This window comes from Alteromonas sp. RW2A1 (genome assembly GCF_001886475.1).
Taxonomy (GTDB): domain Bacteria; phylum Pseudomonadota; class Gammaproteobacteria; order Enterobacterales; family Alteromonadaceae; genus Alteromonas; species Alteromonas hispanica.
The window spans coordinates 4,041,201-4,098,871 of the sequence record NZ_CP018031.1 but is presented as its reverse complement, the minus strand read 5'-3'; the positions used below and the strand labels follow the sequence as shown (position 1 = coordinate 4,098,871).

Genomic DNA, 57,671 nt, shown 5'->3' with positions numbered 1-57,671 from the left:
CTGTTGCGCTAGTCAATGCATCTGCAGGCGTCATTCCCGCTTCAACCATAAGAGCAAACTCTTGAGCGTTATCACCATGAGCCGATACGCCACTGTCTGTTCCAAATGCAATTTTTACACCTGCTTTGTGTGCTGTAGCAAAGGTCTGTTGAATTAACGGCCCAATGGCTGCAGCTTTAGGGCGTACAAGCTCAGGAAAGAAACCGTCTATTTTGGCTTTTTCAGCAACAAATTTACCAGCAAGGATGGTGGGCACATAGTAAGTTCCATTTTCCTTCATAAGACTATGGATCTCTTCATCCATGTAAGTGCCGTGTTCAATCGAATCGACCCCCGCTTTGATGGCGCGCTTCATACCCTCTTTACCATGTGCGTGAACGGCTACTGTCATTTCGTAGTCTTTTGCAGTATCGACAATGGCTTCTAGTTCGTCCGTCATAAATTGAGGGTTTTGACCGTTCTTTGCCACGCTCAATACACCGCCCGTTGCCGTTATTTTAATTAAGTTTGCGCCGTCTTGGTAACGGGTTCTTACGGCTTCCCTAGCTTCAGCTTCGCCATTAACTACGCCTTGTTCTGGACCTACATCGGGACGCAGCAAATGCGACATGCCGTTAGATGGGTCTGCATGTCCGCCTGTGGTGGCAATAGATTTGCCCACAGTATAAATGCGAGGACCAACGGCATAGCCTTTATCTATTGCAGTTCTTAAGGCTATCGTTTCATTATGTGAGTCACCTAAGTTTCTTACTGTTGTGAACCCAGCGTCTAACGTTGTTTTTGCATAGCTGGCTGCGCGCAGTGCATAGTCGGCCTCGTTAAGAGTAAATCGCTCTAAGTAGCTCTTAGGTCCACCTTGTTGTGAAGATAGGTGAACGTGCATGTCCATTAGACCTGGCATAACAGTGCTGTCTTTTAAGTCAATAACGCTATCGCCCTTGCCACCTTTTACAAAACCATTTTTAACGCTCTCAATTTTATTGCCTTCAATAACAATAGTGACTTTGTTTTTTAACTCGTCAGAAGTACCAGTAAAGGCTTTTCCTGCGTGGATGAGGGTAGCTGCTTGAGCAGCGATAGTTAAAGGCAAGAGAGTGCAAGATACAGCTAAAGCGGTGAGTGTCTTTTTCATAATATAGTTCTTCTTTTGATGGATAATTACACAGTAATTTAATGTAAAGCACTCACCTAACTAACGCAAAGTATTACGCCATTATTGGGTTGTTTTATAAGTTTAAATCAAAAGAAAGATGTAACGATATTCGGAAGATATATTCAAATGCACTACCGCTTTTGTTGAAAACACTAAACTTGTTGATAAAGCTGGCTTTAGCGATAGGGCTGACACTACTGATAGAACTGGTCAAGCCTATTTTGATTGATTAACTTCACCAATCACAAAGTTGCGGTTTGCAGAGTGTATTATAAAGCGTGTTGTATTACCGTTGCTTTTTTCTTCGGCCTTTTCAAGTAACTGATAATACACATTTTGATGGAGGCGGGCCCATAGATTTCGGCGTACACACACGTAGGGAATTGCAGTGGCATCTTTATCTCTGATCTCTTCGGGAGGAACGCGTAATTCAATTTGCTCCTCATTATCCAAACGGACTTCGTCGCCAGTTTGAGTAACAAGTACCAGTGTCTCACTGTTGTCTTTTTCTTCTAGCACTTTCCATTGAGTGATTAAAAACGGGGTGTCCTCAACAGTGATACCCACTTTTTCCACTGGAGTAACAAGAAAGTAATTGTCCTCTTCTTTTTTAAGCACCGATGAAAACAATTTCACTAGGCTAGCACGGCCTACCGGCGTTCCCTCATAGAACCAGCGGCCGTCCATCGCTATGACCATGTTAATGTCGCCACAGAAGTCTGGGTTCCAATTTTCTACGGGAGGCAGAGAGCGCGCCTTGTCAGACGAACCCTCTATCTGTTTTTGAAATTTAGTTAAGTCCATTTTGCTCAATCAAGACTTTAATTTCACGTAGCTTCGCTTTTATACGACGCATATTGTCAGGCCCTGTTCTTAAAAGCTGTTTTTGAGGCCCGTCAAGGTTTTCAAGCCGTTCATCTTTGTACTTGTACATAACCGAGTCTGAGTAAACTTCTACCGGTACAGGCACTTCCGGTGTATCTAGCAGTTCATCAATGGCGTTTAACAAAACGACGTTAAAGTCTTTGTCTGGATCGCCAATCTCTGCGTATTTAGCCTGAATGTCGTCTTTGTAAGTCTGAAAAACATTGACCAGTGCCTCGTTATCAAATGATTCCAGCACGTTGACGTATGGTGTATAGCGCTTATAGCTTGCGGCATCTATCCATTGTTTTCCGGCCTGTGAGTAAACTCTAAAATTCTGCTCAGGTGGCGTTAAAAGCTGATGGTTAGGCGCCATTTTATTATTGGCTAAGTTTGTTACCGACACGACAAAGCGTTGTAGTAACCCCTCATTGACGAGCAGCCTATTCACGGTGCTTTCATCGGCAGAAGCACTATTAATCAACGACTCTTTGATCGCAGGGTCGCTCACATCGAGAGGTTCAGGCTCGGGTTCTTCAAGCTCTGGTAGTGGTTCTACTTCATCTTTTTCTTCAAGTTCAACAGTAGGTGGCGCAGGCTTGGTTTCAAAAACCTCTGGCTCGTCAGATTCTGTAATAACAGGCTCATCTATTTGTGGCTTTGGTGTTTCTACCGGATCAGGCTTTTCATCACTGGGCCAAAAAACAATGGCCAGAATAACGACAAGGATAATTCCCGCTATCAGAAAGTGTGGGCCTAACGACTTTTTCTCTGTTGTTTCGCTCATAATGACTCCGCTGCTGAGATTTCCTTTTTGGTAATACTACCAGACATAACACTCAATGTTAGAAAATCAAACAAGAGAATTGTTCCTTTCAGCTTAATATATTAACTGTACTACTCTTTAACGTTTCAAACGGGGTTTTCGATTGCTTATATCAAAAATGAACCGTTTTCTTGCCAAAGCTCAAAAACGAGCCATGCGGCAAATGTAAATAGCTTGGGTTTTTTTAAACATTTGTTTAACATGAGGGCTGTGTTTATTAGGTTGCAGTTTATGACCGTTATTTTATTTGCGATTCCGCTATTTTTTCTGCTTATTGGCTTAGAGCTTTACGTTGATAGCAAGCGTAAAACAGGGCACTACCGTACCAATGATGCCATTACCAGCTTAAGTGCTGGTGTACTTTCTCGCATGATGGCAATAGGCCATCAACTTATTCCGTTCACCATTTATGTGCTTGTGTACGACGCCGTTGCGATGTTTGAACTTCCGCAAGCGTGGTGGGTGTGGTTAGTTGCCTTTGTTGCCTATGATTTCTTTTATTACTGGAATCACCGAATGGGACACGAAATAAGTATTTTGTGGGCCGCCCATGTCGTGCATCACTCTAGTGAAGATTACAATCTTACCACTGCGTTGCGGCAAACGAGCGGTGCAATTTTTAGTTGGGTATTTTATTTACCGTTAGCATTTGTTGGGTTTACCCCTGAAATGATCATCACCGTAGGGGCACTTAATCTGGTCTATCAATTTTGGGTGCATACCCAGCATATTAATACTCTAGGGTGGATGGAGCGCATTTTCGTTACCCCGTCTAATCACAGGGTGCATCATGCACAGAACCCTGTCTATATTGATAAAAACTATGGCGGTGTGTTCATTCTGTGGGACCGATTGTTCGGTACTTACATACCTGAATTAAAAGAGGAACCAGTTGTTTTTGGTATCCGCGGAGCACTCAACAGTTTCAATCCGATAATGGCTAATTTGCAAGTCTATAGTCAGCTAGCCAAAGACAGTTATTACACACGCCGATGGAGTGACAAATTTCGCGTCTGGTTTGGTCGTACTGGATGGCGACCAGCAGATGTTTCAAAGCGGTTTCCAAAGGAAAAATTGCCCTTGCAACAATTTAAAAAGTACCACCCACATATTCATAAATCGGTTACGCGCTATAGCTTACTGCAACATGTCATTATGCTTGTCGTTTCGCTGTATTTTCTTTTGAATTTAAGCGCTCTCTCGGGTATTCAACAAGTCACTATTGTGACAACGGTTGTGATTATGAGTATTCAAAACGGTTTTATACTGTCTCAGTCAACGTTGGCGTTAGCTATTGAGGGGCCTCGGCTGCTAATGCTTCCTTTACTGTGGATTGCCGCAGGGGTTGGCGCAGCAGCGTTGTGGTTTGCTTTATCGTGTGTTGTTAGCTTAATTGCCCTGCTTTACGCTGTGCGCCACAGCAATTATCGACGTCCACTTGAAGATGTCACCTTGTCTGCTGAAACGGCAGATTGAACCTGAGAACTCGCCATTACGTAATAAGGTCGTTTTGCGCAAAAGCGTTAACCTATTCCGCATATAGTTATAGCGAAGGCTTACTTTGCAGAGCCCTCTTTTGTTTGGGCTCGGCAATCAGATATGCACATAAGTGAGAATAGAGCACTCCGATACCAATGGCTTGTTTTTAGAGGGTAGCATGCATAAGTTTCTATTTAGTGATTTAGAAGATACGCCAACAGTAATAGACTACTTAGAAGTTCAGTCTTACGAGATGAACGTATATTTAGTGTATCTAACTGTGAAGGACAGAAGTGGCATGGTTTACGACAAAAAAGGTAAGCCCATGCGATTCTTTAGTACAGGCCATATTCGTGAGGCTTTTGCACACTGTAGTGTTGCGAAATCTGTGATGAAGCACGATACGCCTTATGATGAAATGATAGGTAACCCACCAAAAAGCGCTGAGCAGATGGCACTGCCTTTTAGTATGGATTTACCCTACTAAGCACTTCCCCATCATCTGAATTGATATTCCAGATCAAAAAGCAAAAACAAAGGAAAGGCTGCGTTATTCTAGCCAAGGCGCAGCCAACTCTCTCATGTTTACTTGGGCGCCCAAGCGTCTTGCGAGAAGAAATAAACCACCAAGCTTTCGATGGATAAACAGTGCGTCAGCCGGTGGCGTGTGCCAAAAGTCGTGCTCGGCAGTGAGTGTCATGCCCTTATCGTGAAGGCGCTGTACCAAGGTACTTGTACCGAAGTCGTAAGGTTCGTCATGTATCAGCGATTCACAGGCTTCCATACCAATACCTATGACTGCATCGACCTGTGCTGCCTCGTGAGTGCTGTCAATTAAGCCAATATCTAACGCTGCTGCTTTCATACGTTGCGTGTCTTGCAAAGCGGCGCTATTGAGAAGTTCTTTATACCCCACAGAAATGTCGTCAGGAATGTCTCTGGTGGCACCAAAATCAAGCAATACTATCTGCTTGGTCTCAACATTAAACTTATAATTGGCAAGGTTTGGATCGCTTTGTAATAACTTAAAGTTAAACACTTCATTGAAAAAAAGTGACATTAAGTCACTCATAACAGCGTTACGTACATTTTGGGGCTCATCGAGTAAAGCGTCTAAGTTCGAGGCTTCAATAAAGTCCATAGCCAGAACGGTTTCACTGGTAAGAGGTTGGTAAGTAGATGGAATTAAAAAGCGCTCCATATCCGCTAAATGACTACCATACCGGGTAAGCATAGTTGCTTCTCTGTTGTAATCCGCTTCTTGGTGCAGTTGGGTTTTAGCTTCATTAAGCAGTGGCTTAATATTCAGTGATTTTGGAATGAGCCCGGTTAAATTTATAAGTGTGGCAACATTGTCTACATCGCTATCAATGCTCTTTCTAACCCCGGGGTACTGCACTTTAATGGCAAGCATTTTTCCTTCCATAGTAATAGCTTTGTGCACCTGACCAATAGACGCTGCTGCCACGGGAGCAAAGGAAAAGTACAACAGATCATCTTGCCAATTCTCGCCCCAAGCTTGGTTTAATGTGTCGATTAACTGCGATTTTGGCATCGGGTCGGCGTCTTCCCTCAATCGCGACATTATGGTGGCTAGTTCAGGGGGTAGGAAGTCGCCGGCGTCCATGGATATTAGCTGACCTAGTTTCATGGCTGCTCCGCGCATACTGGCCAGTTGATTCGCAACGTTAGTCATGTTTTGTGGGGTAAGCAGCAATGACGATAATGCGGGTTTTTCACCTCTTAAAAGCTGCCCAGCTCCTTGTGTCACGACATTGCCTGCAATTTTACCGGCCAGAGCGCCTAGCCTACTTACTCTAGAAAACCGAGAAGTGGGGATCGCTTTTGACTTTCGTGAAGGGGTATCGTTGGACATGTAGGCTCTCTTTTTATGGGTTTAAGCTTGCCGTGCTTAGTAATTTTTGTGCGTGATTTTCGTATACTTAATCTTTATGTGCTTAAGCCTCATGCGCTTGAAGCACACCACAGTGTAAGCAGAACTTGGTGCGCAACGCGCTGATTATTAGTTTTGTTAATTTAGTAGCGAAAGACACTAAATAGCACCGAAAAGTATTTTCGCGCTTGGTTTAGATAACAATATGAATAGTTACGTGGAAGCGGTGGGAAGCGATTACAAATAAGCGTAATCGCTTGTTGTCAATAATTAGGGCACGCCCTAGATTATTTGGGATATCACTTGCAAAATAAATCCAACGACACTGCCAATGGCAAAGCCCGTCCAGCCATTAGCGCTGCAGTAACGCCAAAGAGCAGCGCCAAAAAAGCCACACCAAAGCATTGAAGAATACGTTGCGATCATGCCATCGCCCATACCAGTATTGGGCAAAAACAGCATAACAATAAAAGTGAGAGCCATTGCTCCACTGAGCAATACCCACATGATATTTTTCTTGTCATCAAAAGCGTTATTACTTTTGTTGGCATCAGCTGGTTCAACAATTGCGCTAGTGTCTACATTATCACTGTTGTTAGTTGCCTTTTTCTTTCTGTCTTTTCGAGCGTTGTGCGAAAGTGCACTAGAAGCACTATGACTCATAATGATACCTATAATGAATATCTAACCCGTGAATTCTCCAATACGTTAATATATTGTTAATTAGAATGCCATAAGACTTCGGTGGTAGACAAACGACAAGATTCGAGAGAAACGGATACAAAAAAGCCCGCAATATTTAGCTGTAAATACTGCGGGCCTTGTAATTATAAATTGAAACGTATTTATGTACTGAAAAGTAAAACCTTAGTGATGGCTGACGTTAAAGCCTACTTCTAAGAGAGTAACATTATCTGTAAAGGTAAGGGTTTTAAGCGGCCCATTGCCTTCAACATTAATGGTATTTACTTGACTAGGCCACAGGTCTCTTAGCGCATCATGACGAATTTTAAGGCCCTCTAATGCAGGTGGTTGGTCTGTTTCTTGGTAAACCCAAAAGTGCTTACCTTCAACTTCAAAACCCACTTGGGTAAGCGGAAGTGATTCATCTTCAATGTTTAACAACGCAAAGTGTTTACCTACATAGTCGGCAAATGCTTGCTGCGTTGCTTTATCGTCGATGATATCTGCGTTCTTTTCAAACAATACCTTCACCGCGTGCTCAGCATCATGCATGTTAAAACGATGCATTACTTCAATATTTTCCGTTCTTGGATTAAACAACACTGTCGTAATTGCAGCTTTAATTTGATGTGCCTGTGCCGCGTTGCTGTAAATCATGCTACCTGCAACCAAAAGCATAGCAAACAGGGCGAAACCGCCCTGCTTAACAATGGACAACTTATTAGTCATCTTTTTCCTCTTCGCCTTCCTCTTCGTCGTCATCTGTCTTTAACTCAGTTTTCGAGTCTTGCATAAGGTCGCGATATTCGTAGCTGTTACGAGATTTGCCTTTATATGCTTCGATGCGCGAAGGAATAATACGACGAGGATAGTGATTGTTTTCAACATTCACGTCTGCCGTTTCCCAATGCGGGTCTACGGTAACGCTCACTAGCTCTTTGTCTTTTTCAGTTACGATAAGTTTGCTAACCGCTTTTGGCGTTCTGCGCCAAATTTCAGCAGGTATACGCATCTCTTCTTTAGTACCGTCTTCATAAGACAACTCTAGAATGATAGGCATTACCAAGCCACCTAGGTTACTAAAATTAAGCACGTAATAGTTTTTATCTTCTCTTACTGCACGTTCGAACGCGGTGCGCTCCCACGGCTCTAAACCTTTCAAGAATTTTTGATAGCTATTGCGCTCTTTATTTGTCACGGTGTAACGATCGTTTTCGTCGTAGAAATCGCTAATGTCATCAAAGCGGTCAACCCAAAGTTCTTTACCTTCTTCTTTGTTGCGAATGACGGTAAGTGACTGAGGTTTTTCCATTTCTGCTTGGCGCTCGCGGCCAAAGTCGATATCTGGGTCTTCTGTGTTCAAACGAAGCTTGTAAACACTGTCAAGGCTGATATCTACGTGATCTGTTGAGTAGAACCAACCGCGCCAGAACCAATCTAAATCAACACCTGATGCTTCTTCCATAGTGCGGAAAAAGTCTGAAGGTGTAGGGCGTTTAAACATCCAGCGTTGAGCATATTCTTTAAATGCAAAGTCGAAAAGTTCTCTACCAAGAATAGTTTCACGCAGAATATTCAGCGCTGCAGCAGGCTTGGTGTAAGCGTTAGGACCTAAGCGAAGTACCGAGTCTGACTGAGTCATAATAGGCACTTGAGTTTGAGACTTCATGTAGCCTGTAATATCACGTGGTTCAACGCCCCATGGAATAGTAGGGTCCCATTCGCGACCTGCAACACCGTCTAAGAAGCTGTTAAGACCTTCGTCCATCCATGTCCACTGACGCTCGTCAGAGTTAACTGTCATAGGGAAATAGATATGCCCTACTTCGTGAATAACTACGCCGATAAGAAAGCGCTTTTCTGCCAACGAATAAGTACGTGTACCGTCGTCTTGTAATTCAGTACGAGGGCCGTTAAACGTGATCATTGGATATTCCATGCCACCCACAGGACCGTTAACCGACTGAGCTACCGGGTAAGGATAGTCGAAACTAAAGCGGCTATACACATCCATGGTATGAATGATGGATTCAGTAGAATACTTCTGCCATAGCTCGCCACCTTCTTTAGGATAGAACGACATCGCCATTACAAGAGGCTGTGTGTCGCCACCTTGTTGGTAACCGCGTGCATCCCAGGCAAACTTACGTGATGAAGCCCACGCAAAATCACGTACATTTTCTGCTTTAAACGTCCACGTTTTTAGCTTTGACGTACCTTCCTTTTCGTTCTCAATAGCTTCTTCAGGCGTTACGATAAAAACAATGCGATCTGCTTTCTCTGCTTCTTTTAAACGTTCGCGCTGAGTTTTTGTAAGCACGTCTTTAGGATTTTGAAGCTCACCTGTCGATGACACAATGTGGTCGGCAGGAACGGTAATGTCTACTTCGTAATTACCGAATTCTAATGTGAACTCGCCGCGGCCAATAAACTCTTTATTAGTCCATGCTTCATAATCGGTGTACGCCGCTAAACGCGGGAACCACTGAGCCAGCAAGAAAATGTCATTGCCACCTTCGCGCTCATCATCAGGGAAGTGCTCGTAACCTGCACGAGCAGATACTGCATCTTCTTCTACAATGTTAAATGCGAAGTCGATGTCGAAAGTCACTTTTTTACCTGGCTTTAAAGGCTTAGCCAAATCCACACGCATTAGTGTACCAACAGTGGTATGACGAAGGTCATTTCCTGATTTATCTTCAACGCGAGAGATGGTGTAGCCTAGCTCATTGTCTTCAACGAACTGCTGACGACGAAGTGCACCCATGCTCAACTTAGCCGGTTTATCGCCGTTGGCGGCTTGAGTAGCTGGCCCACGATTTCCAATGCCACCAAATGTGGTAGTAAGCGCTGACATAGAATCATCGCGGAATTTGTTTTGGTCTAATTGAATCCACAGATATTTAAGCGTATCTGGTGAATTGTTGTGATAAGTAATCGTTTCTTTTGCTTCAATACGACGCTCACCTTCAAGCAGTTTTACGTCGATATCGTAATCTACTTGTTGCTGCCAATATTGATGGCCCGGTTCGCCAGCGGCATTTCGGTATACGTTTGGAGTAGGTAGAACTTCATCTAGCTGACGGAATTTATCTTCAAAGTCGCCTTTTGTTTGTTTTATGGCGGCGTTTGCACTTGGAAGAGAAATCAGCATAGACAGTACTGGCGCTAACCAGAAAAAATGTCGTTTTGCGGTACTCATTGTGTTTCCTTGCAACGTGATTAGTTGGAATTGTTATAAATTATCACAGTTAGTATATAAGCCTCAGTAGTTGAATCCTAGTTTTTGACCGTAATCTACCCCCGGTTTAACGCAAAGTTTGTGTAACAGAACATTTTGTTCTGCGCCATTACTGTCGTATTCTTATTGTCCGTTTTTTCTTGTTTTCTCCCATATGAATAGTTTCTCTTGGCAGCGCGCTGTCGTAAAAGTAGGTAGTGCATTGATTGCGCCAGAAGGTAATGAATGTAGCGGTCGTTATTTATTAGCATTAGCTCGTTTTATCACGGCAAGTCGCGAGCAGGGAAAAGAAGTCATTCTCGTTTCCTCAGGTAGTGTTGCTGCGGGGCGCGGAAAAGTCTCTTCTGGTCAATATAAAGTGAAGGTAAGACAAAACCCGTCTATTGCTGAAAAGCAAGCCATGGCCGCAATCGGCCAAAACATCATGATGGCCAACTGGCAGCGATTTTTTGATTTTCCTTGTGCCCAGGTACTGCTTACTGCCGACGATCTTCGTGACCGTACGCGTTACGTGAATATAAAAAATACACTTCGAGAGATTATCAATCACCATGCACTTCCTATCGTGAATGAAAATGACACGGTAGCAGTGAATGAACTTAAAGTGGGCGACAATGACAACCTTGGTGCTTACACTGCATTAGTCGCACAAGCCGACACCTTGATTATTTGCTCAGATATTGACGGGCTCTACACAAGCGATCCTCGTAAAAACAAAGATGCTACGTTAATTCCTGTGGTTGAAAGCATTGATAGCACCATTTATGGGTTAGCCGGAGGGGCCGGAACGTCTGTTGGAACTGGCGGTATGCGCACAAAGATAGAGGCAGCAGATAAATGTATAAACAGCGGCATTCAAACGCTTATCGTCAATGGTCGACACGGTGAAACTTTTGACGCCCTGCTGGCTGGAAAGGTGCCCGGTACGCTTTTTAAAGCTATGCGAACCCCTTCTAATGCCAGGCGCTTATGGTTAACGCACACATTAAAAACTGCTGGTCGTATTATTATCGACAAAGGCGCCAAGGTTGCTTTGATTGAGCAGGGAGCCTCGCTACTCCCCTCGGGTATTGCGGGAATAGAAGGAAACTTTGCGCAAGGCGAAGCAGTTGAAATAGTGTGTGAAAACCAAGCAGTGGCAAAGGGATTAAGCTTATATAACGCAAAAGACTTAATACTTATAAAAGGGAAAAAGTCGAAAGATATTGCCAGTGTGCTAGGTTATGAAACGACAAATGTAGCTGTGCACAGAGACGATATGGTGCTTTTGTAGCAGAGAAAGCCCTTTTATACAGGATGCCCATGACAGAAATAACGCCAACACTCGCCGACTATCCGTTTTCAATTACTATTGCTACTCGCTGGCAGGACAATGATGCCTACGGTCACATCAATAATGTGATGTATTACAGCTTTTTTGATACGGCGGTAAATCGCTTTTTAATTGAGCAGGGTGGATTAGATATTCACAACGGTAAGACCGTGGCGTACGTGGTTAGTAGTCAATGTCAGTACGTTGCTCCGGCAGCCTACCCTGAAAATATTTATGTTGGTATGAGTGTAAAAAAGGTAGGGAGGAGCTCAGTTACTTATGGACTGTCAGTTTACGCCGGAGAAAGCCAGCGAAGAGTTGCTCATGGGCAGTTTGTGCATGTGTTTGTCGATAGGGCTTCAGATAAATCTATTCCTATTCCTGTAAAAATAAAAGCGGCCCTTGAGTCGATAAGCGATGCCGTATGAGTTTACCTAATGTGGTGTTTCTTGATGCAGAGACATTAGATTTAGAGTCGCTGGATACTCAACAACTCAGTGATGTAGATGCATGCCTTACGTTGCATCAAAATACCCTTCCAAACGATGTTGTTACGCGAATTGAAAGTGCCACTGCTGTATTGGTGAACAAAGTTGTACTAAGCGCAGAAGCGCTGCGCCAAGCGCCCAGGTTAAAATACATTGGTGTTACAGCTACCGGCATGAATAATATCGACCTAGAGTATTGCAAAGCAAATGATATTAAAGTGCAAAATGTTCAGGCATACGGGACCAGCAGTGTGGCGCAGCATGCGTTAACGCTACTGCTTAATTTGGCCACCCAGTTTGTGCACTATCAGCATGATGTAAAAGCGGGGGCGTGGTCTGAATCTTCCCATTTTTGTTTACTGTCTCACCCTGTTGTTGAATTAGAGGGAATGCACGCTGTCATTGTAGGTCATGGCGAGCTTGGCAAGCGAGTAGAAGGTTTATTTAAAGCTATGGGCATGCAGGTGACTATTGCTGGGCGTCCAGGAAGAGCCGACGATCCGCGCCCGTCGCTTTCATCGCTATTACCTAGTGCTGATGTGGTGAGCCTTCATTGTCCGTTGACGCAAGAGACAGACAAGTTGATAAACGCAGAAACCCTATCGTTAATGAAGCCAAATTGTTTTTTAATCAATACCGCGCGAGGTGGACTGGTTGATGAACCCGCCTTGCTTGGAGCACTTAAAAATAAACAAATTGGTGGCGCTGGGCTCGATGTATTGTCTGTTGAACCTCCACCCTCTGATCATATTTTAATGCAGGCCAATTTACCCAACTTGTTAATAACACCACACAATGCATGGGTGGGGAAACGCGCGCGACAAACCTTGCTCGATTCAGCGGTTAACCACTTAACGCAATTTTTAGCGCAATGATAATTGAGGATTAATGGGCGAATGAACAACCCAACCTTATTCTCATTGTGCTGTCTAATTTGGGGCTCAACTTGGATTGCGATTACCTATCAAATTGGCCATACATCTGAGACATTTGCTATAGCGCTGCGCTACTTACTCGCCGCCGTATGCTTGGGAATTTATTGTTTAGTAAAAAGGCTGCCGTTTGCCCTTCCCTTGCAAATACACGTGAAGATGGCTGCGGTGGGCTTATTTCTCTATAGCTTAAATTACACTCTGCTTTACATGGCACAGGCACATATTATCAGCGCGCTTTTAGCGTTGATGAGCTCCTGTATTATTTATATTAACGTGGTGCTACGTCGCTGGTGGTTAAAAGAGCCTATTCGCAAAGAGGTAGTGATTGGGGCGACGTTTGGATTAAGCGGTATTGTGTGTTTGTTCGTACCCGAGTTCTCGAAAGTTTCCATGGACGCAGCGCTGGCTTTAGGATTAAGCATTGCCTTTGTCAGCTTTTTTTGTGCTTCAGTGGGCAATGTTATTTCTGAGCGGATTTTAACTTCTGGCACTCCGGTTATTCAGATGAACTTTTATGCCATGTCTTACGCCATGATTTTGCTATTTATAACGTCGTTATTGTTGCCGGGTAAGCTCATTATTCCCACCAGTACAGAGTTTTATTTATCGCTGCTTTATCTAGCTTTGTTTGGCTCTGTTTTTGCCTTTGGTGCTTATATGAAATTACTTCAACAAATGGGGGCAGATAAAGCGGCTTACGTGGTATTGGTATATCCCATGGTTGCGCTGGTAATTTCAACCTTCTTTGAGGGCTATCAGTGGACAGCGCTCTCTTTCGTCGGTGTTGCTGTAGTGCTAATGGGCAACGCAATTGCCATGGGAAAAATACCGCGCTTTATGCGTCGCCCTTTTTTATCTCACTAAACCAAATTTAACAAACTAAAGCCTACTAAAATAAGGCCTAACTAAGTAAGCGGCTTAAAGCGCATTTATTTTCTTGTTTAGTTCATAAGCTGGCTCAGTCACTATAGCTTCTAGTGTTTCTATTCGCGCCATAAGCGCTTCTATTTGAGCGTCTTTTTCTTTTATTTGCTGCTGCTGTAGCGCTGCTTTGCTCGCTATAAACGGGTTACTGCACTTTCCGTTCATCCAGTCGTTCAAGCGCCACTGAAATTTTGCGTCTAAATAACTCGCTAATAGCGCAATAGAGGTGATACTTCCAAGTAACAATACAAGGCTTAATGTAGACATAGAACTCTCCTTCACTAGGATAATTTATGTGTTGGTTCAAGGCATTCGTTGTTACTAGTCACGGCTTTTCAGAATAAATTACAAAAAAGATTTATAAACGTGTAATAAAAATAAATGGGTGCAGACTGTAACTGGGTGTGTTGAGCTTTTTGCTGCATTTTTGTAGTGGTCAACTCGCTACAGTAATGATTAGGGTACTTACGTACCTGCTAAACATAAAAACTTTTAGAAAGGGCAACCCGCTTGGGCCAAGGATTTGAAGACGTTTTTACACAATACGGAGCATTGTTAAGCCGCGTTGCAAATAGCTACGAAGCTAACGAGGCTATGCAGCAAGAGCTTTTGCAAGAGATTGCTATTGCTGTGTGGCAGGGGCTGTCTCGGTTCAAGGGCGATAGTAGTGTAAAAACCTATATTCTGAAAATTGCGCACAATCGCGCGGTAACCCATGTAGCAAGCCAAGTAAAACGTGTTGATACTCACCGATATGAAAGTGATACGTTGGGCTCTGATGGTTACCAAAGTCCACAGTATTCTCCAGAAGTCGTTTCTAGCCAGCAGCAATCGCTAGCACGTTTGCTGAAAGTCGTTCGGGCACTTCCCCTGCAGCCAAGACAAGTGCTTACCCTGTCGTTAGAAGGATTAAGCTATGACGAAATTGCCGAGGTATGCGGTATATCAAAAAATCATGTGGGTGTTATTTTGAAACGGGCAAAGCAAAAAGTGCTGCAGGAGGAACCCAATGCATAACGATGATAATAAAGATCGAGTAAAAGCTAATCGAGTTAAAGGAAGTGACACTGATTTGACTATGTTATGGCAGAATCAGCCAGTTAACGATATCGACCTATCTGAAGTAAAAAAAAGCTTTAACAGCGAGCGAATAAAACAGCGTATTTATATGGTTATAGATTCTTTAGCGCTTCTGCCTTCTCTCTATTTTTTATCTATTTACTGGGGAGAGCTATCTTTTACTGCAAAAGGGTTATGTATTTTTATGGTGGCAACGGCCATTCCGTTTTTAATTTATCAATTGTGGCTGCGACGAGTGGCGGCTTTTGCCAAAGACTCACAAACTCTTGATCATTTACATCAATACACGCGCCAGATAAAAAATAATATACGCATTGCGTTCATCACCAAGCACTCTGCATGGCCCGCGCTTTTTGTGCTGCCTGCGTTTGCATTAGAGCGATACTTTTTTGGAGAATTAAGCCCCGAAAAATGGGAAAAAATCGCCTTCAGTTTTCCCATCGCAACGCTCATTCTTATTGTATGGGGTATTTGGGCACACAAGCGTCAACAGCGCTTTGAAAAACAACTCAAAGCGCTAGAAGAGATGGCAGAGCAGCGCACAGTTTAGGGCGCACTCTTGTTTCTTTAGTCGTTATTTTCTTTATCGCTTTGTTCGTCATCGCTCTCAGAGCGCCTGCGGTTTTCGCCTAAGAAAAACTCATAGTAGAGGTCGAGCGCAAATTCAGACTGGTCTTCTAACGTGGTTTGAATTGCTTCCAAATAAAGGTTAGGTAACAGTTGGTACTTTAACGCTAGGTCTGGCGGCAGCTGTCGGCGGCGTAATGTGCTATTCACGTCATTATTCCCTAGACCCACATCCACGTTGTATTCCACAGACAAGCGGTCGTTTATTTGGCCTGTGAGTGACAGCATATCTTCATTAGTACTTAGACTGAAGTCGTCGATGCCCAGAGCACTCCCCACTTGGCCGGTAAGGGTTTTAGTATTAGAAAGGCCAAAACCTAGTAGTAGCGCGGCATAATTCGGATCGGATGCCCCTGAGTTTGGCCCAGACCCGGTCAATAAATAGGAAAGCACGCCTTGCTGATCCATCGCGGGCTCTGAAAAGAGATTAATACTTGGTGAGTCTGCTGAACCGTCTATACGTATACCGGCTATTACATCATCATCAGTCTTCGCAGGATTACGTATTGCCTCTACCAATAATGAAGGTTGACCAATAGGGCCGTTAAACTGTATTTCACCCGTTTGAATAATCAAGTTTTGCCCGTAAGCTACATAACGACCGTTTAAAATCTGCAAATCACCATAGCCCACGAGTGCGGGTTGCGTATTAATACGGATCCCACCATACAGACTAGCCGTTAGCCCAAAGGCCTCAACTTTCACCTCTTCGGTTTTGGCTTGGTCTATATGCACCATTACTGATGCATGGACGATGTCCAGGGGCTCTTCTTTGCGAGGCTCGCCGCGTAGGTGCACATCTTTTGATGGCGATACGGCGCTGTCTGGCAGCGACGCTATTTCAATTCTTGCCCATGGAATATTTACGTCGCCGGAAATATCTATTTTTTCTTTTGTAGCAACAACGTCTAAATTCGGTGACACTTTTAAACGCGTATTCGGCTGGCGAATCTCAAAGCCATCTCCCTTGAGACTAAACTTTGCACTAGGATTGGCAGACCAATCCAGTTCGCCGGTTAATGCTCCGTCACCTCCGCCTAGTGTGAAAGTACCGTCTAATTTGGCAACCTGACCGTTTAACACAATAGATTGGCTCCAGTCTGAAAGAGAAACCGGAGTGTCTTGAATGTCAATGGCTCCGTTTTTAATATTTAACTCACCGTTAAGCTGTGGGTCGTCAAGATAACCTTTTAGCGCTATCTCTCCGTTTAATAACCCCGTTAAGGTGCGAATGGCTGGCGATATTGGTTTAAATGGCGATACGTCTATCCCTTCCATGCTCAACGTGCCTTCTAGAGGCTTTCTATCGTCGAAAGGGCGAGTATCAAGTTTCAGCGTAGCGTCTCCGATATCTTCGCTCACTATTAAAGAGGTAGACGTTAATTTGCCTTGCTTAATATCCCCAGAGGTTTCAACAGAATTAATCGTTAGCGCTATTGGACGTGTTTCGCCTAATTGCCACTGTGCAGAGCTTAGTGAAGCAGTAAATGTAGCGTCTATAGGGTCAGCCTTTGAGTAACTTCCTTTCGACTTAACAGTGAGCGACGCGCTTGATGCTTTTGACACTACACTAGGGGCAAGCTCGTTTGCCCATAAGCCAACAGGCAGTGACGAGGCTTTAATATCCCAGGTTGCTTTATTTTCCTGATAATTCACGTTGTCTATACATAGTTCACCCTCGCCTCTTGATGACCAACAGTGACTGCTTATCTTAGCCGTGAGCGGCGCAGTGCCCACTTCAAGGTTGAATGGCGATGAAAGTAGCCAACGCATATTCGCAATACTTAGCTGTGTCTCAGAGATACTGCCTTTCCATAAATTGTTTTTCCATGCTCCCGACAGGGCAACTTTAACGGCATGCTCTGGAAGAGTGAGGTCTATATCAGCGTTATGGCTTTCATAGGTGCCGGTTATCGACACGTCGCCGTTTAACGGGCCTTGTTCTGCGGCCTGCTTGTTTAAGTTTGGAGATACGCTTACATTTGAGAGGTTAAGTGTGCTGGTTGTAGATGGATTTTGCCAAGGACCACTGGCTTGAATATTGCCCTTTATGGCGCCAGATGCCTCAGTATACAAAGCGTTAATCGACGCTATGTCTATATCGATATTTGCATTTAAATGCCGTTTATTAAGCACTTGAGCAAACGCTTTTATTCGGTTTTCGCTTTGTTCGATATTCACATTGGTAACGAGCAAGTCACTTGGTCCCGCATATACTGCTTCACCAACTAAGCGCAACGGCTCATCTTGAAGCTTTCCGGCAATGTCAATATCGCGCAAACTAACGTGTAAGCCCCCGCGCTCAGAATATTGTAAGATACTTTCGATACTCCCTCGCAGCTCGGTTGGCGCATATTCGTTAAACTGCTGGGCAGAAACGTTTGTTAAGGTGGTTTTACCCTGCCAGGCAACGGTGTCGTTCAAATACAGCGTACCTGTATTTTTTATGTTTCCCTCTAACGCAGAAATATCCGCCTCGTTGACGTAGATGTTGTTCTTTTTTAACACTACATCTAAAGCGACCGGAATCTCACCAATGTCGGGTAAGTTCGCAGAACCGCTGCCCAGCACTTTGTAATCGCCCATGGTTCCATTTACGGAAATTTGGCCTGCGTCTAGTGTTGCGCCCTCTAGGGTGGGAATTGACTGTTTTTGCCAATTGGCGTCAAAATTAATAGGTAGAGACTCAGACAGTAAGTTTGTCGATAAGCGTGTGCTGGCGGTGATTATTCCACTGGCATTAATAGAGAGATCAATATTATCCAAAGCCCCTGTAGCGTTCAGCTCTATATTTTGGCGCTGGCTGTCTATCAATGCGTAGCCGGTTAAATCGATATCGAGTGGGTAATTGCCTTTTAAATCTGCATCAATAAAGCCCGAGACCTGCCCTTTTTCATGCTTAACATTTAAAGACTCAATGCGCAGCGCTGAATGCTGAAACGTGGTATCAGTAAGGGATAGCGCAAGTAAACGTTGCTCAATATCGCCTTGGCTAAAGCGCAGCGCATTAATACGCACTGCGCCAAATTCTACAGGTATGGGGGTTACGATTATCGGTAGTTCAGGCACTGTATAATTGAGTGAATATGAGGTGGGAATTTGAGCATCTAATGTCGAGCTATTTTGCTCTACGGTTTTTGAATCACTATCACTTCTATTTTTAGCGGTTGTACCCGTAGCTTCGCTAGTGTCTTTAGCTTCATTGAGCGCTATAGCAACGCCATTTACCTCTAAAGTGTCAAATTTTATGCGAGTGGCGCCAGAAAAATCCTCTAACAGCAAGGTGTCTACCGATACTTGGACGCTAAGTGTTTCAACTTCAATGTTTTGTAACGAAAGCTGAGCAACATCCACGGGGATGGGAAGTGCAAAGGTCTCGCTTTGTTCTTCTGTACCTTCATCAGCGGCTGCTTTGAGTTGCGTTACCGTCGCATTTTCTACCTCTAAGTTGTTTATGCACACTCTAGGCTCGAAGGCACATCGCCATGTTACGTCGGCATAGACTCTGCCTACTTCAACACGCCACTGCGGGTTTTGCCAGTTTACTTGAGTAATGGTTAGCGGCCCAGCGAACCCGCCTTCAATTTGTTTTATCGATAAATTTGCTACAAAGGTGTTTGCTATTAACTTAACTACAGGCCCGCCTAAAGGACTAATTAGCAGTGCATAAACTATGACCACAAAGAAAACGGGAGAAAGCAGAATTGCTGATAGCGTGCGCTTTTTCATCTTCATATTTCAGGCCCTATTAAAAGATGGAAGCCCCACTGGTTTTCATCTGGTGCAAAACCGCGGGCAATATACACTCTTACTGGGCCAATGGGCGAAAGCCAATGCACACCCGGACCTACACTATAAGTAAGCTGAGCATCAGTAGTGTTTGAGGCGGTTCCAGCGTCGACAAATGCCGCTATACGCCATTTATCAGCAATACGGTAAGCATATTCAACACTCGAGGTGAATAAATATTTACCGCCAATAGATTCAGTTTTAAGTTCGCCCGTTTCTGGGTTGATTACCTCGGCCTTCGGTGAAATGTCCCTAAAGTCAAAGCCTCTTACGCTTTGATCGCCACCAGCATAAAATCTAAGTGACGTGGGCACATCTGCAAATCTATTGGCTCTGATGGCGCCCAATTCTCCGCGAAAAGTAAATCGGTGAACATTGTTGAATGTAGTAATCAACATGCCCTCAACTACGGCTTTGGCAAAGTTTATGTCTGATCCTGCATTTTCTCTACCTACTTGCCCAAGTACTTGAAAATAGACGCCATTGTTAAAGTCGAGTTCACCGTCTTTGTTGCGATAGGTTACAGAGTATCCTGGCAGAACAAGGGATGTAGTATTGGTATTCAGCGAGCCCTGGTCGTACGTTTCTCGCAAATAAGTAATAGATCCATCTTGCTGCCAAGGAGAACCATCGTCTTGCCAATAGCGATGTGCAGATAAAGAAAGGGTTTCACTTTCGAACGACGTATTGCTGAATTCTATAAATTGATAGCCGGTCTCAAAGCTCACATAGTCGCGAGTGATATTCTTCATCGGTATGCGGTAATCTGCAGATACTGATTGTTCGGGCTTTGAGACAAAAATATCAGCGTTCATTGAGTGGCCAAGGCTATTAACCCAAGGGCGCTCCCAGCCAAGACTAATTCTTGGTCCTGTATCTGTAGCGGCGCCTAGTGCCACATTGAATGAGTCTGACGGACGATGCAGAAGAGACACTTCAATTGGAACTCGTAGGCCATCTGCATCGCTTACAACAGGCCGCGCAATAACACGGCTAAAATACCCTGACTGATTCAAACTGCGATTGAAATCACTAAGAGTTGATGATGAGTATGGTTCGCCAGGTTTAAATGGCATCAGGCGTTTTATAATGGCTTTCGCTTTGTCGTCCCCCACTATTTTTACATCGCCAAAGTGGTACTGTGGGCCGCTTTGTGCAATTAGCAGAATGTTCGCCTGTTTTTCTTCTCTTACTAAATCGAGGCGCGTGGCCTGCCAGAAAAAGTCAAAATAGCCATGAGATAGCGCATAGTTAAACATTGATGATTTAAATGCCTCATAAACGGGCTGATTTAGAACATCTCCCTGTTTAAGCTTAAAGGCGTTAAAGCGTGAACGAAAGTTATTGTCTGTGCGACCTTCGCCGATAATCTCTCGGGTAACTTTGTTGACGATGAGCGGTTTATTAAGAGATACCGTTACCTTGACACTATTTTCACCGTTAAGTGCAATTGCCGTTTCACTATTGTAGTAACCGAAGGGCTGTACCGCCTTGGCTACGGTCTCAGCTACTTCTTCTTGCCAGTAAGGGTCGCTTAGCAAAGACTTTTCTACATCTAAATTATTCAGGTGAACTCGAATATTTTCTTTCACCTTGCTGTCTTCAACGCCAGATATTGAATATGAAATTTCGCTCTGGGCATTTACTGAAGCATGCCCTAGCGCCAGTGCGAGAGAGAGAGCGGCAGCAAATTTAGGCATAGCGTTAAAAAAAGCACGCACGAGGGCAAAACTGTTTCGTATGTGCACGCGGCAGCATGTTGACCAGATAAAAAAACATCGCAGTAGAAGGTTAATTTCTACAGTAATAGAGGGCATTTAAGTGCAAGATCCTTAAAGCATTGGTTCGGTATACGGGCTCGCTCGATAAAAGTATTCAAGCCAACTTACCGTTAAATGGAAGTTTACGAATACTTGCCGAAGTATTATAACGGCTGACGCTCCTGATTTCCCTTCGTTTGTGTTACGAATACGCTGCAAATCATATCCAGTGACAGCATACCATATTTATATTTCTCATCTGAATTGCGCGATGAGCCATTAAAAATTTGCGTTACTTAAACTAAAAAGACGGGGGCGCTTTGTCACCTTTTGCCTTTCTAGCACTGTGTAACACATTTAATACGTATAGTGAGTGTGAATAGAGCGATAAGTATTTACTCTGACGCTGTTGAAGTTAACATTAGGTTGTAAAGACCTATACATATCGCATATTAATAACAAAGGAATGTAATGCAATTTAACCTATCTTTTATCCTCTATCGCTTCATTATTTTCTGCGTTTTAGTAGTAATCTCTATTCGTGTAGTCGCTCAATCGGAGCAGCCATTTAACTATCGAGACTTCAGTGCGCTTCCAGCCTATGGAACTCCCGCATTATCGCCTGACGGTACTAAAGTGGCCTTTGTACAAAATGTTACAAGCCCTGAAGAACTTAGCATGCTGGCGACGTACGACTTTAAAGAGGGAGAGAAACACTTTCTGTTAAAGACAGACAACGAGAAAGTGCATATTAACTGGTATAAGTGGGTGAACAATGAACGTTTGATTGTTAGCGCTGTGTATCAGTCTCGACGAGGCAGAACCAAAGTTAAAGACACCCGATTATTGAGCGTACGTTTTGATGCAGGGGGAAAAGGGGTATTTAACCTTATTCATTGGAAACGGTTAAATAGCAGAGCGGGTAACCCTACTCACACCCCGCAGTTTCAAGATGAAGTAATCGATTGGATGCCAAATGATCCGGAACATATTCTCATATCAATTGATGCCGAAGTACTTGGTCTCCCTTCTGTTTATAAGGTCAACGTAAATACGGGAGGTTTAAGCCGAATCGTTCGTGGAAAAAAAGGTATAAGAGACTGGATTACAGACCGTCAGCATAACGTTCGCATAGGTGTTTCTCTGGATTATGATACTGGAGAGCGGGAAGTACTTCTCAAGGACGGCGATAACTGGAAAACACTGTTTTCATATAATGCAATGACGGAAAAAGGTGAGTACCCAATGGGGTTTGCACTTGATCCAAATATTCTTTATTACCGAGGTTATAAAGGAGACTTCAAAGCAGTTTATAAGCTGAATTTAAAGACAAATGAAAGCACAGAAGTGTATTCGGATGATGGTTACGACGTCAACGGAAGCCTCATCTACTCGCCTCTTACCAATGATGCGATTGGTGTTAGGCACGACGGACGTCATTACTGGGATAAGCGCTATGTTGCGTTGCAAAAAGGTTTAGACCAGAGCTTGCCAGATTATACTAATACTTTGGTGAGCTTCAGTGATGATGAGAAAACGTACCTTGTCTATTCAGAATCGGATACGTTGCCTGGCGTATTTCTACTTGGAAACAGGGACGAGGGGCAATTAGATGTTCTCTTCCATCAGTATTCACAAATCGACACCTCGAAACTTTCTCCGCACAAGCTTATTTCCTATAAAGCGAGAGACGGTGTGTCGGTAGAGGCGTATCTCACTTTGCCAAAGGGAGAAGGGCCTTTCCCAACTATTATTCATCCTCATGGAGGCCCTGGTGCTCGCGATTTTAGTGGTTTCGATTACTGGACTGCGTACTTCACAAGTAAAGGCTATGCAGTGCTTAGACCCAACTTTAGAGGCTCGCAGGGCTACGGCTATAGTTTTGCCCAAAGTCAAATGAAAGGCTGGGGTTTAACGATGCAAGACGATATCACTGACGCTGCACATTGGATGGTAGAGCAAGGGCATGCTGAAAAAGACAATATGTGCATTGTGGGCGCTAGCTACGGTGGCTACGCCGCACTTATGGCGACCGTAAAAACGCCAAATTTATTCAAATGCGCGGTGAGCTTTGCAGGGGTGAGTTCTTTGAAGCATTTGGTGTTAAGCGCTCGTAGGTTTTTAAACAATGAGTTTGTGAAAAATCAGATAGGTGATGACTTTGATGATTTAGAAGCTCGCTCTCCTTATTACAATGCAGAAGGTATTAAAACCCCTATTTTATTAGTGCATGGTGAAGAAGACCGTGTTGTGAGAGTGCGACAAAGCCGGTATATGAGGGATGAACTAGACGATTTGGATAAAACGTACAAGTATGTCGAATTAGAAAACGGCAATCACTTTCTTTCCATTCAGCGCAACAGGCATCGACTCTTTCAGGAAATGGATGAATTCTTGAACACTTACCTCACGAAGTAAAAGTATTTAGTAGCAGCTCAATTTATATTAATGTTTGAGCATAACTAACCGACTAAGTTGCCAGTAACTGCGATAGGTGTAAGCAATGCTGGCGGCTTTTTAATCAATATTGCGGTATACTATCTCACGTAGATTCAGGCTTTCAGGCGCGAACCAGTCGTGCTTTTTCATTCCCCTTAGTGTCTGTCTATTTTAACTGTTAGACGAGCTTTCGCTGTTTCAATGTTAAGCGCGAGAGCAAAGCTAAGAAGTAATAGCAGTAAAGACTGTCAGATACTGTATTCATATTAGAGAGATTATGCCCCAAGAAAATAATGGCGTATCGCAAGATACGGCAGTTGTTCAAAAGCCGGTTTTAGGTATTGTTGAATTTGTTGCACTGATGGCCACCATGACATCGCTGGTGGCTCTCAGTATCGACGCTATGCTGCCAGCGCTTTTGCAAATTGGTGAATCCTTAAATGTAGAGCAACCCCACCATACCCACCTTATTGTCACAGTCTTCTTTGTTGGTATGGCCTTTGGGCAATTATTTTTCGGCCCTTTCTCAGATAGTCGCGGCCGCAGGCTAACTATTCTTGTAGGGCTATGTATTTTTGCAATTGGCACTTTTGTCTGTATGTCGGCGAATTCATTGGAAACCATGCTGGTGGGAAGAGTCATTCAAGCATTTGGAGTATCTGGGCCACGCATTGCTTCAATGGCAATTATTCGCGACCTGTATGTGGGAGACTCGATGGCGCGGGTCATGTCGTTCATCATGATGGTATTTATTTTAGTGCCAATGCTCGCCCCTATTATCGGGCAAACGGTTATGGACTTGTTTTCTTGGTTTCATATTTTTACACTCTTTCTTATTGTTGCCACCATGGCGGGTATTTGGTTCTTTTCTCGTCAAGGAGAAACGCTACCTAGAAATAAGCGCAAAGTATTCTCTTGGGCACAGCTTTTTATCTCTTCTAAGTATGTTCTTACTCATCCTGCAGTGATGGGCTACACATTCGCGATGGGATGCATTTTTGGTTCGTTTTTGGCATATTTGAGTGCCTCTCAAACCATATTTCAGGTGTACTACAATGTAGGCGATATGTTCCCTTATATCTTTGCAACGCTTGCTTTCTCCATAGGTTTAGCGTCGTATTTTAATGGTAAAATGGTAATGCGATTTGGCATGAGAAAGCTTTGCCGATTTGCACTCAAAGGGGTAAACGGGTTTGCTATTGTTTATTTAGCTATATTATTAGCGTTTGATGGCTTACCGCCGTTAGTACTCACCGTATCTGTAATGTTTGTCGGCTTTTTCTTCGTCGGTATTCTGTTTGGCAACTTAAACGCCATGGCTATGCAGCCACTTGGCGAAATGGCGGGTTTAGGTGCCGCAATTATTGGGTCGTTCTCCAGTCTTTTCTCAGTACCTGTTGCACTGTTTATTGATAGCTTTTTAGTAGGAAACCTCATGCCTATTGGTATCGGTTTTTCTGTATTTTTTGCTTTGGCGTATGTTGCGGTTCGGTTTGCTGAAAAAGTGAGAAAATACGGCGTGTAAAAATAAAAAAGCCCGACCAAAATGGTCGGGCAAAAGGGCTTAGTTTAAGCACCTAACGACAGAAACTGTCCTAACTACTGTCTTACACTACTATAGCTTTCATGTCAGTCATGTAGCCACGCAAGATTTTTCCTACTGATTCCACGCCGTGTGAGCGGATAGCATCGTTTACTTCAACTAGGCGTTTATTCTCTACCTGGTTAGAGATAGCTGGCAAACCTTTACCTATCACTGAAGTATCGATAGTAGGCATAAAGCTTTCACGCAAAATTGGAATTGCTGCATTCGCAAACAAGTAGTTTCCATATTCTGCAGTATCTGAGATAACCACGTTCATTTCATATAAACGCTTACGTGCGATGGTATTTGAAATAAGGGGTGTTTCGTGTAGCGACTCGTAATAAGCTGATTCAGGAAGAATGCCTGCCTCAACCATAACGTCGAAGGCAACCTCTACGCCGCATTTGATCATGGCAACTAAAAGAATGCCGTGGTCAAAGAATTCTTGTTCGCTAATTTCACCCTCGTAAGTTGGCGCATTTTCAAAAGCGGTCTCGCCAGTTTCTTCACGCCATTTCAGAAGGTTAGCGTCGCCGTTTGCCCAGTCTTCCATCATAGTGCGAGAGAATTCACCGCTAATGATGTCATCCTGATGCTTTTCAAATAGCGGACGAAGTAAATCTGTAAGCTGGTCGGAAAGCTCAGCGGCTTTCAGTTTTGCTGGATTAGATAAACGGTCCATCATATTAGTAACGCCGCCAATCTTAAGTGCTTCAGTAATAGCTTCTAGGCCGTACTGAATAAGTGCACCGGCGTAACCTGCATCAATACCGTCTTCCACCATTTTTTCAAAGGCCAGCACAGCTGCAACTTGTTGCATACCGCACAAAATTGTCTGCTCACCCATAAGGTCAGACTTAACTTCGGCAACGAATGAAGACTCGAGTACGCCCGCTCTGTCACCGCCAGTTGCACTCGCAAGTGCTTTAGCCGTGTCCCAACCTTTACCTTCAGGGTCGTTTTCTGGGTGAACCGCGATTAGTGTCGGTACACCAAAACCACGCTTATATTCTTCACGTACTTCAGAGCCAGGGCTCTTTGGAGCACACATAACTACAGTAATATCGCTGCGGATCTGCTGACCCTCTTCAACAATATTGAAACCGTGAGAGTAGCTAAGTGTTGCACCTTTTTTCATAAGTGGCATAACCGCTTCGACAACGCTAGCATGCTGTTTGTCTGGTGTAAGGTTATACACTAGGTCAGCATCAGGAATTAACTCTTGGTATGTACCAACGGTAAAACCATTGCCCGATGCGCGCTTGTAAGAATCGCGTTGTTCATCGATAGCTGCTTGACGCAGAGCATAAGCAACGTTTAACCCAGAATCACGCATGTTCAGGCCTTGGTTAAGACCTTGTGCGCCGCACCCTACGATGACGACCTTCTTATCTTTTAAAAACTGACAACCGTCAGCAAATTCATCGCGTGCCATGAAGCGACAGCGGCCAAGCTGGTCTAACTGCTGGCGTAGTGATAGGGTATTGAAATAATTAGCCATAAAAATTTCCGAACAACATTCATTTTTGTCAATATCAAACACCGTCATGGTGTCGATAGACCTCGTCTATGACGACTTGCTGAGAAGATTAAAAGATTTCTTTTGTTTTGGAAAATGATATATTTGCAAGATAATATTGCAAATAGTGAAACGTTATGGATTTTCGTAGTCTTCAACTCTTCAATCATTTGGCCACTAGCTTACATTTTGGTGATACTGCTGAAGCCATGTATGTTTCTCCGTCTACGCTAAGTCGCGTTATTCAAAGGCTTGAAGACGATTTGAGCTGCACTTTGTTTAAGCGCGATAACAGAAAGGTGGCACTTACTCACAGTGGACACAAGCTGTTGGCTTTTTCTAAACAAGCTTTAAAAGATTGGCAGCAGCTCAAAATAGATTTACGAGAGGACAGTGAAGCGTTACAAGGCGAGATAAGTGTTTTTTGCTCGGTAACGGCCAGTCAAAGCCATTTGCCCAATATGCTTCGTCAATTTAGGGAGCAACATCCCGGCGTAGATATACGCCTAATTACGGGTGACCCCGCGCTAGCGATAGAAAAAGTAAAAAGCAAACAATGCGACCTTTCTATCGCTATTTACACTCCGGATATGCCTACTGATCTGCATTTTTCCGCGCTTGACGATGTTCCGTTGGTGTTAATAGCTCCCCGAGAATGGCGTTTGACTCAGTTGAATCAGCTCGATTGGATACGCCATAAAGTCATTATGCCGGAAACAGGGCCGACTCGGCGCACTGCTTATCATTGGTTTGCAGAGCACGGTATTCGCCCTAACGTCTATGCTTATGTCGGTGGTAACGAGGCAATTGTGAGTATGGTGGCCTTAGAGTGCGGCGTGGGGTTTGTGCCTAAAGTAGTGTTAGATCACTCAAGCATGGCCAGTGCTGTTACGCAAATTCAGGTAGATGACATAGAGCCTTATGCGCTCGGTTTATGCTGTCTGCAAAGTAAGCAGCACGAGCCATTAATTGATGCTTTTCTAAAACTCGATGTGCGTTAGCTAACAGCTACTCAATTGTTTTATAAGGTTGTCTAAGGCTCTGTATCCTAACGCTTCACTAATGTGAGCACGGGTTACATTATCTTCGCGGTTGAGATCGGCAATGGTTCTGGCTACTTTCAAGGTACGATGAAAAACGCGCATAGATAAGTTTAGCTGTTTGGCTGCAGCCTTTAAAAAATTAAGGTCGCTATCGCTTACCTTACACGCAGAAGCAAGCTCTGCAGCATTGAGCGCAGCATTAGGTTTGCCCTGCCTCATAAGCTGTATATGACGGGTTTCTGCAACGTCCTTTTTTACAGCGTGAATAGAGTCATCGGTACTTTTTTTGGCCGAAGGTAGGTCGTATTCTGGTAATCGAGGCACTTCCACTTGAATATCTATTCTGTCTAACAGCGGCCCCGAGAGTCTATTGAGGTAGTTAAGCTGTTGCTGGGGAGATAGGCGGTTATCGTCTATATCGCCGGTTGGACTTGGGTTCATTGCCGCCACAAGCTGAAAGTTTGCAGGGTAAGTCGCGCTGCCAGATGCTCGAGAGATATGTACATCACCGGTCTCTAGAGGTTCGCGCAACACGTCTAATGCTTTACGGCCAAATTCAGGCAATTCATCTAGAAAAAGTATCCCGTTGTGGGCTAAGGATATTTCGCCTGGAACGGGCTGAGAGCCACCTCCAGTCAATGCAACAGCAGAGCTAGTATGATGCGGGGAACGCAAATGCCTATGCATAAACTTTTCGGGGTTAAGTTTTTCGCCTTTTACCGAGTATACAGAAGCAACTTCAAGAGCCTCTTCTTCGGTGAGAGGCGGCAATAAAGCCAGCATACGGCTTGCCAGTAAGCTTTTTCCTGTACCAGGTGGGCCTACCATTAACAAATTATGTGCTCCGCAAGCTGCAATGATAAGTGCTCGCTTAGCTTGTTCTTGGCCAATGATATCGTCCCACCCAAGGTTATTGATTGTCGAGGAGGAAGGCGTAAATGGTTGTCCAACTGGCAGTTTTTTATTGCCACTTAAATGCTCGTAAACAGAGAGCAAATCAAAAGCGGGCAGTCGAGCTGCGTGCGATACTAACGCAGCTTCTACATCGTTATCTCCCGGGTAAATAAGGGGGATATCTTCATTTGCCGCTGCGATAACAACGGGGATAAGACCCCCTACGGGCTTTATTTCGCCGTTTAGTGCAAGTTCTCCAACAAAAGCGATATTTAGCAAACTGGTGTCTGAGAGGTAACCAGAAGCCACTAAAATACCCACCGCAATGGGTAAATCAAATCGGCCTCCGAACTTAGGAATATCTGCAGGAGCTAAATTAACTGTTATCCGTTTGGCGGGAAAGTCGAAGCCGCTGTTAATTAATGCGCTTCGCACGCGTTCGCGGGCTTCTTTAACACTCGTTTCTGCCATACCCACTAGCTGAAATGCAGGCAAACCGTTAGCTAGGTGAATTTCCACCGAAATTTCTGGCGCAGATAACCCCTGCCCCGCAAATGTTTTCACCACTGCCATACTCATCCACACGCTCCAACAATGTTTACAAGGTTGAGAGCACACAGCTATTCGCTCCTTGCGATTAAACTTATCATTAGTGTAAGCGGGGTTGGTTATCTTGAAAACTGTACTTAAGGGGAGAATATGTAATTGATAAGTTAAGATATTATTATTGCTGCTAGAGCACTAACTAGTTTGTAGTGCTCGTGTGGTAAAAGCGTTAATGGTGCTCTTTATAAAATACAGGGAGCTGCCAATGCCAGCGCATGCTGCCCAAGCGCAATAATACGGTAATAATAAGCGCGCTAATGCCACACCACTGTGTAGCAAGGCCGAAGAAGTGTGCTATTCCGTAAGCAACACCACCAGCAATACAGGTCATCGCGTAAAGTTCTCCATTCAAAACAAGCGGCACTTCTCGGCAAATGACATCTCGTAATAAGCCACCAAAAACACCCGTAATGGTACCCATAGCCACGGCAACGGCCATCCCCGTCTCATTTGCCAGCGCCTTTTCAATGCCTACCACATTAAATAGTGCGAGCCCAAAAGCATCGGCGATGAGCAGGTAATGAAAGGGAAACCGTGGGCTAATACGAAGCCACAGAATAGGAATAAATGCTGCAACTAGTGTGGTGTATAAGTAGTCTGTATCGGCAATCCAAAACACGGGAACGTCTAACATAACATCGCGAAGCGTGCCGCCACCAATAGCAGTAGCACTAGCCAGCACAATGACCCCAAAACCGTCCATACGCTTTTGGTAAGCCATCAAAGTGCCAGAGATTGCGCATACAGCTACCCCGGCGAGGTTGAGCCAATGAAACCAATCAAACATGTATGCCAGCCTTTTCTCTGCGAATTAAAAATCTAAAAATATAAAAAAGTAGCGTTAAATCGCTCGCTAACCCGCAAAATACTTGATTCAGTGTCGGGTTTTATGATATTTCTTTGCCCGTGATTGTCGCAGCGGCCACTGCGATAAAAAACACTATACATGCGTAAAGCGCGTTAAGAGGGCCGCCATAACCCTCGCTGAATAACATCTCATTCATTGCTACTGTCTGTAAAGGGCCAGTAGCACGTCAAGTTTATCACTAAAAAGAGCGCCGTAACGGTAACTTTTTTGCGACCTTTTCTATCGATATTAGCAACGCCTATTTTGTGAGTCGTCTATTATAAAAGCCAGTGCAGCAGTTTTTTAAGAAACTCAACTCGTCTGCCAGCTTTCGGCATCACATTACAAAGGCTTGCCAGATACATTTTTAGAGTTGCCAGTAAGAATATTTTAATTATGCAGGCCCTAGCAAAACGCAAGCCGCCTCTTACTGCAATAAAATACAGCATAGTAAATCGGTAAGTTAATCTTGCTGACACTTATTTTTCGTTTGACCATATCAACGGGAGGGATTTATGCCCAAGTTACGTTCTGCAACCACCACGCAAGGTAGAAATATGGCTGGTGCTCGCGCTCTATGGCGCGCCACAGGCATGAAGGATTCTGATTTCGGAAAGCCTATTATTGCTATTGCCAATTCATTCACGCAGTTTGTGCCTGGGCATGTGCATCTGAAAGATATGGGGCAATTAGTCGCTCGTAGCGTTGAAGCCGCGGGTGGCGTAGCCAAGGAATTTAATACTATCGCGGTGGACGACGGTATTGCCATGGGCCACAGCGGAATGCTTTATAGCTTGCCGTCTCGTGAAATTATTGCCGATGCAGTTGAGTACATGGTTAATGCCCATTGCGCAGACGCCATTGTATGTATTTCTAACTGCGACAAAATAACTCCAGGAATGTTAATGGCCTCTATGCGCCTGAACGTTCCAGTAGTGTTTGTGTCCGGTGGCCCGATGGAGGCAGGTAAAACGAAACTGTCCGACCAACTGATCAAACTAGATTTGGTTGATGCCATGGTTGCCGCCGCCGACGATAAGGTAAGTGACGCCGACTCCGATGAGATAGAACGCTCAGCATGCCCAACATGTGGCTCGTGCTCGGGAATGTTCACAGCCAATTCAATGAACTGCTTAACTGAGGCGCTTGGTTTATCGCTACCGGGTAATGGCTCAATGTTGGCAACCCACGCAGACCGAGAAGGTTTGTTTAAGAAAGCCGGCGAGCAAATTGTTGAGTTGTGCAAACGTTACTATGGCGATGATGATGAAAGCGTGCTACCACGCAATATTGCCAATTTCAGCGCTTTTGAAAATGCTATGAGCTTAGATATTGCCATGGGCGGGTCGACCAATACCATATTGCATCTTCTCGCAGCGGCCATGGAAGGTGAAGTACCTTTTACCATGGACGATATCGATCGCCTGTCGAGAAAAGTGCCTCACCTATGTAAGGTCGCGCCTGCTACACCTCAGTATCATATGGAAGATGTACATCGCGCAGGTGGTGTTATTGGCATACTCAACGAGCTGAATAAAGCGGGTTTGTTAAACACCGATGTTAACCACGTGCTGGGCAAGCCACTTACTGAAGTCATCAGCGATTGGGATATTACTAATCCGGAAAATGACAAAGCCATTGAGTTTTTCCGCGCAGGCCCTGCTGGTATTCGCACGACCAAGGCGTTCAGTCAAAGTTGCCGCTGGGACGATGCAGATACCGACCGAGAGCAAGGCTGTATTCGCTCAATAGAAAATGCATTTAGCCAAGAAGGTGGGCTAGCAGTCCTTTACGGCAATGTGGCTGAAGATGGCTGTATTGTTAAAACCGCAGGCGTTGACGAGTCGATACTGACTTTCGAAGGTACGGCGCGAATTTATGAAAGCCAAGATGATGCTGTAGCCGGTATTTTAGGCGATGAAGTAAAAGCAGGTGATGTTGTGTTCATTCGCTATGAAGGCCCACGCGGTGGCCCAGGTATGCAGGAGATGCTTTACCCAACGTCTTACTTAAAGTCTAAGGGATTAGGTAAGCACTGTGCTTTGGTAACAGACGGACGCTTTAGTGGTGGCACCAGCGGGCTATCTATTGGACACTGCTCGCCAGAGGCGGCAAGTGGCGGCGGTATTGGCTTGGTTGAACATGGCGATAAGATCAAAATCGATATCCCCAATCGCTCCATTAATATTGTCATCAGCGACGAAGAACTCGCTGAGCGCCGTGCAAAAATGGAAGCTAGCGATACCCCATGGCGTCCAAAAGATCGCGTTCGCGAAGTGTCTACATCTTTGAAGACGTTCGCTGCTCTTGCAACTAGTGCCGATAAAGGTGCAGTGCGCGATGTGAAAAAATTGGAAGGGTTATGAGTGTAAGCGACCACGAGTATTTAAAGAAGATATTACTGGCCCCTGTTTATGATGTTGCAGTGGCCAGCGAACTCTCTTATATGTCTTTGCTATCTGCTGAACTTGGTAACGACATATTTTTAAAGCGCGAAGATCAGCAGCCAGTAAAGAGTTTTAAGCTTCGCGGTGCCTATAATCGAATTAACTCTCTGTCGGATGCGCAGCTTAATGCGGGTGTTATTGGGGCTAGTGCTGGTAACCACGCACAAGGTCTGGCCTACAGCGCCAAGATGAAGGGAATTAAGGCAACGATAGTGATGCCTGAAACAACGCCGGACATCAAGATTGACGCAGTACGCCGCTTTGGCGGAGACAGTGTGGATGTGGTACTGCATGGCACAAGTTTCGACCAGGCAAATGGCCATGCTAAGGCATTGTGTGAAGAGTTTGGATACACCTTCGTTCCACCCTTTGACGATCCTGATGTTATTGCCGGGCAAGGTACAGTAGCGCGAGAGCTGTTAGAGCAAAACCCCAATATCGACATCTTATTCGTTGCTGTTGGCGGCGGTGGTTTGGCGGCCGGTATCGCAGTGTATTTGAAGCAGCTAAAGCCCAGCATAAAAATTGTGACGGTTGAGTCAGAAGAATCTGCCTGCTTTATTAAAGCGCGGGAAGCTGGTACGCCAACGGAATTAGACAGCGTCGGTATTTTTGCCGATGGCGTGGCGGTAAAAGTGATGGGCCAAGAAACCTTCAGACTGTGTAACCGCCTTGTAGATGAAACTATTACGGTTACCAATGATGAAATTTGTGGCGCTATTAAAGATATCTTTGATGACACCCGCGTTATTGCTGAACCTGCTGGCGCTTTATCGGTTGCGGCCATTAGAAAATATGCCAAAGAACACGATTTAAAAGGCAAGGTTTTAGGCGGTATTTTATGCGGAGCCAATATCAATTTTCATACTTTGCGTTATGTTTCAGAGCGCTGTGAGTTAGGTGAGCAAAAAGAAGCGGTATTTGCCGTTAAAATTCCAGAGAGCAAAGGCGCCTTCAAGCAGTTCTGTGAATGTGTTGGCGCAAAAGCGATCACCGAGTTCAATTATCGTTACGCTAGCGACAGTGAAGCCCATATATTTGTAGGTGTAAAGCTAAAGGGTGGGCAGAAGGAGTTTGCCGAACTTCAGGGCGACCTAGAGAACAAAGGTTACGATTGCTTTAATCTGTCAAACAATGAATTAGCAAAGCTACATGTTCGCCATATGGTTGGCGGAAGACCGCCAAGCATTTTGAACGAACAGGTGTTTAGCTTCGAATTTCCTGAGCGTCCAGGGGCATTGTTGAATTTCTTAAACACCTTGGGCGAGCAATGGAATATTACTTTGTTCCACTATCGCAATCATGGTGCTGCTGAAGGTTTGGTGCTGGTGGGTTTTGATATTGCACCCGATAGCCGAGAGGCCTTCAACCAGCACGTAGTGGAATTAGGCTACAAAGTTGAGGAAGTGACAGATAACCCAGCTTATCGTTTCTTCTTATCACAACCTGAATGATATTTAGCAAAACTGATAGTAAGAAAACTCGCTTTTAGCGCAACGGTTACTTCTTATACTGCTTCAGGCAAAGCATTTGCTTACTCTGGAGCAGTATAAGAGCCTCCTCTTTTCGACAAAAACTTAGTCTTTATCTGAATGTAATGCAACGTTCTCTAAATGCTGCATCATTTCAGGCCAAATCAATGCCATAACGTCTTCGCGAAGCGCTTCGCATTCTTCAGAATACTTCAGGCTACCGTCATCTTCTGAGTCCAACCAGTGATTATCTTTAAGAGCACTAATGAAACTAGACAATACATTTTTGTCATAGAACTCAGGCGAACTCAAACCGTAGAGCGCAGAGAGGCGCTCTGCCACTTTTTTACTAGCTCGCTCAAGAGCACCGCGGCTAATCGACTTCTCTTTGTCTAAAATAGTCAATACGACAGCATAACGCTGTAATGTTTCCTGCATGCAGCGGCTAAGAAGCCAGGCAGAATGAAACTGCTTACAGTGAGCATCAGGAGGAAGCAATTCTCCATCAACTTCTCGCAGTAAGCCATTGTCTAACAGCGTTGTTATTAACGCGTCTGTGTGTGCAAGGGCTTCATCTTGAGTAAGGTGGAGAAACAACTCTTTCTGCAACAGAGGATACAGCGATGCGATAAGTTCAAATACCTTGTTTTTGCTGATGCCTTTTTTGGCAAAAACAGAAGCCATGATCAGCCCCGGAATAGCAAATAAATGCAAAATGTTATTGCGGTAATAAGTGAGATAGACCGCAGATTTTGGCTGTGGACTGATGAGTTTGCCATAGTCGTCTTCGGTAATATCGAATCGGCCAAGCTGTAGAGTATCGCTTAACAAGGTTTCAGCAGAGGCATCTGGGATGGTTGCATCTGCGCTGAACGGCGCACGTTTAAATAGGTCTATAAAATCGCTCATTGCTTGCTTAAGTTCAGACTCACTCATAGTCTGGGTTTTTGAAGACAGTAAGCATAGTGACACCAGGGCCATTCCGTTCAAGGCCGCTGCGCGGTTGATGCGGGTCATTACATTATTAGCAAGCTCGTTAACCGCTGGAGTTAACCAAGCTGGTTTCTTTTCAGGCTCTGCATCTCGGCATTCTCGCCAATTAGGCACGTGAGACTCTAAAAACTGATTTAGCTGAATGGGCTCACCAAAATTCACGTAGCCGTGACCATAGTTTTTAAGCTTTCTGATAGCCGTAAAAACTTGAAGGTTAGATTCTTTTTTCTTCTTCGACCCCTTCAGCTCGTTCAAATAGCTCTTCACTTCCATCACGTTTTCATAACCAATATAAACGGGTACCAAACTTACTGGGCGATTTACACCTTTCAGCATGGCCTGAATGGTCATTGCAAGCATACCTGTTTTGGGGGGTATTAGTCTGCCTGTGCGGCTGCGGCCGCCTTCAGGGTAGTATTTAACGGAATAACCTTTATTAAACAGTAATTCCAAGTACTCTCTGAATACTGCCGTGTATAGTTTGTTTCCTGCAAAGCTTCGCCTTAAGAAAAATGCCCCGCTTCTTCTGAATATCTTGCCTACAGGCCAAAAATTTAAGTTTATCCCCGCAGCGATATGTGGCGTGACCATGCCTTCGTGATAGATAACGTAGGTTAAAAGTAAGTAGTCCATGTGGCTGCGGTGGCATGGAACATAAATAATTTCATGACCGTTAGCAGCCAGCTCTCGAATTCGTTCTGCGTGACCCACGCTGATACCGTTATAAATTTTATTCCAAATACGGGTAAGAATTCTGTCACCAAATCTAATCAGCCCTTCGCGATAGTCTGCAGCAATTTCAGTGATATATGTTTTGGCGCGTTCCTTGGCTTTTTCGTGAGAGATTTTTTTGCCGCGAGACTCTTCCGCCATCGCCCTGCGAACTGCATCAGAACCTAACACACTATTGTTGAGCTCCTGACGTTCTAAAAGCGTGGGGCCCGTCATACTTTGGCGCTTACGCTGAAAGTGAGTGCTTGCTACTCTTACAAGTTTTTGCGCTATGCTTTGATCGCTCCCGTGCTGATTAGCCATGGTGCGTGCAGAAACCGCTTTTGAGTAATTGATAAAATTGTCGCGGCCTAAAAACAGTACAATAAACAATTTTCGAAGCCAGCTGGGTGCCGCTTTATACGTAATTAGATCACCTAAACCCGGTTTACCTTTACCTGGCGTTCGTCCCCAGGTCACAAATACAGGAACCACCTGAAGGTCTAGGTTTTGATGATCTCTGTGCAGATGAAATAAGTCGGTGAACACATCGGCAATACCAGTGTTATCTGCACTTGAGCGGAATAGCGGCTGCGTTTTTCTCAAGAAAAGTGTTGATGGGTACTCTCTACCTGCTAGGGAAAGTGTTGCTGTAGGATCGGGAAGCCCTAGTGCTTCTGTCGACATCTTGAGTGCAAGCTGGTCGGTCACCGAATTAGTTGGCAGCAAATATACCATCGGCTTTTCTTTATCAATACCAAGCTCTGAATCGACATTCACCGGAATACTGTGTGCTTTGACGAGCAACTTAACAGGATAATGAAATACCGATAAAAAGGCTTTGCGCATCCACGACATGAATTCTGTCATCCTATGAAATAAAAACGGTAATAGTGTATCACAAAACCAGTGGCGTCTTGTTTTAAACGCGTAAACGGGATGTGGTACAACGAGTTTACGTTCCTTTACTTAGGCTGGTGAAGGGCAGCCTAAGCATTCGGTTTACGTATCGAATATGGGCGCAAATTTAACGAATATAGCGCATAGCAACATTACATCTTTCGTAGGCGCTTCCGTATTTATCCATAATGTCGGCGCAATGCGTAAATCCGTTTTTTTCGTATAAATGGATGGCGGCTTCGCAGTCTTTATTGGTCAATAAAAATAATGTATTGAAAGCAATAGAAGGTGCCTCAGTCAGCACATGCTGCAATAACCTCTCTCCTACCTTTAAGCCGCGAACGTTGGACACAACTCCCATTTTGGTGAGTTCAAATACGCCATCAGACTTTTTCGCCAGGGCACATGTGCCAACTATGCCTAAGGTAGGGTGTTTAGCAAACCAAATGTACCCGCCTTTGTCGATAATAAATTCTTTAGGACGAGAAATAACACCTTCGTCAACAGGTTCAAGAACAAACATCGATGTGATCCATTCTCTATTTATAGAATTAAAATAGGGCGACAATTGTTCGCTAAAAGGCAAAAATTCGAGCGGTGTTGAATGTTCCATGAATGACAAACAGCTTGTTTTACAATAACGCTATGCTAGTGAAAAATAGTGCCAATGAATAGCGAAAAGCGCACCTTTATTACCCAAAACTCGTATCAAACTTTTAACTAACGACAACAGCGGTTTGGTTAAGACTAATTGCTGGGCTTATAAACTGGTATTTAGCCAATAACTAACTACTTTTATAATAGAATCCGCCTAAGAGACGTTAAACTTGGACGACAGCAAACGACTGAAAACCATTGATGCATTCATGCTAAATAGCGAACTTAATTTAGATCTTGATGATTTAATGACGCTGCTAGCTGAAGCATACAATGTACCTATCGCGTTACTTGGAATTGTAGGTAGGCATGAAGAAGTGATTAAGGCATGCCACGGTACAGATATTAAAACTATTCCAAGGGAGCATGCGTTTTGTAATCGCGTAGTCGACTCAGGCGAAGCATTAGTCGTATCTGATGCTAATGAGGATGAGCGCTTTGCCCGCAATCCCATTCTAATTAACGACAATAAAGTCGTCTTCTATGCGGGTACTCCTATTGATGTTGATGGTGAGACCATTGGTGCGGTGTGTTTAATTGACAACCAACCTAGAAAGATTGAGAACGAGAACCTTACTTTATTAAAAAGGATAGGCGCTTTAGTTAGCAAACACATTGCTTTGTCCCGAGAGCATGAGATGCTTAAACGCGAGCATGGGCTTATTGAAAAGTCGCCTATTGTGCTGGCCACATGGAATTTTGCTAATTCTTTAAAGCTTGTATACATCTCTAAAAATGCCCGCGCCGTGTTAGGTGCAGAGGCGGCCGACCTGTTAAACGGGAATATCGAGCTAATTGATTTAATGTGCGATCAGTCTGATGCTGATTTCACGTTTGCGATGCAGGCACACATGGAAGGGGTAGAAAGCCATGTGTGCAGGCTGAAGGTGTCTGCTCCCACCCGCACCATATGGGTGAGTATGATTTCTACTGCCAGCTTTAACGACGATGGTAGTTTGGTTTCAGTACAGGCATTTTTATTCGACACTAGCGATCAGAAATATGTAGAAGACAAGCTAAACGAAACCAACCAGCGTATGCGCTTGCTGCTAGAAGCCTCGGAGTTAGGCACATGGGATTGGAACCTGAAAGCGAATGTTAATCAGGTAAACAAGCGTTGGTGCGAAATTATTGGTATTGATTATGAGTACTACGACAGTAGCTACAGGTACACAAGACAGCTCATCCACCCCGCCGACCTGATGCAATTTGAACAGCATCTTGAAGACCATATTGCAGGAAAAAGCCAAGTTTTTAATACTTCATTTCGAATGCAACATGCCAATGGCAGTTGGGTTTGGGTCGAGTCTTACGGAAAAATAGTAGAGCGCGACACAAATGGAAAGCCCATCCGCATAGCGGGTATCCACCGCGACATTACGCGGAGAATGGAAAGTGAGATTTTTGAGCGGAAAAAAACTCAGCTGCTGCAGTTTATCAACAAAACTCGCGCGTCATACTTGGAAAGCAATGATTTAACATTAGCGTGTCAGACAGTACTGCCCGAGCTTATAGATTTATCTGATAGTCAGTTTGCTTTTATTGCACAAATGCAAGACCAAGATACTGAGCCTAAGCTGTTTATACACGCTATTTCTGAAATTGTTTGGGACAGCGAAAGTTTTTCTCAATATTCGGAGTATAAAAACAGAAATCTATATTTCACTAGTTTCGACAACTTATTTGGGAAAGTTATTGTTTCAGGTGAGGTGATTATTGCTAATTCGCCCATAAACCACCCTGCATCAAGAGGAACGCCAAAAGGTCATCCTCGAATAAACCGATTTCTAGGGCTACCGATTAAGATAAAAGATAGAGTTGTCGGTATGATAGGTTTAGCGAATAAGTTTGAGAGTTACAAACCCTCTGATGCCGAATTTTTCCAGCCATTTGTAGATGCCTGAGCTGGCCTTTTCTATGCCGTTGATTTAGAGCGAGCGAGAGCTGATGCTGAAGAAAGACTGCGCAAGCTGGCAATGACAGACCCCCTTACGGGGCTTCTCAACAGGCGCTCTTTTTTAGATGAGTGCAATAGAATTGCTCAAACACACAAGCAGACTGCTGTGGCGATAGTGGATATAGATTACTTCAAAAGCATTAACGATACCTACGGACATGATGCCGGCGATTACGCCTTAAAAGAGATCGCAAACATTACTCAATCCATCTGCAACGAGCATGGCGTTGTGGCAAGGTTAGGCGGTGAAGAGTTCGCTATTGTATTGGTAGACAAAACCCCAAAAGACGCTGATTTGATTTTTGAAAGACTGCGGGATGCAATTAATTCAGCTCAGTTTAATTATAAAGCGGACCGTATTAGTCTAACAATCAGTACTGGTGTGAGTTATACGATGGATTCTTTCGAGGTTGACTTTAGTGCTTACCTATCTGTTGCAGATCAGGCACTTTATGAAGCTAAGTCCATTGGGCGTAATCAGGTATGCTGGCAACCTGGAATACGTTAAATGGTCGGTATTAAATCCGATTTTTTGTCTGTAGCGCCCGTCAGCGCTTGTTATTTGAATTTAGGTGTATATACTTACAGGAACTGTATGGACAGACAGGTCTTTTATGCGCCCACTCACAGCTCGACAAACAGAAGTTTTAGAACTTATTAAATCTAATATGCAAGCAACGGGAATGCCACCCACGCGTGCAGAAATAGCCCGTCACTTAGGTTTTAAATCGGCAAATGCCGCTGAAGAACATTTAAAGGCCCTTGCGCGTAAAGGCGTGATTGAAATTCTTCCCGGTACATCTCGTGGTATCAAGTTAACCATTCCGATAGAAGATGAAATAGCCGAAGAAGAAGGTTTACCGCTTATTGGGCGAGTTGCTGCCGGTGAACCAATTCTTGCTCAAGAGCACGTAGAGTCTCATTATAAAGTTGATCCTGCTCTGTTCCAGCCTCACGCTGACTTTCTATTGCGTGTAAACGGCATGAGTATGAAAAATATCGGCATACTCGACGGCGATTTACTAGCCGTTCATCGCACCACCGACGTGCACAATGGTCAGGTTGTTGTGGCCAGAGTCGATGAAGATGTAACGGTAAAACGTTTGGAAAAGCGTGGCCGAGAAGTGCTACTTCACGCTGAAAATGAAGAGTTTTCACCCATTAAAGTTGATTTAGCAAACGAACCTTTCGCGATTGAAGGTATTGCTGTAGGCGTTATTAGAAACGCTGACTGGATGTAGCCTTTTACCTTACTGTATTAAAAGCGGCATGATAGCCGCTTTTTTTAGCACTTAAGTCTAATAATCTCCCCTATTTCTCCTGTATAAGCTACAACTTTCAGTACTTATAAATATCATTGATATACCATTTTAGGCGTAAATCTTTAAGCGCCAGTTAAGATGGTTTTGCGCTGGTTTCGAGAGTGTTGCTAAACGAGCTCTGCTCAAAATTTATTCAATATTTGCCGCTTAGCGTTTGATTTTAAGAAATTAAATGGCAATAACCTGCACAACCAATCACTCCAAAAATCTACTCCCTATAACTCTGTTATCCCCCATCTGTGGCACTTTGCTTACTATTTGAGTAACGACCACGAAATTCTGCTTAGATTAAATTTTGACCTCTTCATTAAAATTTTAACAGAAAAGACTAGACGGAACGCTATTATTGCGCAATTCTTATACAAGCTTTAACAAAATAATAACAATGACTTTGAATTCAATTTACAAATTGATGTATTGAGTTAATCGTTCACAAACCACTTGGTAGAGACTGCGCAAAATAACATTTGGCGTTAATGGCTCTGCCATTACGGAGGTGCTGAGTGAAATCACTAAAGATCGCAATGTCAAAATGGTGTGTTAGCGTTCCATTTTTGTTCTTTTCTCAATTCCTTTTCGCGCAAGAGGCCGCAGAAGAATTATCTTCGCTTAATCTTCGCCGCGGTGCTACTGACATAAGTGGCCAAGTATACGACCTGCATATGCTCATGTTCTTTATATGTGTAGCTATTGCCGTGGTGGTGTTTGGAGTTATGTTTGCTTCTATGTATTTACATAGAAAGTCACGAGGCGCCAAGCCAGCAAACTTTCATGAAAATGTAAAAGTAGAAATTGCATGGACGGTGGTTCCATTCCTCATCCTTATTTTTATGGCCGTACCCGCTGCCAATACGCTTATTGCCATGGAAGATACCTCTGAAGCTGACATGACCGTTCTAGTGACAGGATCTCAATGGAAGTGGCATTACAAGTACATGGACAGTGACGTTGAATACTATTCTTTGCTTGCTACTCAGCGTGAGCAAATTCAAAACAAATTTACGAAGACCGACAATTACTTATTAGAGGTAGATCGTCCTTTAGTAATTCCCACCGGGCAAAAGGTGCGATTTTTGATCACATCGGACGACGTTATTCACTCTTGGTGGGTACCCGACTTTGCGGTGAAGAAAGATGCTAATCCAGGCTTTATTAATGAAGCTTGGGCAAAAGTTAACGAGCCAGGCGTTTACAGAGGCCAATGTGCGGAGTTGTGCGGTAAAGACCACGGTTATATGCCGGTAGTGGTTATCGCAAAGGAACCAGCGGAGTTCGACGCGTGGATGGGTGAGCAGGAAGATCGTGCACGTAAAGCGAAAGAAGAAGAACAGCGCTTACTATCGATGAATATGTCAATGGATGAACTTATGACAGAAGGTGAGCGAGTTTACAACGCCACATGCGCAGCGTGTCATATGCCAAATGGTGAAGGTCTGCCGGGCGTTTTCCCAGCGCTTAAAGGCAGCAAAATGGCACTGGAAGATCAAACTGGGCACATTGAAATTGTGCTTCACGGCAAGGCCGGAACGGCGATGCAGTCGTTTAGCAAGATGTTGAGCCTTAAAGAAATTGCAGCGGTTGTTACCTACGAGCGAAATGCGTGGGGCAATAACACCGGTGACATGGTTCAGGCTAAAGATGTCAACGCTTTAGCAACTGGAAACTAGGAGCGAATGATGAGTAAAGCAACTGAAGTAATTTCGCCAGATACCTCTGTGCATCACGATGACCACGATCATCATGACCATATACCGAAGGGAATTACGCGCTGGCTGTTCACTACGAATCACAAAGATATAGGTACATTGTATTTATGGTTCGCTTTCATCATGTTTTTGGTGGGCGGTGCTATGGCAATGGTTATTCGAGCTGAGTTGTTTCAGCCTGGGTTACAAATTGTCGAGCCAAACTTTTTTAACCAGATGACTACTGTTCATGGGTTAATTATGGTGTTTGGTGCCGTAATGCCTGCGTTTACCGGGCTGGCAAACTGGTTAATTCCAATGATGATTGGGGCACCAGATATGGCGCTTCCCAGAATGAACAACTGGAGCTTTTGGATTTTACCAGGCGCCTTTTTAATTCTACTTAGTTCCTTGTTTATGGAAGGTGGCGGTCCGGCGTTTGGTTGGACTTTCTATGCCCCACTATCAACAACCTATAGTGGCGACTCTACAGCACTGTTCGTCTTCTCTGTTCATATTATGGGTATTTCCTCAATCATGGGGGCGATAAACGTTATCGTAACTATCTTTAACATGCGCGCGCCTGGTATGACATGGATGAAAATGCCGCTGTTTGTATGGACTTGGCTAATTACTGCGTTCTTGCTTATTGCAGTTATGCCTGTGTTAGCAGGTGCAGTCACTATGGTACTGACCGACAAATTCTTTGGCACAAGCTTCTTCGATGCGGCCGGTGGTGGCGACCCCGTTATGTTCCAGCATATTTTCTGGTTCTTCGGACACCCTGAGGTTTACATTATGATACTGCCAGCGTTTGGCATTATCTCTCAAATAGTCCCTACGTTCTCCCGCAAGCCGCTATTTGGTTATGCCTCAATGGTGTATGCAACAGCGTCTATAGCATTACTGTCATTTGTTGTTTGGGCTCACCATATGTTTACCACAGGTATGCCGGTTTACATGGAGATGTTCTTTATGTTTGCCACCATGCTCATTTCCGTTCCCACGGGGGTGAAGGTATTTAACTGGGTAGCCACCATGTGGCGAGGGTCGCTTACCTTTGAAATGCCAATGATGTTCGCTATTGCGTTTATCGTGCTATTCACTATTGGTGGGCTATCGGGACTCATGCTGGCAATAACACCGGTTGATTTCCAATATCATGATACCTACTTCGTGGTCGCTCATTTCCACTATGTACTGGTTACTGGTGCTGTCTTCTCCATTATGGCTGCTGTTTACTACTGGCTGCCTAAATGGACGGGCAAAATGTACGACACCACACTGGCGAAGTGGCACTTCTGGTGCTCTCTTGTTTCGGTAAATGTACTGTTCTTCCCTATGCACTTTGTTGGTTTGGCGGGGATGCCTCGTCGTATTCCAGACTACGCACTTCAATTTGCAGACTTCAATAAATGGATAAGTCTAGGTGGCTTCGCCTTTGGGTTGTCTCAACTTATTTTCTTAGCGCTATTAATTAAAGCGTGCAAAAAACAAGGCGAGCCAGTATCGGCACAGGTATGGGATGGAGCTGAAGGGCTCGAGTGGGAAATTCCTTCTCCTGCGCCTTATCACACATTCGAGACGCCACCAGTAGTTAAATAGTGTTTCGAACTTAGACTGAGACGGGGCTATTAGTAATGGCCCCTGGCAGACTAAGAAATAGAATTCCAAGCGGAGGCACAGTGTATGACACAAGCAAGTGCGAACAATAAGATGGTGGTCAAATTAGTGGCCATTGTTATTGGTATGTTTGGATTCGGTTTTGCGTTAGTGCCGCTTTACGATGTCTTTTGCGACATTGCTGGCATAAATGGCAAGACAGAGGGGACTGCAGCGGTTTATCAATCTATCGATATTGATGAAAGCAGAGAGGTTACCGTTGAATTTATTACTCGCACTAATACCGGAATGCCGTGGGAGTTTCGAGCAGAAACCAAACGTATAAAAGTACACCCTGGTGAGTTGAACACGGTGTCGTTTTACGTGCGAAATCCGGCATCGAGCAATATTATCGCACAAGCTATACCGTCGGTTTCGCCAGGCACTGCAGCCATATATCTCAATAAAACCGAATGTTTCTGCTTTAATCAGCAGCCATTGCAGGCGGGGGCAGAAGCCTATATGCCTATGCAGTTTTATGTAGACCCACAGCTACCTGAAGATATTACGTTTTTTACATTGCAGTACACACTCTATGACGTCACCGCGAGAGCGAGTGATCTAACAACTAAACCGAATCCTTTTATGGATCCGTCGTTACAAAGCGGCGAATAGTCTGTTTGGGATAAGGAGAAAATGATGCAGCAAGAATATCAAAAATATTATGTACCCGCGCAAAGTCCGTGGCCCATTGTGGGGGCGGTCGCTCTGTTTTTAATCGCAGTAGGTGCCGGCAATTTTGTGGTTGAGGCAACGAAGGGCGAAAGTGGTTATGGCAGCTATGTGCTGCTAGCAGGGATTGTTGTTTTATTAGTTATGCTAATAGGATGGTTTAAAAACCAAATAGATGAGTCTATGTCTGGACTGTACAGCGACCAGTTAGGACGCTCTTACAGACAGGGCATGAGTTGGTTTATCTTTTCTGAAGTGATGTTTTTTGGAGCCTTCTTTGGCGCACTCTACTACGCGAGATTTATCGCTGTTCCATGGTTGGGCGGTGATTCAAATAATGCGATGACAAACGAAGTGCTTTGGCCAGGGTTCGAGGCCATGTGGCCACTGGTGAACACCCCAGGCGGTATTACCACACAAGAAATGAGTCCAGGTGGATTGCCCACTATTAATACAATTATTTTGCTTGTCTCCTCAGTGACGCTGCATTTCGCACATGTTGGTTTGGAGCAAAATAAGCGCAAACAGCTCACTCTTATGTTAGGTGCGACTATCTTACTTGGCTGTGGATTCTTGTTTTTGCAGGTTGAAGAGTACATCCATGCATACCGCGATTTGGGCTTAACTCTGCAATCGGGCATTTACGGTAATACTTTCTTTATGCTGACAGGGTTTCACGGCATGCACGTTACCTTGGGCACTATCATTCTAATTGTGATGTTCTTCAGGGTGTTGAAAGGCCACTTCACGCCAAAAGAGCACTTTGCCTTCCAGGCAGGAAGCTGGTACTGGCACTTCGTTGATGTGGTGTGGGTAATGTTGTTTATTTTCGTCTACGTGTTGTAGCGCAGCTAGTCGCCAAGCCCTAATAAGGCCTAGGGTTTGGCGAAATTAACCCAGTTCCAATAGCTATCAATATAAGTACAACGATGATGACAGAGGTAAGTACCCTTCGGCCGATATATTTGCTCATAGGGCCATCTTTAGGATCGTTTTTCATCATCACACGCATGGCCATAAAGAGATTAACAATCATAAATAACACCAGGGCGACAAGGATTACTTTTATTAACATAACCATCTCTTCTTTTTTTATTTGTTTTGGTTGGAGCTGTTAAGTATGTCACAACGTTTTCAGTTTTTATTTCCTTGGCTAGTCACCGCAGTGAGTGTGGCGGCGATGTGTGGCCTGGGATTTTGGCAACTGGAGCGTATGGTCGAAAAACAGCAGCGTTTAGCAAGCATAGCGCAAAAGCAAAGCAATGAAAGCCTTAGCTTAACCGATGCGCTGATGGAAGAAGATCCCAGAGATATTGCAATCAGCTTTGTGGGTACACCGGATGGCGAGCGCGCTTTATTACTTGATAATCAAATCCATGAACAAAAAGTTGGCTTTGATGTATTTGCGCCTGTGTTAACTAATGCAGGCTGGATTTTAGTTAACTATGGCTGGATACCGGCGCCAGACTTAACGCGAACAATACCCCAGGTTAACCTATCAAGTGCGACACGCCAATTTGACGGCATTGTGACCGTTCCTGGAGACAACCCCCTTGTTACTGAGACTAATGTCAGCCTTCCCAGTTTTCCTGCCCTTGTCCAACAGATAGCGTTCAAATCGTTAAGTGAAAGTTTAAATGTTGCACTTTTACCTTATGTTGTTGAGCTCACCTCAAAAGACCCGGCTTTTGTTCGCGATTATGAGCCGGTTGTTATGCCGCCAGAAAAACACCTTGGTTACGCAGTGCAATGGTTTGGTTTAGCCATCGCTGCGGCAGCCATAGGTGGCTTCGCAATCAGTAAAAAAGGACGTATTCATGAGTAATACTACTTCCAAAAAAACACTAATTATTATGGTCGCCGTTTTTGTTCTTCCGGTGGTGTTAGCGAAAATTGCGCTAGAAAACGATTGGTTCAACAAAGCGTCTACAAATAAAGGCGCATTGCTTCAGCCAACCCTTGATTTAAGCACCATGCTAAAAGAAAGCTCACCAACTTGGCGTCTTCTTTATATTTTGCCTGAACAGTGCGACCTGCGTTGTGAAAACGCTCTGTTTAGTATTAATCAGGTGTGGCTGGCGTTAGGGAAAGAGTCTGATCGCGCTCAAGCGCTGGTACTAACCACGCCAAAGAGCGACAAAACTGCACTCGCGTCATTAGCCGATTACCCTAATGTCGCTACGTTGTCGGTAGATGACACGGGGCCATTAGCTTTTCAAAGCGTTTATGTTGTCGACACGCTAAATAACGCCATGCTTTTTTATCAGATCAGTGAAGATAAAGAAGAGGCGGTGATGGAGAGTCGTAACATGCTCGCTGATATCAAAAAATTGCTTAAATTATCGCGTATAGGGTGATAGCCATGAAAAAACTCACGCTGTTTAGTCTTTTTTTAGCTGCCTTTGTTATTGTCCTTGGGGCCTATACACGCCTTACAGATGCTGGGCTTGGCTGCCCAGACTGGCCCGGGTGTTATGGCAATTTAACCGTGCCGCTTGGCGATGAAAAAGTGAGTGCGGCAAATGCGGCCTACCCAGAGCGCCCAGTTGAAGCGTTCAAAGCATGGAACGAAATGATTCACCGTTATTTCGCAGGTACATTAGGATTATGCATAGCAGCCATCGCGTTCATTGCCATCAGACAGCGTAAACAGGGCACACCGCTAAAACTACCGCTTATGTTATTAGGGCTAGTCACCTTTCAAGCTGCGTTAGGCATGTGGACCGTGACGCTGAATTTATTACCTGTGGTGGTGATGGGGCATCTGCTTGGTGGTTTCAGTGTGCTTTCTTGCCTATTTATTTTGTACCTGAGGTTACGTGAGGCTGAATTCACTCAACATCCGAATACTAACCGTCAAGCCAGCGCTGTCTATGAAACAAGTAGTGATGGTAAATCTGCCAATGATTTTAAGGTAATTGCTTCTATTGGTGTTGGCGTTCTTGTAATACAAATAGCGTTGGGCGGATGGACTTCTGCCAACTACGCGGCACTTGCCTGCACAGATATGCCAATTTGCGAAGAGGGATGGCAAAGCCGACTCGATTTCGCAGGTGCATTTAGTGTTCCCGATGCAGATAACTACGAGTTTGGTGCTCATGACTATGGCGAGCGAGCCACCATGCATATTGTTCATCGCGCTGGAGCGCTCATTACCTTCGTATATCTCATGGCTTTGGGAGTTGCCATGTTATTTAGTCGGTCCTCGAAAGGCAGCAGCTTAGCTAGCATTTCGCCCTCTCAAAAAAGATTAAGCAAGATAATGATTGGTTGCCTTTGTGCTCAGGTAGCGTTAGGCATTAGTAATGTGGTGTTCGCGCTACCTCTTGCTGTGGCTGTGCTCCACAACGCAGTCGCTGCCATTTTACTTCTTTCGCTATTGGGCATCGTGTTTTCTCTTTACAGCCCGCGCACTGAGTTATTTGCTCGCTCTGCATCTGTTTATGCTGCATCAGATAATGCAGCTTCGTCGTCTCACCCATTGCCACAGGCCTTATCTAAGGCTTCAGGAGGTCTTCATGGCTAAATCAGCCTCTCTTCAATCTCGCGCGGCACGGTCGCATAATACTGTTTCATGGAAAGATTATTATGAAATGACCAAACCCAATGTGGTTATGTTGCTTCTTTTAACCGCATTGGTGGGCATGTGTTTAGCAACGCCTAATTGGGTAAATGCTATGACGCTTATTAGCGGCCTTATAGGTATTGGCATGCTGTCGGCTTCAGCGGCGGTAATTAATCATGTTGTCGACCATAAAATAGATAGCGTTATGGCACGTACCTTTAACCGGCCCGTCGCAAAGGGCAAGGTGAGCGTAAATAACGCACTGTGGTTTGCCGGTATATTAGGCGTAGTTGGTTTCGCCGTGTTGGCAGTTTTTGTCAATATGCTCACTGCATGGCTAACATTCGCCAGTCTTGTAGGTTATGCGTTTGTTTATACTATGTATTTAAAGCGTGCAACGCCGCAGAATATTGTCATTGGCGGTCTTGCTGGGGCAGCGCCTCCGTTACTGGGGTGGACAGCGGTAACAGGTGAGATACACGCCCATGCGCTGCTACTAGTTCTTATTATCTTTACATGGACACCGCCTCATTTTTGGGCGCTGGCCATTCACCGAGAGAAAGACTACGCAAAAGCGAAAGTTCCCATGCTGCCTGTTACTCACGGCGTATCCTTCACTAAAACATCGGTGTTGGCTTACACAGTATTACTCGGCCTAGTTTGCTTGCTACCCTATCTAACTGGCATGAGCGACATGATTTATTTAGTGGGGTCGAGCGCGTTAAACATTGGATTTTTGCTCTACGCTTTAAAATTAAAGTTCGCAGCAGACGAGCAAACGGCGATGAAAACTTTTAGGTTCTCTATAATTCATCTCATGGTATTGTTTGTGGTATTGCTACTCGACCATTACATACCAGTGAGTTTATGAATCAGAAGTTTTTTGTAGGAGTTGTTGCGCTTGTTGCTCTAATCGGTGGTGTTATCGGTGCGCTTTACATAGCGCCACCGAGCACAGACAGTAGCAACACTCCTGCCTATTTCCAAGAGTACCCGCAACCTCGAGCTATTGCCCCTTTTACACTTTCACACCACAGCGGCAAAGAGTTCACAGAGGCATCGCTTAAAGAACAATGGAGCTTGGTGTTTGTAGGTTATACCTTCTGCCCCGATATATGCCCAACCACCATGGCCGAATTAAATGGTATTTATCCACAGCTGCAGCAAATCGACAGTGTTTATCCTATACGCGTCGTATTTGTGTCAATCGACCCTAAAAGAGACACTTTAAATAGACTTTCTGAGTATGTGAGCTATTTTAATAAAGAGTTCATTGCGGTCACAGGTGAGCATAAATCGCTTTTTCCGTTTGTCAGAAACCTTGGCATGATGTACGCCATCGCTGACAGCACAGACAATCCGAATTACCTCGTAGACCACAGCGCATCAGTAGTGCTTATCGACCCTGAAGGGCGAGTAGTGGGAAGATTCAAACCAACTAGACAACCAGGAAAACTGTCGATAAGCGATCCTCAGCAGATTCTGGCAGACATGCCAATTATTATTGCGAAGTAGTTATATGGAAATAAATATCAGGCCGGGCGTGGCATCCGACGCCGCTTTCGCAGCGCCGCTCATTTTAAGCGCTGCCGAATCATTACTCACTGCTATTTTTGGGCATGACAAAAATAAGACGGCCATGGGCTACCTGACTCACTCATGGGAGCTGGGTGGAGGTCAATACGGTTTCAAAAATCATTGGGTGGCTGAAAAAGATAACACAGTGCTAGGCTTAGTTACCGCTTGGCACAGCAAATTGGGCGCGGCATTTGATAGGGCTACGTTGGACAGTATAACGTCTTACTTCACTCTTGATGAAGCCATACAGGTGGTAATGCGAAATCAAACGGTTGCTGTTAATTTAACACCGCCTGGTAACACCGAGTTAATGATTGGTCATTTGGCCGTTGCAACAGAGGGACAGAGACAAGGTGTTGGTCGTAAGCTTGTTCAGACAATGTTTGAGCAGGCTAAAGCCCTTAAAAGACGACATTTAGTATTAGACGTTGAAGTTTCTAATATTGCTGCCATTCGTTTTTATCAATCTCAGGGTTTTATTGAGGACTCTGTAAATAAAGGTTTTATTCGTTTCTCTCGCGAAGCGCTGTAAACGTATTACCTTTGATTAATGGCCTTATATTAAGGCCAATAGATTTTTCTGCTTACTGTTATCCAATATTCTTATTTCATTTCCATTGCCCCAATAGCAAACCTTTTCGTTGAGAAAAGGTCATTAACATTTAATCGGGATATTTACCCTCACTATTGGCGAGGAAAAATGGCACAGAATACCAATAAAAGCGTCCTGCCATAGATTCAGATGGAGCAGTACAGTTAACCCTAGAGCGGCCAACGGGCAATTCACCCTCAATAGAGAAGCTTATTTTTTGATTGTTAACCTCAGTATTAATACTGCTTCCTGCATAAAAGCAATTTACCTGTGATAGGCGCACATCACCTTTTGATACTGTTAGTGTAATTGGCGCGTTAAGCATTTTGTCTTTCAAGCGGGGCTCAGGCATAGAGGTGTGGGTGACGGGCATTGCTAAACTGTTGAGCTTTGTCTTTAGTGTGTCGAGTTTTGCATAAGGCCCTGCAGCGGGGAAACGCGGTAATGCGAACAAATTACTGGTTGGGCCTACAGCGCCAGAGTGCTGTCCAAAACCAACATATCCGTGCTCTTCTAATTTAGATGCCAGAGCTAAATTAAATTCACCGAAAGGGTAGGCTAGGTATTTAAGACTTACGCCAAGTTGCTCTTCTATTTTCTGTTCAGCGGCTTCTACATTTCGCCATACTTTTTCAAGCCATTCGTCGTCGGTGAATTCGTTATTAAGCATGTGCAGGTGGTCTAAAGTGTGGTTGGCAAACAGCACACCGTCTTCGTGCATCGTGCTTACCTGCTCCCATGAGAGCTGTTTAGGCCCTACGCCAATTTCATTGGGGTTGATAAATATTGTGTAGGAAAACCCATACTCAGAAAGAATTGGGTGCGCATTGTGCAAAATATTGGCGTACCCGTCGTCAAAGGTAATGGCAACGGCATTGTCGGGGAGTGGAAGGTTTTCAGAGATTGCTTTAACCACATCTGAAAGCGGAACAACGGTATGGTTTTTTGCAATATACTGCATATGAGAACGAAAAGTATCTGGGCTCACACTTGTGCTTGGCGGTGTGTCATTTGAAACATGGTGATAAAGCAAAATGGCTGCATTTGTGGTGTCTTTTGACGCAGCAACGCTGTGTAGCGAAACCAACATAAATGCTACACAAGCAGTTAAATGAGCAAGGAGTTTGTTTACGAACTTACTCTCTCTATTCATCGTTATTAGCATGTTACACTTCTCCCTAGTTATTCTACCTAACCCTTCATGTTTGAGAGCCTTGATGTCGACTGCCACCGAACAGCATAAACCACTATGGTTTGATCATACACGTTTACTTGCCCTTGCGCTGCCTATGATATTAGCCAATATCACCACACCACTGCTTGGCTTGGTAGATACCGCAGTGCTTGGGCATATGCAGGTGCCAGCTATGCTTGCCGGAGCGTCTGTTGCTGCGCTTATTCTTACGCAAATATATTGGGTTTGTGGTTTTCTAAGGATGTCTGCGACGGGCCTAAGTGCACAAGCAAAAGGGAGTGAAAACCCGACCGTAGAATCGGCAAAAGTACTTTGGCAAGCCATGGCATTTTCTTGTGTTTTAGGTGCTCTCATTTTGCTGCTTCAACAGCCTATTTTACATGTTGGGTTAACGCTTACGCAGCCAAATGAGAGCGTAGCAAGTTACTTAAACGATTATTTCGCAAACCGAGTGTGGGGAGCGCCTGCAGCGATGCTGAATTTGGTGCTTATAGGTTGGCTGGTAGGACAGCAAAAAACCAAGCAGGTCATGATCATTCAAATTGTGGGAAATCTATTAAATGCTGGGCTCGACGTTGCATTTGTTTATGGCCTCGGTTTTTCCGTCGCTGGTGTCGCCCTTGCTAGTGTTATAGCTGAATACAGTATGATGGCAATGGCGTTGTATATTGCCTTAGGTCGGGTAAAAGGCGTACGCATTGCAGGCGATTGGTTTAACCGCGCGGCTCGCCGCGTATTAATGAAGCTAAATGGCGATATGCTTATTCGCAATTTAGCATTACAGGGCTGTTTAGCGTTTCTTACCATACAAGGTGCTCGGTATGGAGAAACATCTGCGGCTGTAAATGCGATATTAATGCAGTTCTTTGTTTTAATTGCCTTGGGATTAGATGGTATCGCCTATGGCGTAGAAGCTTTGGTGGGCGAAGCTAAAGGCGCCGGCGACAACCAAGAGATCAAACGAAGAACCTACCAAGGGTTATTTTGGTCTTCGCTCTTTGCTGTTGGCTATAGCATTGGCTTTTGGCTATTTGGCGAGTCCATTATTCGTTTGCTCACCGAGCATGGGGATATTGTTGAAGCGGCACTGCCCTATTTACCTCTTATGGTGCTGCTGCCTGTTTTAGCCCATTGGTGCTTCTTGTTCGACGGTGTTTTTGTGGGGTTAACAAGGGCTTCGTCAATGAGAAACACGATGCTGGTGAGCGCATTATTCGTTTATTTTCCTATTTGGTTTATTACTCAAAATGCAGGTAATAAGAGCCTGTGGTATGCGCTAATTGCATTCTTATTTGCCAGAGGAGTGACTCTGGGCGTGAGCTTTTACCGGTTAGGCAGTAAAAATGCGTTGTCAGTCAGCGAAAGTTAATGTGCTGATACTGCAAGAGTTATGAAAAGGTTGGCGGTGCTGAGAAAGTTTCTGTGCATAAAATGATGGTGGCAGAAAAACAGGCTTCTCTGCCACATCAAAAGGTCTTGAGCTTATTTTTGGATTATATGTGTTGCGCAGAGTTTATTCCCCGCAGGATCGCGTAAATAAGCAAGGTATAACTGGCGCTCTTCGGTGCCTCTAATGCCGGGTGGATCCTCGCACACAACGCCACCATTTTCGCTACCTACTTTAAACCATTCATCCACCACTTCTGGTGAGCGCGCGGCCAAGCCCAGAGTGAAACCATTACCGTGGGTGGCTTCCTCGCCATTGATTGGCTTTGTCAGTGCGAGTATGCCTTTGGGGGTGAAATAAAATATCCGACCGTGCTCGTCATAAACACCGGCGTCAAATCCAAGCACGCCCAGAATGGCATCGTAGAATTTTTTAGATGCTTCTAGGTCATTCGCACCTAACATGACATGGCTAAACATGTTGTATCCTTCTTCTTATCATTCCCAAATGGGGACTATTTTATACGGCGTATTTAAATCTACCCCGTGGCGAAATCCACTGCAGCTGCGGCATGCAGTGCTGTGGTGTCATACAGTTGAACGTTAGTATGTAGTTGCTGAACTAGTAAAGCAATTTCAGTGCAGCCAAGAATAACGCCCTCTGCTCCTACAGATGCAAGATTGTCGATGATTTCAATATACGCGCTGCGAGACTGTGTGCAAATCACGCCTTTGCATAATTGCTCATAAATGATCCTATGGACAATTTCCCGCTCGTGCTTGGAAGGAACCACAACCTCTATACCAAAACGCGATTTTAACCGCTCGGTGTAAAAGGTTTGCTCCATAGTGAATTGGGTACCAAGCAAACCCACTTTTTTCACCTTGTTAGCGGCTAGAGATGTACCTGTGGCGTCGGCTATATGAAGCAATGGAATAGAGAGATCTTTAACAACGTCGTCAGCTACTTTATGCATGGTATTTGTGCAAATAACAATGGCATCGGCACCTGCTTGAGAAAGCACTTGCGCCTCATTGTTAAGAAGTTCGGCCATTTGATTCCAATCGCCGGCTCGTTGAAGCTGCTCTATCACGGCAAAATCAACGCTACTTAATAGCAATTTTGCGCTGTGAAAACCGCCGAGCTTTGCGTTTACACCGCGATTAATCATTTGGTAGTAGCTTACCGTAGATTCCCAACTCATTCCGCCAATCAGGCCAAGCGTTTTCATTGTGTTTTACTCTGTTTTTAATTTAAAAAGACGCGCTTTCTTTTACCTACATTGCAATGTTGCGCTAGCCATTGCAAGTGACATGAGAAAAGTCACTGTTGCAAAATATGGGCTACATTGTGAAAGGCGATGTGTAAAACCTATGTCTTAGAGTATGGTGTTGAAAGGCGGGTATTAGCGGCTCTTGCTTATTTGGGCGTTATTGAGGTGGTGGAGGTTTTATATTTTTCAACGATGAGAATCTTTGCATAAAAATGCCAAAATAGCCCCACATAGCGTAAGCAAAACCACAAAGGAGTACAGCAACAGAGAAATAATGCAGAACTGCATACAAGTGGCTGATAAAAAATAACAGCACAACGCCGACAGCAAAAATAGTGAGTCCTATTTTGAATCGCTGCCAGCTTGTGTGAATATCTGGAATGGGGATCAAGGTTATTCCAGTTTAAGGCTTAATAGTAAGAGTGCTCACCAGCCTCGTGCTCGGTAGCATCTCGTACGCCATTCAGCTCGCCTGCAAACTGCTCTAGCATTTGTTTTTCAATGCCGTCTTTCAGCGTTACGTCTACCATAGAGCAACCGTTACAGCCGCCGCCAAATTGCAAAATGGCGAAGCCATCGTCGGTGACTTCTGTAAGCACAACTTGTCCGCCATGATTGGCAAGCTGAGGGTTTATCTCAGACTCAATCATGTAATTAATTCGGTCTATAAGGGGAGCGTCGTCTGCTACCTTTCTTGCTTTAGCGTTCGGTGCCTTCAATGTAAGTTGAGAGCCCATCTGATCAGTAATGTAATCAATTTCAGCTTCTTCAAGATAAGGAGCACTTTCTTCATCTACAACCGCGTCAAAACCATTGAACGTTAAGCGAGTGTCAGTATCTTCAACCGCGTCGGGTGGGCAATAAGACACGCCACATTCCGCCGACGAGGTGCCTGGGTTTACGACGAATACACGAATATTCGTGCCAGACTCTTGTTTACTCAGCAGTTTTACAAAGTGAGCCTGGGCTTCTTCTGATATAGTTATCATCGGCAAGTCCTATATTATTCAAAATTTGCAGTATTGTACCAAATTTACCTGACTAAAACAGTCAAGTATTAATTAAAAATTTAGAACATGTTGATGACTAAATCTTATTTAGACCGTTACTATCAACATGCCATCATGAAACAACAAGACGGGGAAGCGCTATGCTAGCGAATCTTTATAACACCGCCAAAAAAACACGCCTTACATGGATAAAAACGCTGCTTTTAAGCACCGCTGTGTGTACATCTGCCATCGGTATGTCAGCAAGCGCCTCGACTATTACCATCGCGCCTGATAAAGGCGGCATGCCTGTTCAAGATTATCTTCCAGACACGGTCACTTACGACCCAGCCATCCCCACGCCTGAGTCGGTGCTAGGAGCAAATCTTGGGCAGTGGCATGTACGTCACGATCAGCTTGTGAATTACATGTACCTTCTTGCTCAAAAGTCCGACCGTATCACCATAGAAGAGACAGGGCGTACTCATGAAAATCGTCCGCTGCTGCTTCTCACTATTACATCTCCTGCTAATCGAGATAACCTTGAAGACATGCGCAAAACACATCTCAATGTGTTGGAAAAAGGAAATACGCCCGCAAGCGACGCCCCTTTGGTTTTCTACATGGGGTATAGCATCCACGGCAACGAACCTTCGGGAGCAAACGCGTCGCTCGCATTAGCCTACTACTTGGCTGCCGGTCAGGGTAAAGAAATTGACACACTGTTAAACAATAACATTGTACTACTAGACCCTTCTTTCAACCCTGACGGGCTGTCGCGCTTTGCACAGTGGGCAAATATGCATAAGGGTAAACAGCTGGTAGCAGACAGTAATAACCGAGAGCATGACGAAGGGTGGCCTTCAGGTAGAACTAATCATTATTGGTTCGACTTAAACCGAGACTGGTTATTACTGGCTCACCCAGAATCCCAAGCGCGTATTAAGCAGTTTCATAAATGGCGTCCGCACGTTTTAACCGACTTTCATGAGATGGGCACAGACAGCACCTACTTTTTCCAACCCGGTGTGCGCTCTCGCAAAAATCCGCTTACGCCTGATGAGAACGTTACGCTAACTGAAGCGATTGCGAACTATCATGCTGCAGCGTTTGACGCGAAAGGTCAGCTTTATTTTACCGAAGAAGCATTTGATGATTTTTATGCAGGGAAAGGCTCTACCTATCCCGATTTACACGGCAGCATAGGCATTCTTTTTGAGCAGGCAAGCTCTCGCGGACATCTTCAATCGTCAATTAACGGAGATTTGGCTTTTAGCGACACTATCGCTAATCAAGTAACCACGTCGCTAAGCACATTTAAAGGTGCTATTGCTAATAAAGCTGCAATTCTCGACTATCAGGCAGAGTTCGTTAACAGCACCATGTCTATGGCGAAAGATGATGACACACATGGCTTTGTGGTAAGTGCTTCGAACGATAGCGGGCGTTTTCTTGCGTTCACCAATCTACTTAAGCAGCACGACATCGCGTTTGATGTAATTACTAAAGATACGTCGGTAAATGACGTAAAAGTAAAAGCAAATAACGCTATTTTTGTTCCAGCTGAACAACCGCAATATCGCTTAGTTAAATCAATCTTTTCAACGCAAACGTCTTTTGAAAATAATACATTTTACGATGTATCAACGTGGAATTTAGCGCTTGCCTTTAACCTCAATTATACCGCGGCTGAAAAGGGAGATATGCGCGGTGTGAAGCGCACTAATATTGAATCATTCGATGGCACATTAGCCAATGTCGATTTGCCTGATGTAGACGAGGACGCTTATGCCTACGCGTTTTCTTGGCAGCCCTACTACTCTCCAGCACTTCTTCAAACCTTGTTAGAAAAAGGTGTTCAAGTGAGAAGTTCTGAAAAAAGTTTTGCTGCTGTAAGTATGGATAACAGTGTTATTAATTTCCCTGCTGGCAGTGTTGTCGTTCCTACAGGGCTGTCGCAACCCAATAATATTGCCACTATTATCAGACAAGTTTCTGAGCAAGTTCAGGTGCCGGTTTATAGTTTGAAAAGTGGGTTAACGCCGTCGGGCAACGATTTGGGCAGTCGCAGCATGTCACCTATTAAAGCGCCAAGTGTCCTTATTGTTGGCGGAGAAGGTACACGAGAGTACGATGTTGGCGAAATTTGGCATTATTTCGATACTAAACTAGGGCTCTCAGCAAGCATTGTAGAGCAACAAAAATTGATGAGAGCTCTACGTGATGACAGTACGCACTATACCCATATTATTTTTCCAAATGGCCGTTACTCATTCTCAGAGAAAGAGAACCTTGAGCTCAAACGCTGGGTAGAAGCAGGTGGTGTGGCAATAGGTCAAAAGTCGGCGCTTCGTTACTTTGCTGAAAACGACTGGTTAGATATCGATATTGTTGGTCGCGATGCCATCGACAACGCTTTTGATGAAAGCACCTTGTCTTACGGCGATGGATCAGCACTGTATGCCAAAAAATTGGTTGCTGGTGCTATTTACGAAGCCGATGTAGATACTACTCATCCGCTTTTTTACGGTTATACAAAAGATACATTGCCGTTGTTCAAAACCAGCAACATGATTGTGAAAAATGAATACTCTCCGTTTACAACGCCTGCACGCTATACCAAAA

48 protein-coding genes (2 of these 48 cut by a window edge) are annotated in these 57,671 nt (G+C 44.4%); 28 read left to right on the top strand and 20 right to left on the bottom strand.

Annotated elements, in window-relative coordinates:
• From BM528_RS18065 to BM528_RS18055, 3 genes are all read right to left on the bottom strand, one after another.
• Nucleotides 1-1,132, bottom strand: the 5' portion of a protein-coding gene (locus BM528_RS18065; RefSeq protein ID WP_071981033.1) for a metal-dependent hydrolase family protein. It extends 161 nt beyond the left edge of the window; the window shows 1,132 of its 1,293 coding nt (coding positions 1-1,132); the start codon lies at nt 1,130-1,132; its stop codon lies beyond the left edge, outside the window.
• A gap of 237 nt (nt 1,133-1,369) precedes the next feature.
• Complete coding sequence (locus tag BM528_RS18060; RefSeq protein ID WP_071981032.1) at nt 1,370-1,957, bottom strand: DUF1285 domain-containing protein; 588 nt, start codon at nt 1,955-1,957, stop codon at nt 1,370-1,372.
• Nucleotides 1,944-2,804: a DUF3014 domain-containing protein gene (locus BM528_RS18055; RefSeq protein WP_071981031.1), complete on the bottom strand. Its 861-nt coding sequence runs from the start codon at nt 2,802-2,804 to the stop codon at nt 1,944-1,946. The genes BM528_RS18060 and BM528_RS18055 overlap by 14 nt, the downstream gene beginning before the upstream one ends.
• A gap of 270 nt (nt 2,805-3,074) precedes the next feature.
• Between BM528_RS18055 and BM528_RS18050 the strand changes: the two genes are divergently transcribed.
• Both BM528_RS18050 and BM528_RS18045 read left to right on the top strand, forming a co-directional pair.
• On the top strand, nt 3,075-4,319 hold the full coding sequence (locus BM528_RS18050) for a sterol desaturase family protein (RefSeq protein WP_071981030.1): 1,245 nt from the start codon (nt 3,075-3,077) through the stop codon (nt 4,317-4,319).
• Nucleotides 4,320-4,500: 181 nt separating this feature from the next.
• Nucleotides 4,501-4,809 carry a DUF6482 family protein gene (locus tag BM528_RS18045; RefSeq protein ID WP_071981029.1) on the top strand — a complete coding sequence of 103 codons (309 nt, stop codon included), beginning with the start codon at nt 4,501-4,503 and terminating at the stop codon, nt 4,807-4,809.
• A gap of 63 nt (nt 4,810-4,872) precedes the next feature.
• On the opposite strand, the gene BM528_RS18040 is transcribed toward BM528_RS18045, so the two are convergent.
• The 4 genes from BM528_RS18040 to BM528_RS18025 all read right to left on the bottom strand — a co-directional run bounded on the left by BM528_RS18040 (nt 4,873) and on the right by BM528_RS18025 (nt 10,102).
• Nucleotides 4,873-6,198, bottom strand: a complete 1,326-nt coding sequence (locus tag BM528_RS18040) for an ABC1 kinase family protein (RefSeq protein ID WP_071981028.1) — start codon at nt 6,196-6,198, stop codon at nt 4,873-4,875.
• 300 nt (nt 6,199-6,498) lie between these two features.
• Nucleotides 6,499-6,879, bottom strand: a complete 381-nt coding sequence (locus BM528_RS18035) for a hypothetical protein (protein ID WP_071981027.1) — start codon at nt 6,877-6,879, stop codon at nt 6,499-6,501.
• 204 nt (nt 6,880-7,083) lie between these two features.
• Entirely contained in the window at nt 7,084-7,629 is a 546-nt protein-coding gene (locus BM528_RS18030; RefSeq protein WP_071981026.1) for a DUF6702 family protein, read from the bottom strand.
• Nucleotides 7,622-10,102 carry a M1 family metallopeptidase gene (locus BM528_RS18025; RefSeq protein ID WP_083595346.1) on the bottom strand — a complete coding sequence of 827 codons (2,481 nt, stop codon included), beginning with the start codon at nt 10,100-10,102 and terminating at the stop codon, nt 7,622-7,624. The genes BM528_RS18030 and BM528_RS18025 overlap by 8 nt, the downstream gene beginning before the upstream one ends.
• 193 nt (nt 10,103-10,295) lie before the next feature.
• Between BM528_RS18025 and proB the strand changes: the two genes are divergently transcribed.
• From proB to BM528_RS18005, 4 genes are read left to right on the top strand one after another with little or no spacing between them, the layout of a single operon-like run.
• Nucleotides 10,296-11,414, top strand: a complete 1,119-nt coding sequence (gene proB, locus BM528_RS18020) for a glutamate 5-kinase (protein ID WP_071981025.1) — start codon at nt 10,296-10,298, stop codon at nt 11,412-11,414.
• A gap of 29 nt (nt 11,415-11,443) precedes the next feature.
• Nucleotides 11,444-11,881 carry an acyl-CoA thioesterase gene (locus BM528_RS18015; protein WP_071981024.1) on the top strand — a complete coding sequence of 146 codons (438 nt, stop codon included), beginning with the start codon at nt 11,444-11,446 and terminating at the stop codon, nt 11,879-11,881.
• On the top strand, nt 11,878-12,816 hold the full coding sequence (locus BM528_RS18010; protein WP_071981023.1) for a D-2-hydroxyacid dehydrogenase: 939 nt from the start codon (nt 11,878-11,880) through the stop codon (nt 12,814-12,816). The genes BM528_RS18015 and BM528_RS18010 overlap by 4 nt, the downstream gene beginning before the upstream one ends.
• A gap of 21 nt (nt 12,817-12,837) precedes the next feature.
• Nucleotides 12,838-13,740 carry a DMT family transporter gene (locus BM528_RS18005; protein ID WP_071981022.1) on the top strand — a complete coding sequence of 301 codons (903 nt, stop codon included), beginning with the start codon at nt 12,838-12,840 and terminating at the stop codon, nt 13,738-13,740.
• Nucleotides 13,741-13,794: 54 nt separating this feature from the next.
• Here BM528_RS18005 and BM528_RS18000 read toward each other — a convergent pair whose 3' ends face one another.
• A complete protein-coding gene (locus BM528_RS18000; RefSeq protein WP_071981021.1) occupies nt 13,795-14,067 on the bottom strand; it encodes a hypothetical protein in 273 nt (90 codons plus the stop codon).
• A gap of 243 nt (nt 14,068-14,310) precedes the next feature.
• On the opposite strand from BM528_RS18000, the gene BM528_RS17995 reads away from it, so the two are divergent.
• Both BM528_RS17995 and BM528_RS17990 read left to right on the top strand, forming a co-directional pair.
• Nucleotides 14,311-14,817: an RNA polymerase sigma factor gene (locus BM528_RS17995; RefSeq protein WP_071981020.1), complete on the top strand. Its 507-nt coding sequence runs from the start codon at nt 14,311-14,313 to the stop codon at nt 14,815-14,817.
• Nucleotides 14,810-15,430 (top strand): hypothetical protein, encoded by a 621-nt coding sequence (locus tag BM528_RS17990; protein ID WP_071981019.1) that lies wholly within the window; start codon nt 14,810-14,812, stop codon nt 15,428-15,430. The genes BM528_RS17995 and BM528_RS17990 overlap by 8 nt, the downstream gene beginning before the upstream one ends.
• A gap of 17 nt (nt 15,431-15,447) precedes the next feature.
• Here BM528_RS17990 and BM528_RS17985 read toward each other — a convergent pair whose 3' ends face one another.
• Together BM528_RS17985 and BM528_RS17980 are read right to left on the bottom strand one after the other, a co-directional pair.
• A complete protein-coding gene (locus BM528_RS17985; protein ID WP_232230527.1) occupies nt 15,448-19,242 on the bottom strand; it encodes a translocation/assembly module TamB domain-containing protein in 3,795 nt (1,264 codons plus the stop codon).
• A complete protein-coding gene (locus tag BM528_RS17980; protein ID WP_083595415.1) occupies nt 19,239-20,996 on the bottom strand; it encodes an autotransporter assembly complex protein TamA in 1,758 nt (585 codons plus the stop codon). Before BM528_RS17980 ends, BM528_RS17985 begins: the two co-directional genes overlap by 4 nt.
• 531 nt (nt 20,997-21,527) lie before the next feature.
• On the opposite strand from BM528_RS17980, the gene BM528_RS17975 reads away from it, so the two are divergent.
• Both BM528_RS17975 and BM528_RS17970 read left to right on the top strand, forming a co-directional pair.
• Entirely contained in the window at nt 21,528-23,474 is a 1,947-nt protein-coding gene (locus BM528_RS17975; RefSeq protein ID WP_083595345.1) for an alpha/beta hydrolase family protein, read from the top strand.
• A gap of 298 nt (nt 23,475-23,772) precedes the next feature.
• Nucleotides 23,773-25,020 carry a multidrug effflux MFS transporter gene (locus BM528_RS17970; RefSeq protein ID WP_071981018.1) on the top strand — a complete coding sequence of 416 codons (1,248 nt, stop codon included), beginning with the start codon at nt 23,773-23,775 and terminating at the stop codon, nt 25,018-25,020.
• Nucleotides 25,021-25,102: 82 nt separating this feature from the next.
• On the opposite strand, the gene ilvC is transcribed toward BM528_RS17970, so the two are convergent.
• On the bottom strand, nt 25,103-26,581 hold the full coding sequence (ilvC, locus tag BM528_RS17965) for a ketol-acid reductoisomerase (protein ID WP_071981406.1): 1,479 nt from the start codon (nt 26,579-26,581) through the stop codon (nt 25,103-25,105).
• Between the two features lie 155 nt (nt 26,582-26,736).
• On the opposite strand from ilvC, the gene ilvY reads away from it, so the two are divergent.
• Nucleotides 26,737-27,600 carry an HTH-type transcriptional activator IlvY gene (gene ilvY, locus BM528_RS17960; RefSeq protein ID WP_071981017.1) on the top strand — a complete coding sequence of 288 codons (864 nt, stop codon included), beginning with the start codon at nt 26,737-26,739 and terminating at the stop codon, nt 27,598-27,600.
• On the opposite strand, the gene BM528_RS17955 is transcribed toward ilvY, so the two are convergent.
• The gene (locus BM528_RS17955; protein ID WP_071981016.1) at nt 27,601-29,115 is read right to left on the bottom strand and encodes a YifB family Mg chelatase-like AAA ATPase; all 1,515 of its coding nucleotides are present in this window, start codon (nt 29,113-29,115) and stop codon (nt 27,601-27,603) included.
• A 196-nt stretch (nt 29,116-29,311) separates the two neighbouring features.
• The gene (locus BM528_RS17950) at nt 29,312-29,929 is read right to left on the bottom strand and encodes a trimeric intracellular cation channel family protein (protein ID WP_071981015.1); all 618 of its coding nucleotides are present in this window, start codon (nt 29,927-29,929) and stop codon (nt 29,312-29,314) included.
• 575 nt (nt 29,930-30,504) lie between these two features.
• Between BM528_RS17950 and ilvD the strand changes: the two genes are divergently transcribed.
• Both ilvD and ilvA read left to right on the top strand, forming a co-directional pair.
• Nucleotides 30,505-32,355, top strand: coding sequence for a dihydroxy-acid dehydratase (gene ilvD / locus BM528_RS17945; protein WP_071981014.1), 1,851 nt, complete (start codon nt 30,505-30,507; stop codon nt 32,353-32,355).
• A complete protein-coding gene (ilvA, locus tag BM528_RS17940) occupies nt 32,352-33,890 on the top strand; it encodes a threonine ammonia-lyase, biosynthetic (protein WP_071981013.1) in 1,539 nt (512 codons plus the stop codon). The genes ilvD and ilvA overlap by 4 nt, the downstream gene beginning before the upstream one ends.
• A gap of 123 nt (nt 33,891-34,013) precedes the next feature.
• Here ilvA and plsB read toward each other — a convergent pair whose 3' ends face one another.
• Both plsB and BM528_RS17930 read right to left on the bottom strand, forming a co-directional pair.
• On the bottom strand, nt 34,014-36,470 hold the full coding sequence (gene plsB / locus BM528_RS17935) for a glycerol-3-phosphate 1-O-acyltransferase PlsB (protein ID WP_071981012.1): 2,457 nt from the start codon (nt 36,468-36,470) through the stop codon (nt 34,014-34,016).
• A gap of 169 nt (nt 36,471-36,639) precedes the next feature.
• Nucleotides 36,640-37,125, bottom strand: a complete 486-nt coding sequence (locus BM528_RS17930) for a GNAT family N-acetyltransferase (RefSeq protein ID WP_071981011.1) — start codon at nt 37,123-37,125, stop codon at nt 36,640-36,642.
• Nucleotides 37,126-37,339: 214 nt separating this feature from the next.
• On the opposite strand from BM528_RS17930, the gene BM528_RS17925 reads away from it, so the two are divergent.
• The 7 genes from BM528_RS17925 (at nt 37,340) to BM528_RS17900 (ending at nt 45,313) form a co-directional block, all read left to right on the top strand.
• Nucleotides 37,340-39,073, top strand: a complete 1,734-nt coding sequence (locus tag BM528_RS17925) for a GAF domain-containing protein (RefSeq protein ID WP_232230526.1) — start codon at nt 37,340-37,342, stop codon at nt 39,071-39,073.
• A 57-nt stretch (nt 39,074-39,130) separates the two neighbouring features.
• Entirely contained in the window at nt 39,131-39,634 is a 504-nt protein-coding gene (locus tag BM528_RS18925) for a GGDEF domain-containing protein (protein ID WP_332249016.1), read from the top strand.
• A gap of 106 nt (nt 39,635-39,740) precedes the next feature.
• Entirely contained in the window at nt 39,741-40,367 is a 627-nt protein-coding gene (gene lexA / locus BM528_RS17920; RefSeq protein WP_071981010.1) for a transcriptional repressor LexA, read from the top strand.
• Nucleotides 40,368-40,972: 605 nt separating this feature from the next.
• Nucleotides 40,973-42,115: a cytochrome c oxidase subunit II gene (coxB, locus tag BM528_RS17915; RefSeq protein WP_083595343.1), complete on the top strand. Its 1,143-nt coding sequence runs from the start codon at nt 40,973-40,975 to the stop codon at nt 42,113-42,115.
• A 9-nt stretch (nt 42,116-42,124) separates the two neighbouring features.
• Nucleotides 42,125-43,738 (top strand): cytochrome c oxidase subunit I, encoded by a 1,614-nt coding sequence (ctaD, locus tag BM528_RS17910; protein WP_071981009.1) that lies wholly within the window; start codon nt 42,125-42,127, stop codon nt 43,736-43,738.
• A gap of 84 nt (nt 43,739-43,822) precedes the next feature.
• A complete protein-coding gene (locus tag BM528_RS17905; RefSeq protein WP_071981008.1) occupies nt 43,823-44,410 on the top strand; it encodes a cytochrome c oxidase assembly protein in 588 nt (195 codons plus the stop codon).
• A 21-nt stretch (nt 44,411-44,431) separates the two neighbouring features.
• Nucleotides 44,432-45,313, top strand: a complete 882-nt coding sequence (locus tag BM528_RS17900) for a cytochrome c oxidase subunit 3 (RefSeq protein WP_071981007.1) — start codon at nt 44,432-44,434, stop codon at nt 45,311-45,313.
• Nucleotides 45,314-45,332: 19 nt separating this feature from the next.
• Here BM528_RS17900 and BM528_RS17895 read toward each other — a convergent pair whose 3' ends face one another.
• Entirely contained in the window at nt 45,333-45,542 is a 210-nt protein-coding gene (locus BM528_RS17895) for a DUF2909 domain-containing protein (protein WP_071981006.1), read from the bottom strand.
• A gap of 45 nt (nt 45,543-45,587) precedes the next feature.
• Here BM528_RS17895 and BM528_RS17890 point away from each other — a divergent pair, with 45 nt between their 5' ends.
• From BM528_RS17890 to BM528_RS17865, 6 genes are read left to right on the top strand one after another with little or no spacing between them, the layout of a single operon-like run.
• Nucleotides 45,588-46,292, top strand: a complete 705-nt coding sequence (locus tag BM528_RS17890) for an SURF1 family protein (RefSeq protein WP_071981005.1) — start codon at nt 45,588-45,590, stop codon at nt 46,290-46,292.
• Nucleotides 46,285-46,824: a hypothetical protein gene (locus tag BM528_RS17885; RefSeq protein WP_071981004.1), complete on the top strand. Its 540-nt coding sequence runs from the start codon at nt 46,285-46,287 to the stop codon at nt 46,822-46,824. Before BM528_RS17890 ends, BM528_RS17885 begins: the two co-directional genes overlap by 8 nt.
• A 5-nt stretch (nt 46,825-46,829) precedes the next feature.
• Nucleotides 46,830-47,993 (top strand): COX15/CtaA family protein, encoded by a 1,164-nt coding sequence (locus BM528_RS17880; protein ID WP_071981003.1) that lies wholly within the window; start codon nt 46,830-46,832, stop codon nt 47,991-47,993.
• Nucleotides 47,986-48,903: a heme o synthase gene (gene cyoE, locus BM528_RS17875; protein ID WP_071981002.1), complete on the top strand. Its 918-nt coding sequence runs from the start codon at nt 47,986-47,988 to the stop codon at nt 48,901-48,903. Before BM528_RS17880 ends, cyoE begins: the two co-directional genes overlap by 8 nt.
• Nucleotides 48,900-49,547 carry an SCO family protein gene (locus tag BM528_RS17870; RefSeq protein ID WP_071981001.1) on the top strand — a complete coding sequence of 216 codons (648 nt, stop codon included), beginning with the start codon at nt 48,900-48,902 and terminating at the stop codon, nt 49,545-49,547. Before cyoE ends, BM528_RS17870 begins: the two co-directional genes overlap by 4 nt.
• A 4-nt stretch (nt 49,548-49,551) precedes the next feature.
• A complete protein-coding gene (locus BM528_RS17865; protein WP_071981000.1) occupies nt 49,552-50,142 on the top strand; it encodes a GNAT family N-acetyltransferase in 591 nt (196 codons plus the stop codon).
• Nucleotides 50,143-50,272: 130 nt separating this feature from the next.
• Here BM528_RS17865 and BM528_RS17860 read toward each other — a convergent pair whose 3' ends face one another.
• The gene (locus tag BM528_RS17860; protein ID WP_083595342.1) at nt 50,273-51,367 is read right to left on the bottom strand and encodes a polysaccharide deacetylase family protein; all 1,095 of its coding nucleotides are present in this window, start codon (nt 51,365-51,367) and stop codon (nt 50,273-50,275) included.
• A gap of 52 nt (nt 51,368-51,419) precedes the next feature.
• Here BM528_RS17860 and BM528_RS17855 point away from each other — a divergent pair, with 52 nt between their 5' ends.
• Nucleotides 51,420-52,766, top strand: a complete 1,347-nt coding sequence (locus tag BM528_RS17855; RefSeq protein WP_071980999.1) for an MATE family efflux transporter — start codon at nt 51,420-51,422, stop codon at nt 52,764-52,766.
• A 113-nt stretch (nt 52,767-52,879) separates the two neighbouring features.
• Here the strand turns inward: BM528_RS17855 and BM528_RS17850 are convergent, their stop codons facing one another.
• From BM528_RS17850 to nfuA, 3 genes are all read right to left on the bottom strand, one after another.
• On the bottom strand, nt 52,880-53,263 hold the full coding sequence (locus BM528_RS17850; RefSeq protein WP_071980998.1) for a VOC family protein: 384 nt from the start codon (nt 53,261-53,263) through the stop codon (nt 52,880-52,882).
• Nucleotides 53,264-53,322: 59 nt separating this feature from the next.
• Nucleotides 53,323-54,015: an aspartate/glutamate racemase family protein gene (locus BM528_RS17845; protein ID WP_071980997.1), complete on the bottom strand. Its 693-nt coding sequence runs from the start codon at nt 54,013-54,015 to the stop codon at nt 53,323-53,325.
• 452 nt (nt 54,016-54,467) lie between these two features.
• A complete protein-coding gene (nfuA, locus tag BM528_RS17835) occupies nt 54,468-55,046 on the bottom strand; it encodes a Fe-S biogenesis protein NfuA (protein ID WP_071980996.1) in 579 nt (192 codons plus the stop codon).
• A 161-nt stretch (nt 55,047-55,207) separates the two neighbouring features.
• On the opposite strand from nfuA, the gene BM528_RS17830 reads away from it, so the two are divergent.
• Nucleotides 55,208-57,671, top strand: partial view of a M14 metallopeptidase family protein gene (locus tag BM528_RS17830; RefSeq protein WP_071980995.1) — the 5' portion only. 191 nt of this gene lie beyond the right edge of the window; 2,464 of the gene's 2,655 nt are visible here — the first part of the coding sequence; the start codon lies at nt 55,208-55,210; its stop codon lies beyond the right edge, outside the window.

Coding starts and splice junctions, on each gene's coding strand:
- BM528_RS18060 (WP_071981032.1), bottom strand. CDS start 1,957: ATGGACTTAACTAAATTTCAAAAACAGATAGAGGGTTCGTCTGACAAG.
- BM528_RS18055 (WP_071981031.1), bottom strand. CDS start 2,804: ATGAGCGAAACAACAGAGAAAAAGTCGTTAGGCCCACACTTTCTGATA.
- BM528_RS18050 (WP_071981030.1), top strand. CDS start 3,075: ATGACCGTTATTTTATTTGCGATTCCGCTATTTTTTCTGCTTATTGGC.
- BM528_RS18045 (WP_071981029.1), top strand. CDS start 4,501: ATGCATAAGTTTCTATTTAGTGATTTAGAAGATACGCCAACAGTAATA.
- BM528_RS18040 (WP_071981028.1), bottom strand. CDS start 6,198: ATGTCCAACGATACCCCTTCACGAAAGTCAAAAGCGATCCCCACTTCT.
- BM528_RS18035 (WP_071981027.1), bottom strand. CDS start 6,879: ATGAGTCATAGTGCTTCTAGTGCACTTTCGCACAACGCTCGAAAAGAC.
- BM528_RS18030 (WP_071981026.1), bottom strand. CDS start 7,629: ATGACTAATAAGTTGTCCATTGTTAAGCAGGGCGGTTTCGCCCTGTTT.
- BM528_RS18025 (WP_083595346.1), bottom strand. CDS start 10,102: ATGAGTACCGCAAAACGACATTTTTTCTGGTTAGCGCCAGTACTGTCT.
- proB (WP_071981025.1), top strand. CDS start 10,296: ATGAATAGTTTCTCTTGGCAGCGCGCTGTCGTAAAAGTAGGTAGTGCA.
- BM528_RS18015 (WP_071981024.1), top strand. CDS start 11,444: ATGACAGAAATAACGCCAACACTCGCCGACTATCCGTTTTCAATTACT.
- BM528_RS18010 (WP_071981023.1), top strand. CDS start 11,878: ATGAGTTTACCTAATGTGGTGTTTCTTGATGCAGAGACATTAGATTTA.
- BM528_RS18005 (WP_071981022.1), top strand. CDS start 12,838: ATGAACAACCCAACCTTATTCTCATTGTGCTGTCTAATTTGGGGCTCA.
- BM528_RS18000 (WP_071981021.1), bottom strand. CDS start 14,067: ATGTCTACATTAAGCCTTGTATTGTTACTTGGAAGTATCACCTCTATT.
- BM528_RS17990 (WP_071981019.1), top strand. CDS start 14,810: ATGCATAACGATGATAATAAAGATCGAGTAAAAGCTAATCGAGTTAAA.
- BM528_RS17985 (WP_232230527.1), bottom strand. CDS start 19,242: ATGAAGATGAAAAAGCGCACGCTATCAGCAATTCTGCTTTCTCCCGTT.
- BM528_RS17980 (WP_083595415.1), bottom strand. CDS start 20,996: ATGCCTAAATTTGCTGCCGCTCTCTCTCTCGCACTGGCGCTAGGGCAT.
- BM528_RS17975 (WP_083595345.1), top strand. CDS start 21,528: ATGCAATTTAACCTATCTTTTATCCTCTATCGCTTCATTATTTTCTGC.
- BM528_RS17970 (WP_071981018.1), top strand. CDS start 23,773: ATGCCCCAAGAAAATAATGGCGTATCGCAAGATACGGCAGTTGTTCAA.
- ilvC (WP_071981406.1), bottom strand. CDS start 26,581: ATGGCTAATTATTTCAATACCCTATCACTACGCCAGCAGTTAGACCAG.
- ilvY (WP_071981017.1), top strand. CDS start 26,737: ATGGATTTTCGTAGTCTTCAACTCTTCAATCATTTGGCCACTAGCTTA.
- BM528_RS17955 (WP_071981016.1), bottom strand. CDS start 29,115: ATGAGTATGGCAGTGGTGAAAACATTTGCGGGGCAGGGGTTATCTGCG.
- BM528_RS17950 (WP_071981015.1), bottom strand. CDS start 29,929: ATGTTTGATTGGTTTCATTGGCTCAACCTCGCCGGGGTAGCTGTATGC.
- ilvD (WP_071981014.1), top strand. CDS start 30,505: ATGCCCAAGTTACGTTCTGCAACCACCACGCAAGGTAGAAATATGGCT.
- ilvA (WP_071981013.1), top strand. CDS start 32,352: ATGAGTGTAAGCGACCACGAGTATTTAAAGAAGATATTACTGGCCCCT.
- plsB (WP_071981012.1), bottom strand. CDS start 36,470: ATGTCGTGGATGCGCAAAGCCTTTTTATCGGTATTTCATTATCCTGTT.
- BM528_RS17930 (WP_071981011.1), bottom strand. CDS start 37,125: ATGGAACATTCAACACCGCTCGAATTTTTGCCTTTTAGCGAACAATTG.
- lexA (WP_071981010.1), top strand. CDS start 39,741: ATGCGCCCACTCACAGCTCGACAAACAGAAGTTTTAGAACTTATTAAA.
- coxB (WP_083595343.1), top strand. CDS start 40,973: ATGTCAAAATGGTGTGTTAGCGTTCCATTTTTGTTCTTTTCTCAATTC.
- ctaD (WP_071981009.1), top strand. CDS start 42,125: ATGAGTAAAGCAACTGAAGTAATTTCGCCAGATACCTCTGTGCATCAC.
- BM528_RS17905 (WP_071981008.1), top strand. CDS start 43,823: ATGACACAAGCAAGTGCGAACAATAAGATGGTGGTCAAATTAGTGGCC.
- BM528_RS17900 (WP_071981007.1), top strand. CDS start 44,432: ATGATGCAGCAAGAATATCAAAAATATTATGTACCCGCGCAAAGTCCG.
- BM528_RS17895 (WP_071981006.1), bottom strand. CDS start 45,542: ATGTTAATAAAAGTAATCCTTGTCGCCCTGGTGTTATTTATGATTGTT.
- BM528_RS17890 (WP_071981005.1), top strand. CDS start 45,588: ATGTCACAACGTTTTCAGTTTTTATTTCCTTGGCTAGTCACCGCAGTG.
- BM528_RS17885 (WP_071981004.1), top strand. CDS start 46,285: ATGAGTAATACTACTTCCAAAAAAACACTAATTATTATGGTCGCCGTT.
- BM528_RS17880 (WP_071981003.1), top strand. CDS start 46,830: ATGAAAAAACTCACGCTGTTTAGTCTTTTTTTAGCTGCCTTTGTTATT.
- cyoE (WP_071981002.1), top strand. CDS start 47,986: ATGGCTAAATCAGCCTCTCTTCAATCTCGCGCGGCACGGTCGCATAAT.
- BM528_RS17870 (WP_071981001.1), top strand. CDS start 48,900: ATGAATCAGAAGTTTTTTGTAGGAGTTGTTGCGCTTGTTGCTCTAATC.
- BM528_RS17865 (WP_071981000.1), top strand. CDS start 49,552: ATGGAAATAAATATCAGGCCGGGCGTGGCATCCGACGCCGCTTTCGCA.
- BM528_RS17860 (WP_083595342.1), bottom strand. CDS start 51,367: ATGCTAATAACGATGAATAGAGAGAGTAAGTTCGTAAACAAACTCCTT.
- BM528_RS17855 (WP_071980999.1), top strand. CDS start 51,420: ATGTCGACTGCCACCGAACAGCATAAACCACTATGGTTTGATCATACA.
- BM528_RS17850 (WP_071980998.1), bottom strand. CDS start 53,263: ATGTTTAGCCATGTCATGTTAGGTGCGAATGACCTAGAAGCATCTAAA.
- BM528_RS17845 (WP_071980997.1), bottom strand. CDS start 54,015: ATGAAAACGCTTGGCCTGATTGGCGGAATGAGTTGGGAATCTACGGTA.
- nfuA (WP_071980996.1), bottom strand. CDS start 55,046: ATGATAACTATATCAGAAGAAGCCCAGGCTCACTTTGTAAAACTGCTG.